Raw genomic sequence first — 57,671 nt, 5'->3', positions numbered from 1 at the left:
AAAGGAAGTAACGGATGATGATCCCGAAATGTCCAGGGCTCCAAATCTTCCCGAGGGCTGCACGGCGGTAACTGTAAGAAGCTTCTTATGAGTTTGATGATATTCAACCAACCCTTTTACATTAACATTCGCGACGCCATCACCGTAAGTCAGGAGGAAGGTGTCGTCATTAAGATATTGGCTGATCCTTTTAACTCTTCCCCCAGTCATAGTATCCTGGCCTGTATCAACAAGGGTCACTTTCCATGGCTCCGCCTGTGAATTATGGATTTCCATTTTGTTATCATCCATGTGGAAGGTCACGTCGGATTGATGGAGAAAGTAATTGGCAAAATATTCCTTCACCACGTATCCTTTGTACCCGAGGCATATTATAAATTCTGTAAAGCCATGGGAGGCGTAGATTTTCATGATATGCCATAGAATTGGCTTCCCACCAATTTCTACCATTGGTTTTGGTTTTGTGACCGTCTCTTCAGAGAGACGTGTTCCAAGACCACCTGCAAGCAAGACTACTTTCATCGATATAACTTTTCGTGTGATTTGCCTGGCAGAAGTCCTATGAAACAATTCTGCCTTATAATTTCTAAATGTTGCCGTAAAGCAATCTCTGATGGTACTTCTCCCTAAAAAATATAATGTACATTAATGTGAAGAAGCCGCCAGCTACACCGCAAATAAACCCAATCACAATACGTTTGGGACTACTTTTCGCTACGGGAACTTTGGCTGGTTCGAGTACCTTAAACACAGGTTTTTCTTCTTTTACTCTGATTCTTGCTTGCTCCAATCGAGAAATCAAATCAGAATATACGCCCTGAGCAACAGTAAAATCGGACTGCAGTCTCTGTTCTTCAATACGTGCCACATTCAGAAATGAATTCCTGTTCCTATCCCGGTAGCTTTGCAGAGCATACTCCGCTTTTTGTTGCCGGCTCTTGACTTCTGCTACCCGGTCCTCTAGAAATTGAACCTGTTCTTCTGTCTTCGAAGTCCGATATTCCTCGACATAGTTAACCAAATACTTCTTGCTTGCTTCTACCAGCATGGACGCTACTACTGGGTCCGCCATTTCGCAGCTTAATGTAATGATCCCATTTTTACTATCGATTGTAGTCTGAATCAAGGCACTGGCACTTCGAACAAGATTGAGTTCCTGGGAAGAAAGCATTAGGATGTCTTTCGGGCCTGCGCTTACCGGCTTCTTCGTCGGTTCATCACTACTGGAAAATGAGAATAGCTTGCTCAAAAAACTTGGCTTTCTTGATTTAGCAAAGTATTCTCTCAGCGTCTTATAGTTTGTGCCATTTTCATCCATGACAGGCTGAGTAAGCAGATGCTGCCCGAAAGGGGTACTGCTGAGAATGTTTGGATAAAGTTCGGGAACAAGCTTTTCGGCACCGTTTTTATCCATACTCATGGCCATGCTAAAAAATGAATTGCTCTTTCCCATATTATACTCCGGCAAAAGAATCGTCTGTGCCGTGAATTTTCTGGTCATGAGAAAACTGAAACATACCCCAAGAATGGCAAAGAAAATCGGGGCGAGAATCAACAATTTTAGATAATTCTTCAAGAAGAGTACCACGTCGGCCAGACTCACTTCCAAGGTCCGATTCTCTTGTATTTTTTGCTGTTCTAGCATCGTTCTAAAATATTCGGATTAGCGCTATTGCTAGCGTTGAAAACAGAGATATTAATGCAAATCTCTCTCCGCGGGTCATCGGTTCCTGAACGTTATTACGCTTAATCGGAATTGTGACCGTAGATCCCGGTTCAACTTTCGGGTAAGATTTGAAAAATAAAAATGTCTTGGTTCTGTGAGTTCTTCCGTTCGGATAAGAAACATATGCCCTTTTTTTCCATCCCTGATCCGTATAACCTCCTGCTTGTGAAATATATTCATTGTAACCGAAGGCAGGGTCGAAATTGACAACGGATGGATTATATACTCCACCTTGTATTCTCACGGTCTCTGATTTTTTGGGAATGACAAGTGTATCCCCATTGATCAGTAATAAATTTGATGGGAGTGAAGGCTTTTCTATAATTGCCTTGAGATCAATAGCAACCTGTTCGTAATCTCTATAGAACCGGGCTCCCGGTAGATATGCCTCGGGCTTAATTCCGCCTGCTTTCGCGAAAATATCGGAAATGCGTTCAAAGTTATTGATGATCGTATAATTACCCGGGTATAGTACTTCCCCAACGATGGTTACAATGCGCTGCGGTTCATATCTTGGAGATTTCCGGACAATCACTATATCCTGGGGCAACAATTTAAATTTCTGATCTTCCGGATTAAGCACCAGATTATCGGCAACATCCATTGTGAAAATCCGCACGTTCTGAGAAGCCGGAAGGCCGGTTGTATCGTTTTTTACACGACGTGAAACCTCGATTCTATATGGTATACCTCCTTCGGTGTAGCCGCCCGCCTGGAAAATCAAGTCGGCAATGGTTATATCTTTATAATAGAAGTAGTTACCTGGGTTGATAATGGAGCCGGAAATGGTAAGAAAGGTAAATTCCTTCAGATCGTCTAATGCCTTTATTGTAAGAATATCGCCGGCAAGAAGTGGTATATCCGCTATCTCCCCATTCACGAGCTTTCGGAGATCAAAAGCTATAATTCCGGTCTGTGTGTCACCACTGGAGCGTTCCAGCGTAGCTCTGTTTAAAAAGGCCCTCGGACTTAAACCTTGTGCCATTTGAATCAGCTTTAATACGGTGTTGCATCTTTCCTCGAGTGCATAATTACCCGGTACTGTCACTGCTCCCCTCACTTCAATTTGGTTGCTTACAACTTCGAGAATCCGTTTAACAGTGAAGATATCTCCGTTTCTAGGCACAAAAGAAGTAATCTGAGCAGAGTCCAGACTCCCTATTATGTAATTGGTACCCGTGTTACGCTGATATGTAAATGTCTTCGTGTAGGCTTCGGGAGTAAACCCTCCGGCATAGCGAATTAAATTTGTAATTGTCTCACCCTGAACAGCTTCAAAAATACCAGGTCTCTTTATTTCTCCGCTTAACTCAATATGGCTCTCGAACGGCCTGATCAAGATAATATCCTGATCCTGCATGGAGATGTTATCGCGAAGGTCGGCATCGACAAGGAACCGATAAAGGTCAATTTTCTTGATAATCTTGTTATTTCTTATAATCTCGATATTCCTGTACGATCCGTTTCTGCTGGGACCACCGGAAATTGACAAGACATTAAAGGCAGTTGCGAGCGATGAAACAGTATAGCTTCCGGGTTGCGCAGCTTCTCCTGTGACCATTACTCTGATACTGCGTACGTTACCAAGCGTAATGGAAGAATACGTACCGGAGCCAGGCCTGTTCAAGGAGGAATATGCCTGTCGCAACCTGTTGACAATGCGCTCATTAGCCTGCTCAATCGTTAATCCATTAACATATACCGGAGCAAGGTTCAGCATTTTCACCGTACCCTCCGGGCTGACTCTCATTCGGAAATTATCGACCGCATTTCCGTAAATGTCAACGATTATCTCATCCTCCGGACCTAAGATGTAATTTCTTGGTGTCGCAATGCGCAGGTTTGGTTCAAACGTATTTGATGAGCGTGCAAAGAATGCTGCCCCGAAAGTGTTGTTAAGATTGCGATTCCTGGATCGGCTTGCATTGGTAGAGTCCTTTTCATTGTTAGCCTCTTCGTCAAGCTCATCTTGGCTCCGGGTTTCATCCAACTTGTCCCTGTTCGGATCGTTAACCTTGTTTTCTGCGGGCTTTTGTTGTAGGCGTCTCCGCATAGCAGAAATTTGATCTAACGTATAGCCCCGTTGTAACGCAGCCCTCTCAATGTCAAGATCCGACATTCCCGACGATTTGGCCTGATTATAAAAATCCACAGCCTGCTGATTGGTAATCTGTGATGGATCTACAGATGGTTGAGTTAGCGGATTAGTCTGGGTAGGCGTTGTTTGAGGCGCAGTATTCTGTGCGGAAATTTCAAGGCTGACTATTATCAGAAATATTGGAAAAATACTTTTGATGCACCTTTTAAAGGAGAATGGATAATGCATGTAGTGTTTTAAATTACGGATAGCACCGATCACGTCAGTCAGTGTAATGTTAAACTAGAAATTTTTATCCTGGCAAAACTACGAAATCTTATTCTAACTAAATTCTATAAGGTCGTATGCTGTACCCGCTACTCAACCCTGATTGCCAATTCTTTAAGTTGAGCATCCGATATCACCGATGGTGAATCAATCATCACATCTCTTCCCGAGTTATTTTTTGGAAAAGCGATGAAATCGCGGATGGAATCGGCACCGCCAAAAATAGAGCAAAGCCTGTCAAAACCAAATGCAATGCCGGCATGGGGAGGTGCTCCGAATTCAAACGCATTCATCAGAAAACCAAATTGATCCTGTGCTTCCTCCGGCGAAAATCCAAGTATTCCAAACATCTTCTGTTGAAGTTCCCGCTCAAAAATCCTGACAGAACCTCCGCCAACTTCAACGCCATTTATCACCATATCGTATGCATTTGCACGAACAAGCCCTAAATCGCGGTCCAACAATCCAATGTCTTCTGGCTTCGGACTGGTGAAGGGATGGTGCATAGCGAACCAACGATTTTCAGATTCTCCAAATTCCAACAAAGGGAAATCAAGCACCCACAATGCTCTGTATTCGTCAGCATTTCGTAATCCCAATCTTGATCCCATTTCTAATCTAAGCTCATTCAATTGCTTGCGGGTTTTGTCTGCCTGCCCCGATAGGATAAATATCAGATCTCCCGGATTGGCATTGAATGCAACTACCCACTTTTTTAGGTCGTCTTCCGAATAGAATTTGTCAACGGAGGACTTGATTGAACCATCGGTATTATATCTCACATAAATCAAGCCTTTCGCGCCGATTTGTGGACGCTTCATCCAGTCTGTCAGTTCATCAACTTGTTTACGGGTGTAGGCTGCACAACCCGGAGCGCAGATGCCTGCAACGAGTCCGGCGTCATCAAAAACGCCAAACCCTTTACCCGAAGTCAAATCCTGATTTTCACCTTTGAGCTCGGTAAACTTCATCTCGAAACGGATGTCAGGCTTGTCAGAACCATATTGCCGCATTGCGTCAGCATAGGTCATTCGGGGAACTTCGGGAAGATCAAAACCTTTCACTTTGCTGAAAAGATGCCGGATCATTCCCTCGAAAGTATTCAGCACGTCTTCCTGCGTTACAAAAGACATCTCACAGTCAATCTGAGTAAACTCCGGCTGGCGATCGGCACGAAGGTCTTCATCCCTGAAACACTTCACGATCTGGTAGTAACGGTCAAAACCAGCGACCATCAACAATTGCTTGAAAGTTTGCGGTGACTGGGGAAGTGCATAAAATTCACCGGGATTCATGCGGCTGGGCACCACAAAATCGCGTGCGCCTTCCGGGGTGGATTTGATTAAAACGGGCGTTTCGACCTCAATAAAGTCAAGATCGTCAAGGTAAGCCCGGGTATATCTGGCAACCTGATGACGTAACTGGAGATTTTTACGGACTGTATTTCTTCTTAAATCGAGATAACGGTATTTCATCCGGATATCATCCCCGCCATCAGTCTCATCCTCGATAAGGAAAGGAGGGAGTTTCGCCGGATTAAGCACATTAAGCTCAGTTACGCGGATTTCAATTGCTCCGGTGGCAATTTTATCATTTTTTGAAAGCCTTTCGATTACCTGGCCTTTTGCAGAAATCACAAATTCCCTGCCCAGCGACCGGGCTGTTTCCAATACATCAGCTGGTGTTTTGCCTTCCTCAAAAAGGAGCTGTGTTAAGCCGTAACGATCCCGCAAATCCAGCCAGATCATACCACCTTTATCCCGAACGCGCTGAACCCAGCCGCATAACACAACATCCTGATTAACAAATTCTAAGCTTAACTCACCACAAGTATGGGTACGTAACATATAACTATTTTAATACTGATATAAAGAAAGTGCCTGATAATAAATGGCGCAAAAGTACGTATTTTTAGCAAATCTAACATGCAACGTTTTTTATGAATAAATACAAAGGATTGGGTAACCAGGGGTGGATCGTGATCTGTTCGCTTGTGTTGTGCATCACGTGTTCATGTGATCCCGATCCCAATCCGGGGCCAGGCAATGGGAATTCGGATCAGTTTGAATCTACACCTCAGAAATTTCCCATTACCCCGGGCACAATCGATGAAGCCTCGGGGTTAGCGCCCAGCCTTAATTTTCCGGGTTATCTCTGGACAAATCAGGATTCAGGCCAACCCAACTCGCTTTACCTGGTGAGTAAAGATGGAAAAACCATTAAAGAGTACGGAATTCCGGGGGCACAAAATAACGATTGGGAAGATGTAGCAATCGGGCCGGGACCTGAGAATGGAGTTAACTATCTGTATATCGCTGATACCGGTAACAACGGATCTTCTGCCTCAAAAGTAAATGTCATCTACCGCGTTCCCGAAATTTCAGATCCAAATGCGTCTTTTTCTCAGGATAGGGTTGAAAAAATCACTTATAAATATCCGGACGGTCCCAGGGATGCAGAATCGCTGCTCCTTGATCCTGTTACCAAAGACATTTTCATAGTTTCCAAAGAATCCTCTAATACGGGGATTTACCGGCTGGCATTCCCTCAATCAACGGGAGAAACGATTACCGCGGAGAAACTTGGTACAGTGCCATCGGTATCGACTGCGACGGGTGGGAGTATCTCAAAGGATGGAAATGAAATTGCGATCCGGACTTATCTTTCTGTCTACTACTGGAAGCGTAAAACCGGGGAAACTATCGGGCAGACTTTAACTCAGCCCGCTACCCGCCAGCTTCTCGTAGCGATTGAGCCTCAGGGAGAAAGCATATGCTTTGACTCGGAAGGGTCAGGTTTTTACACATTGAGTGAAAAATCGAATTCTACCGCCGTCACTTTGAATTTTTACAAAAGAAAATAACAAAGCAGAGTATGACGAGTGCTGCCAGTTTGTTGGAAGCTGATACCGTCAAATGATCTGTCATTCCTATTTTATGAAAATTAAACTTTCTGTAATGAGTGTTATCGCCGCGACCGTCATCTCTCCGGACGGTTTTTCCCAAGAGATTTCTTATCCCCAAACAAAGAAAATTGATCATGTAGATGAATACCACGGCGTCAAAGTCGCAGATCCTTACCGGTGGCTCGAAGATGACCGCTCGGAGGAAACGGCCGCATGGGTAAAAGCGGAAAACGAAGTGACTTTCAGCTACCTCAATAAAATCCCATTCAAGGAAAAGATTTTCAACGATCTTGAAAAAGCATATAATTACCCCAAATATTCGGCTCCGCAGAAAAAGGGTGAATACTTCTATTTTTATAAAAACGATGGTTTGCAAAACCAGGCGGTTTTGTACCGGCAGAAAGGGTTGAAGGGAAATCCCGAAGTCGTTCTTGATCCGAATAAGCTATCCGCGGATGGTACCACGCGACTTACTGTTTTCAATCTGTCCAAAGATGGCTCGCATGCTGTTCTCGGCTTTTCGCAAGGTGGCTCCGACTGGCAGGAGTACAATGTCATGGATATGAAAACGCTCAAAATGCTTTCTGATAAAGTGGAATGGGTGAAAGTATCGGGAGCATCGTGGCAGGGAAATGGGTTTTATTACAGTCGTTACCCACAACCGGAAGGAAGTGCATTAGCTGCAAAAAATGAAAACCATCAGGTGTTTTTTCATGAGATTGGAACCGAACAGAAAGACGATAAGCTCATATTTGAAGACCCGGCCAATCCGCAGCGTTTTCATACAGTAGGTACGACCGAAGATGAGCGATATGTAGTGCTGACTGTGAGCGACAGAGGTAAAGGAAAGGATGGAAACGGGCTTTGGGTCATGAAAAAAGGAGGAACGCGTTTCTCACCGATCAAGGAAGAAATTACTGATTTTAGCTTTGGGATTATTGATAATATCGGAGATGATTTTTTGATTGAAACCAATGAGAATGCACCAAACAGCAAAGTCTTGTTATATACATCAAAGTCGAAAAGCTGGAAAACAATCCTGGCCGAGAAATCCGAACCATTGCAGGGAGCCGGGACTGCGGGTGGTAAGTTGTTTGTCTCATACCTGAAAGACGTCACGACCCGGGTAAATGTGTTTGATCTGACCGGTAAGCTTGAAAATGAAGTAATATTGCCCGGTCTGGGCTCAGCCAGCGGTTTTGGAGGTGAGAAAGAGGATACTTTCGTTTTTTATACCTACACTTCATTCAATTACCCGCCGACCATTTTTCGGTATGATATTGCCTCGAAAAAGAGTGAGGTTTTCAGGGCGCCGGAAGTGTCTTTTAAGCCTGATGACTACGAAACCAAGCAGGTTTTTTACCCAAGTAAAGACGGTACCAAAATCCCTGCATTCATCACCTATAAAAAGGGAATAAAGCTGGATGGTTCAAATCCGACCATTTTATATGGCTATGGTGGCTTTAACATTAGTCTTCCGCCTGCATTCAGCTCAATAAGAGTTCCGTTTTTTGATCAGGGAGGGATTTATGTTCAGGCTAACTTAAGGGGTGGGAGTGAGTATGGCGAGAAATGGCATGAGCAAGGAATGAAATTGAAGAAACAGAATGTGTTCGATGACTTCATCGCAGCAGCTGAATATCTGATTAAAGAAAAATATACTGCCCCGGAAAAACTTGCAATTCAGGGAGGTTCGAATGGAGGATTGCTGGTAGGTGCGGTAATGAATCAGCGGCCTGAGCTTTTTAAAGTCGCATTTCCGGCAGTTGGAGTAATGGATATGCTCCGTTTTCACAAATTTACAATCGGCTGGAACTGGATCGCTGATTATGGCAGCAGCGACAATGCCGATGAATTCGCTGTTTTAAAAGGATATTCACCTTTACACAACATCAAAGAAGGCGGGAAATATCCTGCCACGATGATCACCACTGCCGACCACGACGACCGCGTCGTTCCAGCACATTCTTTCAAATATGCCGCTGAACTACAAGCTAAGGCAGGAGCATCGTCCACAAATCCATTGCTGATCCGCATTGATACCAACTCGGGTCACGGTGCCAGCAATACCAAAAAAGCGCTTGAAACGCAGTCAGATATTTATGCGTTTCTGTTTAAAAATATGGGACTGGTTTGGAAGTGATGATCAAGTGGACGCTCTTTAATGGAAAAGTCCGGTTTTTTGCAGATCGTCCATGACCATCTTCGTTCTCATGTCCACGCCTTTTTTCGTCAAATGGTAATTTGTGTTGAAAAACAGCGTATCAGCAAGTTTGTAGCGAACGGGGTCAGTGATGAAGGCTACCCCGTATGCATTCATTTCCTGTTCTATTGATTTGATCATAATTCGCTGATTATTGAACGATGTTGCGGCGTAAACCGGGGGAAGGACACATAAGCTCGCTCCTTTCGATTTTACGGACTGCGAGAATTCTCTTATGAATGCAATTGATTTGGGGTTAACAACCTCTTTTCCTGTACAGGGAATTGCGTGCTCTATTTTTGTGCGCTGGCGGGACCAGTGCAGATATGCATCGCCGAAAGTGTTAAACGATTTTCGTGAATAAACGTCGGTAGCGTTATTCTCATTCCGGGTTTGAAATTTCAGTTTGGATATCGCATATCGGGGCACCAGATCGATCAGATTATACCATTGCTCGAAACTAAGATGCTTTCGGCCATCTTGAAAAATATCGAAAAGAACGGAAACAAGCTCCATATCCCCGTAAAATAGATCAGTATAAAAGTGCTGGTATTCAGGACATAAAACTACGATATCGCCATCCTGAATGTAGGGCAATACATCTGTTGCAAAATACCTGAGACCGATTCCAGCGTGTAAGCCGGTATTGACCACCGGCCTCTTGAAACGCTCGTGAATTTTCTTGCTTTCCAGTCCGAAACTCAGATTTGAGCCTCCGACAAAGACAATCTTCGGTGAACCGGCTTCCATTAGCATTTTATGTTTGTCTGGAAGAGCGCCTAGCAGTGAATGCTGCGCAGCAATGTTCGGAATTCCAAAAAGTGAGGCAGTTAAAATGGCGGTAAGCAAACCCGATAAAAAAAGGACGTTAATGACGAAAGGTTTCATTGGCTAGAATTGAAAATAGATGAACTCCTGGTTATGTCTGAACTGCGCAATGCACACCATTACAAGCAATAGGTATAGTATCCATCGCACCGATTGAAGTTTTAGGCGGGTGATTTGAAGTCCGTGAATCTTATCTCGATGCAGCCATTCCACTACAATGCAAATGGAAATGTAAGCGAGTGGCATCTTCAGATGATCGAGTAATGGGATTGTGAAGAGCGATTGACTAATGATTCTTTTAATGTAAACAAATGAACCTGCGAGGTCTGAACTTCGGAAAAATATCCATCCTATTGTTACCAAAAAGAATGTTGAAATGATTTGCAGCCATTCTTTTAAATTAGGCAGGAACAAGCCCGTTGCGACGACATCTTTATGCTTGTGATTGATATTAAAGAGTAGTAAAGGCAGAAAAAGCAACGCATGATAAAGTCCCCACACTACAAACGTCCAATTTGCTCCATGCCAAAAACCGCTGATCAGGAAAATGATAACAGTGTTTCGAATGCTGGTGAGCAGCCCGAGCCTGCTTCCTCCCAATGGAAAGTATACATAATCTTTAAACCATGATGAAAGCGATATGTGCCATCTCCGCCAAAATTCAGCGATATCTCTCGAAAAATAAGGAAAGGTGAAATTGTTGAGAAGTTCGAAACCAAAAAGCCGCGCTGTTCCCAGGGCAATGTCGGAGTAACCGGAGAAATCGCCGTAAATCTGAAATGCAAACAGAATGGCCCCGAATAAAAGTGTACTGCCCGAATGATTCGTTGGATTGTCAAAGGTCATATTGACATATGTGGCACAACTATCGGCAACAACGATTTTCTTAAAAAATCCCCAAAGCATCTGGCGCATTCCGTCAACTGCTTTTTCATATCTGAAAATTCTGGGTTGCTCGATCTGGGGCAATAAATGCGTCGCCCGTTCAATCGGGCCGGCAACAAGCAATGGGAAGAAGCTGACAAAAAGCGAGTAGTTCACCAGGTTCTCTGACGGATCTATTCTCTTGTTATAGATGTCGATCACATATGAAAGGCCATGAAATGTGTAAAAGGAAATTCCGATGGGCAAAACGATATTGAGGACTTGTAGATGTGTTTCGATCCCAACGGACGCCATCAGTTTTATCAAAGACTCTGCGAAAAAATTATAGTATTTGAAGTATGCTAGAAGACCCACGTTAATTACGATGCTGATAATCAACCACATCCTTGACTGAGCGTTGGTTTTAGATGATTTTATTTTGAGTCCGGAATAGTAATCCAAAAGTGTCGAGAATATCAGGCATCCGAGGAATCGCCAATCCCAGCAACCATAAAAGAAATAGCTTGCAGATAACAGTAAGATGTTCTGCGCTCCGACGGATCGTTTTAGAAGCCAGTAGAGGGTAAATACTGCGGGTAAAAAAAGGACGTAAGAGACGGAATTGAAAAGCACCGGGGATCAGAGTACGAAAGGATAGATAAAATGGTTGGCGCATGTTGAAAAACAGGCAGACCGAACCTAACCGGGAGCAAGAATATGTTAATTTTCCGGTTACGAGCAAAGGAGCTATTCGTCGGTGAAATGGAGTGAGTGATCGGTAAATGGCAGCTTATTTCATGGCTATAAAAACTATCAAATCTCACATTAATTCTCAATTTATTTCTACATGCAGGATACAGCAGGACGGTGCGTATAGGTAAGTTTTCTAATCTTGTGACCTGTTTCAGAGTAGTATTTGTCCCGTCAAATCCTTTCTGGGAGAATGTCCGATACCCAAATTGATAAAAATTAAAAAAGAAAATATGAGCAGTTCTAAAGTAAGCCAGTATAGATATGTAAGTTATTTGTGGGATGACGAGAAAGCCGCTTCTCTGGGTGACGATCAGGTAGCACTTTTATTGTACCGTTCCAATCTGCTGGGCGCCGACCTTCGTTTGACCAATTATGCTGGTGGAAATACAAGTTGCAAAACCATTGAAAAAGATCCTTTGACAGGAAACCCGGTTGAGGTAATGTGGATTAAAGGTTCAGGAGGAGATATCGGGACCTTAACGAGAAGTGGTCTGGCGGGACTTTATGTCGACCGTCTGCACAGCCTCAAAAACATTTATCGCGGACTGGAATTTGAAGATGAAATGGTGGAGCTTTTCAACCACTGCATTTACGATCTGAAATCCAAAGCACCTTCCATTGATACGCCATTGCACGGCCTTTTGCCATTCAAACATATTGATCACCTGCATCCCGATGCATTGATCGCCATTGCCGCTTCCAAAGAAGGGGAGGCCATTACAAAAGAACTGTTTAACGGTGAAATTGCGTGGGTGCCCTGGCAGCGTCCGGGTTTCGACCTGGGTTTGCAGCTTGAACAATCACTGGCAGACAATCCGGGAATCCGGGGTATCGTACTTGGTGGACACGGTTTGTTTACCTGGGGAGATACAGCTTACGAATCTTACATCAATACATTAGATACCATCGAAAAAGCATCGGAGTATCTGAATGAAAATTACGGAAAAACGCGTCCGGTTTTCGGTGGCGTGAGGTTAACGAGCGAGTCGCCGGAACGCAGAACGGAAATTGCCGGTAAACTGGCACCTTATCTGCGTGGTCTGGCATCTGATAAGCAAGCGATGATCGGCCATTTTACCGATGACGAGCGTGTTTTGGAATTTATTGCCAGCAATGATCTGGATAAGTTGGCGCCATTGGGTACCAGCTGCCCGGACCACTTCCTGCGTACGAAAATCCGTCCGCTGGTACTGGATCTTCCATTTGAAAAACTGAATGCGACCGATCAGGAAATCCTGGATCAGATCCGTCCACAATTTGAAGCATACCGTGCCGACTACCAGGCTTACTACGATCGTTGTAAACATGATAACAGCCCGGCAGTTCGCGACCCGAACCCGGTAATTATCCTGTTGCCGGGAGTTGGGATGTTTTCATTTGCAAAAGACAAACAAACAGCCCGCGTTGCAGCTGAATTTTATACTAATGCGATCAACGTAATGAAAGGCGCCGAGGCGATTTCTTCATACGTGTCATTGCCTGAGCAGGAAGCATTTGACATTGAATATTGGCTTTTAGAAGAAGCTAAATTGCAAAGAATGCCGAAAGAAAAATCGGTTTCGCGCAAAGTAGCATTCGTGACTGGCGGCTCGGGTGGAATTGGAAAAGCCATCGCCCAGAAATTGTTGCAGGAAGGTGCATGCGTGGTTATTTCTGATATTGACGAAAAAGCATTAGCAGAAACCAAGTCGGAGTTTGATGCGAAGTTCGGCAAGGATTTTTCTTCGACAACGATTGCAAACGTTCTTGATCCTGAACAAATTAAAGCTGCATTGCACGCTACCAAACTTAAATATGGCGGCGTCGACATTATTGTAAACTGTGCAGGTTTGTCCATTTCAAAACCATTGGCTGAGACGACCATTAAGGATTGGGATATTTTACAGGATGTTTTGGTAAAAGGTCAGTTCCTTGTTTCTCAGGAATCGGTGGCGATTATGCGTCAGCAAGGTTTGGGCGGCGACATTATCAACATCGCCAGCAAAAACGGGATCGTTTCCGGGCCAAATAACGTAGCCTACGGAACAGCCAAAGCTGCGCAGCAACACATGACACGTCTGCTGGCTGCCGAACTTGGTCCGGACAGGATCCGAGTAAATGTGGTTAACCCCGATGCCGTAATCGCCGGAAGTAAGATCTGGGAAAGTGGCTGGGCGGCCGGACGTGCGAAAGCATATGGTATTTCAGTAGCAGAATTACCGGCATACTATGCAAAAAGAACCGTTTTGAATGCTGAAATTCATACTGAAGACATTGCAAATGGTGTCTATATCTTCGTGAGCGGGCTTTTAAGTAAAAGCACTGGGAATGTAATTAACGTAGATGGTGGTGTTCCTGCCGCGTTCCTCCGGTAGATAATTAGACCTGGCAGGTTTTCAAAATCTGCCAGGTCTTTTCCAAAAACCTATTCAAATGAAAATAGAACAATATCAGATTGATCAGCACAATGACTCTCTGTTTTCGAGACATAACAACCAGTTTATTTATACAAAAGAGCAACTGGGCGAGCAGGGGATCAATGCAAATGACATTGTCAAAGCACTTTCTGACTTTCAGGTTGCGATTCCGAGCTGGGCGTTAGGTACGGGCGGAACGCGTTTCGGCCGTTTTTCGGGTGGCGGAGAGCCTCGTTCACTGGAAGAAAAAGTGGAGGATGTTGGTCTGTTACATGCATTAAACCGTTCGAGCGGCTCTATTTCACTGCACATTCCCTGGGATATCCCTGAGCAGGCGCAATCCATTATCTCGTTAGCTTCTTCGTTGAACTTACAGTTCGATGCCGTTAACTCTAATACCTTTCAGGACCAAAAAAATCAGGAGCATTCTTACAAGTTCGGCTCACTTTCTCATGTCGATGCCAAAGTCAGGAAGCAGGCGGTCGACCATAATATTGAGGTAATTAAATACGGAAAGGATCTTGGGTCAAAAGCGTTATCGATCTGGTTGTCAGATGGTTCTTGCTTTCCCGGGCAATCCAATTTTGTGAAATCATTTCAATATACCCTGGAATCTCTGAAGGAAATTTATGCTGCGCTTCCGGACGATTGGAAAGTGTATGTCGAGTACAAAGCGTATGAGCCGAATTTCTATTCTACCGTAATCCAGGATTGGGGAAGCTCCTTATTGTTTTGTCAAAAATTAGGTCCGAAAGCAGATGTACTGGTTGATTTGGGCCACCATTTGCCAAATGCAAACATCGAGCAGATCGTCGCGACGTTGATGATGGAAGGTCGTTTGGCTGGTTTCCATTTCAATGATTCCAAGTACGGAGACGACGATTTGACGGTTGGCAGCATTCGTCCCTATATGCTTTTCTTGATTTTCGTGGAACTCGTTGAAGGCATGAAACGTGCAGGCAGAAATAGTGATACTTACGCCTGGATGATCGATGCAAGTCATAATGTAAAAGATCCGCTCGAAGATCTGCTGCAATCGGTAGAAGCCATTCTTTTATCTTATGCCCAGGCTCTGATTGTTGATCGTAAAAAACTGGAAACGGCACGTCAGCAAAATGACGTGGTACTGGCTCAGCAAATTCTTCAAAACGCATTCAGAACGGATGTTCGTCCATTGGTGCGCGAATCCATGCGACTTAGTGGAGGTGCATTAGACCCGGTTGGGTTGTTCAGAAATCTGAATGTCCGCTCCGAATTAATGAATGAAAGAGGGAAGGTGACGGTAGCGACCGGGCTTTAACTTGTTAATTTGTCCTGCTGAGCGCAGTCAACTGCGCTCAGCAGGACAATGCGTTACAACGACTTCCTCCGGATCAGCGTAAACGGATTTTTAACAATCGCCCGTTTATTTTCAGTGATCAGCTCTGCGGCGGTTCTTCCCATTTGCTCGTGATCGGTTGAAATGGTTGTGATGCCATCGAGCAGGATTTCTTTTAATGGCGTTTCATTGTAGGATATTATTCCAATGTCTTTGCCGATGGTCAGGTGCTGTTCCCTGCATTTTTTGATCAGATTCACCAGGTCGTTTTCCTCAATTACGACATAGGCGGTATCGCTTGCTGCCGTGCTGTTTTCATGAAAATCGTACATGATCTCGTGTTCGAATTCATGTTGAATGCAAAAGATCCGGAAGCCTTTGATGATCTCTTTCGGATAACGGATAATGGTCGGGAAAATGAGGATCAGCTTTTTGTACACTTTCAACAAATCAATCGCCTCGTTTAATGCAGAAACAATATCCTTTTCAAAATTCTGAAAAACGGATGAATGTTTTTTGCTACTCAGTTCCAGATCTTTATCTAGCAATATCAACTTTTCGGGCGGGATCATTTTCAATGTTTCAATCGCTTCTTCGGCCTTCTCGTAAAAATGGGGCATGATTACATAGTAGTCATATTCGCCCAAGCTGTTCTTTATAAGATTCTTGAAGATGTTGACATTGGAATGATGAATGTGCAGATCGACATTCACATTACGCCCGATATTTTCAACAAAAGCATTGTAAATCTGCTTTTTGTAATTACTTATCTTGTTGAAAACCAGCAATATGCGAAGTGATGTCTCAATGTCGACGCGGTTGATGAAATACCCTTTTCCACGCACTGAAATCAGTACTCCGTCTTTTATCAAATGCTTGTAAGCTTTTTCGACCGTATCCCGTGAAAGCAGATATTCTTCACTTAATTGATTAATGGATGGGATCTTGTCGCCTCGTTTCAGTTTTCCTTTGCTGATCGCCTGCAGAAGCGATTTGATGATCTGCATGTATTTCGGTGCACTCTCCTTGAACTCAATGTCAAACTGTATTTCCATTTAAATAGCAATGGGTTTAGAATAGGCTAAAATAATACATTTCTGCCGTATTCAGCTGGAAGAATTGGGATCTCTCAAAACAAAAACGACCCCGGAAGAACTGCTTCCCGGGGCCGTTTCGCATTAAACTAAAAACTATCTGGGTGACCGGCTGCTTCTCTCGGAAGTTCCTCTGCCCTGACTCGGTTGTGCCGATCTTTCACTCCTGTCATTTCCACGCGATTCACTGGCGCTTCTTTCAGGCCGGGCTGCACGTTGTGGCGCTTCGTAAGAACCGCGGCTAGGGCTTGGGTTCGACTCGTTTGAGCGTTGCGACCTTTCGCTTCCGTAGTTTGGAACACTTTGTTCACGGCTGCTGCGTTCAGGCTGGCGAGGTGCCTCGTACCGATCGTTGCCTCTTGTTGCAGGAGCCGGATCGATGCTTCTTTCGCGGCTGCTCCGTTCAGTTCTGCTCGGGGCGCTGTACTCATTGTTATCTCTGCCGCCACGGTCTGAGCCTGGATTAACAGTTGCACCTCGACGATCCGAACCTGCCTCATATGTTCTTCCACCCCGGTCTGGGCTTGCATCAACGGTTCTGCCACCCCGTTCCGGACTTGCGTCAATGGTTCTGCCGCTCCGGTTTGGACTTGCGTCAATGGTTCCTCCACGACGTTCCGGCTCATTTCTGCTGCTCCGTGAATTGTAACGATCATTACCCCGGCTATTTTCCGCCACGATCACCCGCCCACGTCCGCTCGGACTGGCATCGATGGTCCGCACTGGCACACTGCGCCGCGTTACCCGTTCGATTTCATCGCGTCTCGGTCCATACACATAAGTCCGGTTGTTGCTGCGGTAATAATTATTGATAATCACCGTCTGGTTGTACACATGCGAGAACCTTCTTGGAGGTGCGCAGTAATTACGCCAGCCGCGGTAGGTAATGTAACGTTGCGGAACAAAATTCCACCAGAATGACGGTGCATTAAACGAAACGTTAATGCTGATACCAGGCCCCAGCGGCGCCCAGCCGTAATATCCGCCACCCGAACGCCAGTTTACCCAAGCTGGTCCCCATTCATAATCAGGAACCCAGAACCAGCCATTATAGTCGTCATACGACCAGCGGCCGTAGTGAAAAGGAGCCCAGCCCCACTCATAGTCCGAAACCCAGGTATTACCATATTCGGTCACTTCCCAGTAACCGTCGGTGGAATACGGCTGAAAACCTCTCGGTACATCGGGGATCCACACGGAACCATATTGCGGATTGCGCTCCCACCTCCCGTAAGGTGAGAGTTCATTGTAAAAAGTTTGAAAAGAAACGCTGAACCCGGGTTGGGCTTTGGCTGTATCGGTAACCGCAACACCGCCAAGCAATAGTATAAACAAGCCGAGTATCCGAAATGTACGCATGGTGTTCATGGCCGTATGATTAAATTGTTTTCTGTTATTAAAAATCGTTTCTTGGACATCACTTTTTAGGATGGGTTTAATGCAGAAAAGGTTGTCTTAATGGAGTTAGCAATCTGTCTAAACCGGCATTCTTTTTACAAGATTTTTAAAACTCAGTGTTGCGAATTTTATTATCTTGAAAATCATTGAGTTAAGGTTATAATTATTATGGTGACTAGTAGAAATGAGTGATTAAAAGACATTTGAAATCCTGTAACCCCCTATTTTTGACAGAAAACATTAACAAGCGTTAACACTATTTCAAGATCAAATCATGATAAACCCTGAACTCCTGCATCCTGAACTGGTTTTTCAGACCGCCCGAAGTGGTGGGAGTGGAGGACAGAATGTGAACAAAGTCGAAACGAAAGTGGAGCTGCGGTTTGATATCCCAAACTCCAAGATTTTGAATGATGAACAAAAGCAAAACCTCATTATAAAACTGGCAACGCGCTTAACGAATGAAAAGGTTTTGATACTCTATCACCAAACGGAACGTTCGCAGCTGGCAAATAAAGATAAGGTTATTGAAAAGTTTAATGACCTTATTGTAAATGCTTTCGTAGTTCAAAAAAGGCGGAGAGCTACCCGGCCGACGTTAGCCTCAAAACAAGAACGACTTAAAACAAAACAGCGAAATGCGATCGTTAAATCTTTGAGAAAGAAAACCTTTGACGAATAATATTTGCCATAACCTCACTCCATGTACTCCACTACCTCTACTCAACCAAAAATCAGTGCAGTCCTCACACTCCCGGTTATTGTCGCATCGCTGGGCTATTTCGTTGACGTTTACGATCTGTTGTTATTCAATATCGTGCGCGTTCCGAGCCTGAAAGATCTCGGACTGTCGGAAGAAGAAATTTCAAGGATCGGGGCGGCGATCTATAACTGGCAACAAGCCGGGCTGCTGATCGGAGGATTTATGTGGGGTATTTTTGGGGACAAATTTGGAAGAAGATCCGTTTTATTTGGCTCTATTTTAACTTATTCACTAGCCAATATCGCGTGTGGATTTGCTAATAATGTGGAAATTTATTCATTACTGAGATTTATCGCCGGGCTAGGCCTGGCGGGCGAGCTGGGTGCCGGCATTACTTTGATCGCCGAGATCCTGCCGAAAGAATTAAGAGGTTATGGGGCTTCCGTTGTAGCCAGTGTGGGCCTTGCGGGAGCCATTGCCGCATTCTTTGCCGTAAAGCTAACTGATTGGCGGACTGCCTACTTTATTGGTGGCGGAATGGGGTTGGTTTTGCTTGTTATGCGTATCAATGTGCTTGAATCCATTCTTTTTAATATCAGCATCGAGAAGCGGGGAAAGAAGCCGGTACCCTGGTGGACGATCTTTACAAGTTGGTCACGGTTTGTGCGATACATCCGTTGCATGGGGATCGGGCTTCCAACGTATATGGTAATCGGGGTTTATTCCACTTTTGGAAATGAATTTGCCAAAGCGTTGGGCATTCAAGGAGATGTCCCGGCGGGCGATTGCGTGTTGTACACGTATATTGGAGTAGTTACCGGCGATTTTTTTAGTGGTATTTTAAGTCAATGGCTGCGATCACGAAAGCAGGCGATCCTGCTGATGATGGCTATGACATTCGCGGGAGTAGTGTGGCTGCTTTACGGAGGCATCGGCTCCACGACTACACTTTACATTTGCTACACCTGGCTGGGTTTCTCCATTGGTTACATAGCCATGTTTCTGACCACAACTGCCGAACAGTTCGGGACAAACTTGCGGGCAACCGTTACCACTTCCGTCGCGAATAATGTCCGCGCGACCGTTTTACTCACATTGCCATTATTTCAATTATTGAAACCTGAATGGGGCGTTTTACAATCCGGCGCGATCGTCGGGGCGATCTGTTTCTCGCTCGCATTGCTGTCGCTTTGGAAAATGGAGGAGACTTATGGGAAAGAACTCGATTACGAAGAAGTGTAGGGTTATGCCTGAGATTTCCCAAAAATGAGCTTGTCAGGAGTAGGGTAGACGAGTAATTTCGAAAAATCCGTCTTCCAGAAATCCAGGTCGAGTAGTTGGTTATTTGTGTCTTTGGTCAAAGTAATCACTACCGGAGTAGCATCGCTATCGATATATTCCACCTGTATCAGATCCCCGTCATAACCGGAAACATCACCTCCCAAACTGATACTTCCCATTTTCCCGCCCTCATATTCATCCACCATCTCACTAATCGGAAAGTTGGCCGGATCGAGATTTAATCTGGCTAATAAAAAATGAATCAGGTCAACTTCATTTTGGCGGATTGGTCTGATGTTGCTCATAATGGCGATTGTTCCGTTGCCGGCGATAAATGCTACCTTTTTTACCGGATAATATGCACAACTTTCATGCATATTATCCGGTATTTTGCATAAAATCTGTGCATTTTATCTGCTACTTAAAATTTAAACCACGTTACGCCCTCTCCATTGCTCTGCCTTCTTTCCCACAAACCAGAACGAAAGTGCCAATAACGCGAAGAAGATTCCTTTGTTGGTACGGTCCCAGAAATATTCGAAGTATCGGGTATAGATATTTAATAAAAAGAAAACCAGCGTAAGGTCCCGCAGCGTTTCCAGTTTATTTTGAAAAGCATAGTAAAGCAAACCGGCAAGCATAACCGTAAAACCGAGGGCCCAGTACCAGAAGTAGCTCTGTTTCAATGCCGTCCAGCCACTCAGGTCATCATAATTTCCAAACATCGATAAGGTCCAGGCGGCAACGAGGAAAAGAAATAAACCAATCGAATAGGTAACTTCATGAAGGAATTGTAATGCTTTTGTACGATTTACCACCCAGGATAATCCCCAGATTGCCAGCCCGAAAACGGTCATGCGCAACGGATAATTCATTCCCCAAAACCGGTAACTTCCATGAGACCAATAGTATGTCTGCGCGCCCCACCAGCCTGCGAATGAAAGGATTGCAACCGTCCAAAGTAGTGTTGAATGCAGCAAAACGGAGATTGCACCGTAAGCGAAGGTCGCGATCAGGAGTGGTATTGCATAATTGCTTTCCGGCGAGGCAAGACTCCTCGTCCAGTAGGTAATGGCGATGGCGACCGTAAGGATAATGGTGATGTTGTAGGCTTCATTACTGGCCCTGGCGTCGGGAAGTTTGACTTTGCGTCTTTTCGCAAGAAAGATGAAAACCGCCGCTATTAATGTAAATATAATGCCTACGATATTTTCAGAAAAGCCCCATTGTTTCCGAAGCAGCTCAATCCATTTTTCATCGATCACCAAGGCGCCAAATGCGAGTAAGCCACACGAAATGGCGGATATTAATGCATAAATGGCGATGGCATCTGCATTGGAATTTCTCAATTCATAGCTTCCGCGCAACTCATCAGCCAGCTCTTTCGAGATTTTGTTTTTGTCTTGCCAGAACTGAATGGCCTTTCCCACGACCTCAGCCTCTTTCTTGTCTAATTTCATTCAGATATAGTGTTGATGATGATCTTTAAATGCGAAAAGCCCGGATCGCTGTCCGGGCTTTTCGCATTTAATTTATTGTCTTTTTAATCCCGATAAAAACTCCACGACGTCGCGGATTTCTCGTTTCGTCATGATCGTTCCCATTGCCGGCATGCTGGACGGAACATTTTCCCGTTTTGAAATTCTGGAAACCGCTATTTTCAAAGGTTCTGCTTCGGAAGTTTTCAACACAAGCTCGTGATCATTTTCCGCTGAAAGAATCCCTGCCGCACTGGTACCGTCTTTCAAAGTCAGCATCACCATTCCAAATCCCGGCGATAATCTCGCACTTGGTTCTACCAATGCCTGCAAAATCTGCTCGCGTGAAAGTACATTGCCGATATTGGAAAGATTGGGTCCTACTTCGCCGCCTTGTCCGCCAATGGAATGGCACCGAACGCATTCCGCTGCTGAACTTGTCATAAAGTAGCGGCGGCCAAGCTGGGCATTTCCTCCGAAAAGCGCATCCTGGTAGTCCGCAGCAGTCATGCCTGTTGAGCGCATTGGTGCCATTTTCGCAATCAGCGTATTTGACTTTGTGGAATCGACGGCTTCTCCCAAATCAAGTGTAAGACTTTGCGGAAGCTTCTTGTCCGTCATTTTTTGAATCAGGTCCGTCAAAATGCCTTCTGTTTTTGCGACCGGTAAAGTACCCAGCACTTTCAGCATCTGTTGTTGTTCGCGCACACTTCCTTTCTCAAAAATCGCATTCGAAATGTCCGTTAACGCTTCTTTCGACATCGTTACATTTCCTACCATGCCCAATGCAGCGGTGCGGACATCGGCATCAGAATCCGTCATGCCTTTTTTCATAACCGTTTCCATGTCCGTGTATTTCAGATCGTTCAATGCAATAAGCATGGCGGCGCGTACTTTCGGATCTTTATGATCATTCAGGATTTTAGCGAGCGCGGCATTGTTGTCCGAAACGCCCAGATTGGTAAGCATTTGCGCGGCAGCAATCAAAATCGCAGGCTCATCGTCTTTTAACAGATCGGCAACGATAGGCTGGATTTTGGTCTTAACCGTCGCAGCATTACGTTCCAGCGGCCCACGATAACGTCCGTCCACACGGTCCATTACGGACGGACTTGCCCAGGTACCGAGCGTAGCCAATGCTTCGGCACGGATTTCCTTATCAATGTTTTTTCTTTTTGCAAAAGCAACCAGATCATTGAGTTGCGTTTCGCCACCTACCCGCAGCGCAGCATTGATCGACCTTCTCAATAAAGGTTCAGAAGTAAATCTCGGATCGTTTAATGTGGAAGCAAGTGCGGGTAATGCAGCCGCAATCGACAAATCATCGTTAATACCCCGAGCGGCTTCCGTCACAATGTATTCATCCTTATCACGTAAAAACAGGCTGATCTTTTCATTCTTCATTCTCCGCAAAACAAGAATGGCCGCAATGCGTAGGGATTTTTCAGGGCTATCTGCCAATGCAACAATGGGTTCTGCTTCACCAATGCGCGACAAAGCTAAAACTGCAGAGTGGCGCAAATAAACATCTTCATCATTATTAGTCTTGATCATCGCCAATAATGGAGCGATTGCATCTTTGTATTTGATTCTTCCGATCGCCTGCGCCGAGTAAAACCGGACGCGCGGGTTTTTGGAAGAAAGCATCGGTACCAGCATCGGGCCAGCTTCCGTGATACGCGCATCTCCAAGCATTTTCGCCGCCTGCACGGTGATTTCTTCGTCTTTATCCTTTAACAGGGTCATCAAAACGTTTGCATACGCTTTGTCCTGACGAGCAAGTTGACCTATTCCCCAAATTCCGTGAATGCGGCCGAATTGGTTAGCAGTTTGAGCAATGGCTTTATTTAAAACAGCTGCGCCTTTTGCACCCCGCGAAGCCAGTTCAAATTGTGACTTCTGACGAATACGCATGTCCTGGTTGGAAAGCAAAGACAACAGCATATCATCCGACTGCTTCGTATAGTCAAGCTGTATCAGCTTCTTGGTTTCCGCTCTTAACGCTTTAAGATCGTTTTTTTCTTCCGTCACATCCAACTTCCAAACACGTCCAGCATTCTTCGTATCCCAGCCATTGAGCCAGTCAGCAATGTACAATGCACCGTCCGGGCCGAAACGAATACCGGTCGGCAGGATTCCGTTCAGGATATTTTTTTCACCATCCAATACAAACGATGCTCCTTTTGGTTTTAATCCAAATGCCCAGATCGGCGAACGGGCAGGGTTACCCACGAATTCCACCAGGAAGAATTTGTTTTTCCATTCGGAACCCAATGCAGTTCCCGGATTGTACTGCATTCCGGTCGGTCCATTGTGAAAATTTTGAATTGGCGGAATGATATATGCCGCCTGTCCGGCCCAGCGAGGCTTGAAAAGCTGCTCGTCCATCCAGACTTTGTAACTATTGTTTTTAGGATCGGTGTATTTTCCATACTGCCAGTTGGAGCGCCAGCCAGCGTCAGAACCTTCTACTACGTGCACCAATCGCTCACTCTCGCCCGGATGGTCCCCATCGTTATCGGAGCTGATCAGGTTACCGTATTCATCAAAAACGAATTCGTGCGTATTCCGTAATCCGTGTGCAAAAACTTCAAAATCGCTGCCATCGGGATTCGAGCGGGCGATAATACCGGAATTCGGATGTTCGTGTTTTACGCCTTCCGCCGTGGTGATGTTTGCGCCGATATCCCCGATGTTCCAGTATATTTTTCCGTCCGGACCTTCAATGGGATTAGACATTCCGTGGCCGCTAAAACCAATATGGACGCCATAACCGTGGCTAATGGATGTTTTTTCATCCAAAACTCCGTCCCCATTGGTATCTCTCAATCTCCACAAATCCGGCGCGATGGCTACAAATGCATCTTTCGCGCGGATGAGCAGACCGCCGGCTACATCGGAAACTTCATCAAAAAAATCATTCAGAATTCTGGTTGAAATGTCGGCGATGCCATCTTGATCGGTATCTGTTATTTTCCAAACCTCATCTTTTTCAACTGCCAGATCTTTCCAGTCGTGAGAACCGTCTCCGTTGAGGTCTTTCAGGAAATTATTTTCTTTGCTTTTTGAGGGTGCGAAGGTGCTGCGAAGAAATGCACGACGGTCTTCAACGGTTTGTAAACCAATCGAGGCGGTCATCCAGTTGCGGTACCCGCGGATATCAAATTCTGAGTTTTTCTGGCGGTTTGTACGGTTCAGGTATACATTCCCCATATCATCCATCGCAATGGCGACCGGATCAGGGGCAAGTGAATCGGAAGCCCATAAATCCAGTTTCAATCCGTCTGCAAGTTTTACGACGGTTTTTTCACGGATTTCTTTGGCCCGCGTTTTCCCGGTTGCCGCATCTTCCTTAATGACAATGGCCGTACTATTTGTCTTCGAAGTTTTCCCCCATTTGTCGCCGGACGATGAAGGTGTATTGGGAGCCATTTTCATACATGAAACTACCACAACAGTGACGCAGGTCGCGAGGATCAGAGGTTTTTGTAAAAGTTTTTTAGAGATCATTGAGGCATTTTTAGTGTTACAGAATTTAGTTGATCTTAAAGGATCAATTGAAAGAATTAATGGTATGGGATTGATTATGAAAAGGGTTACATGAACGTTCTAACCAGGAACAAATCCTTAGTAGATATTTCAAAGTCGGGAAGCACGGGATATGCGGAACAAATGTCGTTATCCGTGCAGATTTTCACATCTTTTCGTGAAGTATAAATGTAGACGACCTCGTTTTCCGGATAGATGTGCCAAACCACTTTTACCCGGGCATTGAAGTACTCCACTAACTTTTCCTCTATTTTTTCCGCGTCATCATGTTGCGAGATAACTTCTATCACGAATTCCGGAATCGGCTCTTGATCCGATACGAGGGAAGAATCTATTTGCGACCCCGTAAAGTAGGCGAGATCCGGCCTGCGCATTTGTATTCCGCTGAGCATGACGTCTTGCTCCATGATTAACGCCGCTCCTTTTGAGAAAGAATGAGTTCGAAAAAACAATTGCTGAAGTGTTCTGATAATGAACAGGTGCTTTTTCTTCATTTTTTCGAATCTGATTATTTTTCCATCGTTCCATTCATATTTATATCCATCAACAGGCTCCCATTGAAGAAATTCTTCAAGAGTTCGTGGTAAAATGGATGATGAGGAACGCAGTATCATATTCGAATTGCTAACTATTCAGGTAAACTTACTCAAAATCTAAAAAACTTGATATCAATAGCGATGCAAATGAATTAATAAAAGAATCAAAACAACTCCAGCTGCCCGCTCGCCCCTCCCGGCTTTTTGGCTTTCCCCATTACCGTTCTTCCTTCATATTTCCACGAATTATCACGCTCCTGCTGGATGATGTCGTTGAATCGATTGTTAGGCTGAAAGTCTTTTTCGAGGTTTTGCGAGACTTTTGAAAGGTTTCTTAATGCATCTGACTTATCTTTTTCGCCCATCTTCGCTTTCTGAATAGCGCGGTCCAAAGTAAGAATGGATTCATCATATACCGTGATAGGAACGGGAAAGGGGTGACCGTCTTTGCCCCCATGAGCAAAGGAAAACCGGGCCGGGTCGGAGAATCGGGAAGGAGTGCCGTGGATAATTTCACTTACCAGCGTCAGTGACTGGATCGTTCTCGGACCTACACCTTCGAGTAGTAATAACGACTCCATGTCATTCACCGGACTGTCGTGCGCTAACGCCAGAACTGCGCCCAATCTTTTCAGGTTAACGTCCTCTGCTCGAACATCGTGATGATCCGGCATGACCAGTTTCGTAATCTCGCGCATGATCTGGCCGGGATTCTCTTTGGTAAGTTCGAGAATGCCGCTTCTCGTCGGTGCGGCAGCTTTGTCGGTCAGGTTGAGGATAGTACCCTGGTTTTTGCCGTAAATGGAGGTGTGAGGTTCTTCGATGAAGGATTTGATGCTCGGGGAATGCCAGTGATATCTGCGGGCAAGGCGCTCGTTGGTGTTCATTCCCTGCTGAATTACCGCCCATTCTCCTTCTTTGGAAAGAACAAATGAGTGGAGATAAAGCTGAAAACCATCCTGAATAGCCGTGTTATCAACTTTGGCGGATAACCGGCTGCTGTGAACCAGGCTATCTCCATCCAAGCCCGTTTTATTCGCAATCGCCATGAGTTCGGCAGGCGTTGCCCGGGAGTGTTTCCCGCGTCCGCCGCAAATGTAAATGCCGAGTTCCGAAGATCTTTGATTGACCGACTTTTTCAACGCGCCCATGACCGAAGTGGTAATGCCCGAAGAATGCCAGTCCATTCCGAGTACGCAGCCCAGTGATTGGAACCAGAATGGATCGCTCAATTTTTGGAGCAGCGCGTTGCGTCCGTACTCCATTACGATGGACTCTACAATCGCTCCTCCTAATGCGCTCATTCGCTGAGCCAGCCAAACCGGCACTTTCCCGTAATGCAGCGGCAAATCTGCGTGACCACTTTTCATATCTAATGTAAGTTACGAAAAATAGGAAAGTGCCGGAAGTAGAAATTATCGGCGTTTCTCAATGGTACAATTTTTTGTTAAAATGCAGCTTCAAGGCATTTAATTAACTCACTTTATTCAAACTGAATGGCTGTCCAGGTCTTAATCACACTAGTGCTCGTATTTCTTAATGGTTTTTTTGTGGCGGCTGAATTCGCGATCGTCAAGATCAGAGCTTCGCAATTAGAGCAAAAGGCGCAGGAGGGGAATAAGATGGCGATCTTATCAAAAAAAATCGTAGCGAACCTGGATGGTTATCTTGCTGCTACACAGTTTGGTATCACATTGGCAAGTCTGGGTTTGGGTTGGATCGGAGAGCCCGTGGTATCCAAAATCCTGATCGGCGGCATGGAGCTTGTCGGCATTTCGCTTGACCCTGAGCTGGCTCATCAGATTGCATTGCCCACTGCATTTGCAATTATTACCGTGCTACACATTGTGTTTGGAGAACTGGCGCCCAAGTCTATCGCCATCCAGCGCCCCGAGGCCACGACCTTATTTTTGTCTTATCCATTGCATGGGTTTTATATCGTTTTCCGTCCGATTGTCTGGATATTGAATGGTATCGCCAATTTTATTCTGAAAGGCGTCGGCATATCGCCTTCGCACGGTAGCGAGGTACATAGCAGCGACGAGCTTCGGTATCTGGTCCAGCAGCAAAAGGAGAGTGGGATGATCGAAGCGGCGGACTATGATCTGATTAAAAATGCATTCAATTTCTCGGAGCGTCTGGCACGCCAGATTATGATTCCGAGACCTCAGGTTGTTGGTATTGATGTAAATGATTTTAATGAGGCAACGCTCGAAAAAATCATCGAAGAAGGTTATTCACGGATTCCGGTTTATGAAGATACGCTTGACCAGATCGTTGGCGTTTTGCATTTAAAGGATCTGCTTCTAAAAATGCGGCAGGGCAAGGAAATCGTGTTACAGGAGCTGATCCGTCCGATTTCTTCGGTTCATGCATCCAAGCCGATCGGTGCATTACTTCGTGATTTTCAGATGAACCGTCAGCAAATGGCGGTAATTATCGATGAATATGGTGGAGTCGATGGCATTGTAACAATGGAAGACATTCTGGAAGAACTGGTAGGAGAGATTCAGGATGAATACGATAATGAGGTTCCGATCGTAAAAAATGAAAGTGATAATACCTATACCGCGCTGGGTGCGGCGTCTATCACGGATCTGAACGACAAACTTCCTCATGATATCGCGAAGGAAAGCGAGTACGAAACGCTCGCCGGGTACCTGATCTGGAAATTTGGCCGGATACCGTCTGTCGGAGAAAGGTTAAAGACCAAACATTACGAATTCACGATTTTGAAAAAACAAAGAGCAAGTATCTCCCAGGTTAAGATCACCATGCTGGATGCACAGAATGCATTTTAACCTACTTCAGGTGCATCTGAATCCAACTTGTTTCTGAAATGATCTCATTGAAATGCCGACTATGAAAATTTATCTGAAATCCGCATTCGCACTGGTTTCTGCTTTCATGCAGTTTAACGATGCTTTTTCTCAAAGGCAAAAGAAGGGAGATGCATTTCCAACATACGAGCAAATCAGAGGGGATAAGAAGGAAACGGTCGATTATGTTGCCCCCCGTAGCCAGGGATCTGTAGGCGTAATACCTAGATATACTGTCAGAGATCATCACCTTGGTGCTTTCACATATCAGGAAGACAGTGTGACTTATATTCTGAATGGAAGGAAAGTAAAAAGTAAGAAGAAGGCTGAATATGAAGTAAATAGAAAAGATGTCCGGATCGAACGGGTTTCTATCGGGGAAGTGGGGAAGGATGGAAAGAGGATAGTTGAAATCGATTATGAACCGTTCAAAGTAGAGTAATCAGGCATTATTATAAAGCTTGATGATCGTCTGACGCATTTTTTGGCCTGTTTCACTGAGTATGAATGCAATGCTTTCCGCCATATCGGAGCCCGGGATCCATTTGTTGAAGTCGGCATCCGGCATGGCAGTGCGGTTGTCCGGCGTGTCTATTATACTTGGAACTACAACCGATGCCGTGATATTTTTCGACTTGCCTTCTGCATTGATAATATCTGCCATTTGAAATAGCAAAGACTTTGAAAGTGTGTATGCAAAACTTCCCATTCCCTGCTCGGCGACCAATGCGGGGCGCGCACCGATAAAAATAAACTGCCCGCCTCCCTGCGTTTCGAAATGCTTTTGTAAAGGTTTTACAAGGTGAAATGCCGTTAAAAAATTCATCGTTATCATTTTCTCGATGTCGGCATCTTCGGTGTCGGTGAGCTTGCCCTGGGCAAAACCACCCGCCAGAAAAATGCCGGCATGAATAGAACCGGCATTTTCGATGGCTTTCTGAACGAAATTTTCTGACTGACCTTGATCTGACAGATCTGCCGGATAACTAATTACATTAGAAAACCCTGCGTATTTTGAAGTCTTGCCCTCGCGAACATTGAGGTGGATCGTATAGTGTAAAGCGGTGAGCTTCGCCACTACATCTTTCCCCAGGTTACCCGTAGCTCCACTTATAATGACGTGATTTCCCATATGGCCTGTTGAATGTGTCAGGTATTATTCTTTGTTGAGCAGATCAATTAAAAACTTGCGGAATGGCTCGGCAAATTCTTTTCTTTTAAGTGCGAATTCCACGGTCGTTTTCAGATAATCCAGCTTGTCGCCGATATCATGACGTTTGCCTTCAATATGGTGCGCATAAATGTTTTCACGCTTCAAAAGCAATAACAATGAATCTGTTAGTTGAATTTCGTTATTTTTTCCTTTTGGCGTCTGTTCGATCGTGCTGAATATTTCGGGAGTTAAAATGTAACGTCCCGCGATTGCCAGGTTAGAAGGTGCGAGATCGATAGCGGGTTTCTCAATCAATGTACTAAGCTCCATAATGGTATCACTTAACGTCTTACCGCCCACAATTCCATAACGGTTTACTTTATTCGCCGGAACTTCCTCCACCGCGATCACCGATCCGCCATATTGCTCATAGGTGTCCATCAGCTGTTGTGTAACCGGGATCACCGAATCCATAATCGTATCTCCAAGAAGTACTGCAAATGGCTCATTACCAACATGGTGGCGGGCATAGTAAATCGCATCCCCGAGTCCATTCGCTTCTTTTTGACGGACGAAATGCACGTTCGCCATATCTGCTAAACGGCGCATTTCATTGAACCATAGTAAATCCTCTTTTTCCTCTAGGCGGGTTTCCAGCTCTACATTGCGGTCAAAATGATCTTCAATGGCCCGTTTTCCTTTTCCGGAAATGATCAAAATGTCTTCTATCCCAGAGTCAACTGCTTCTTGAACAACATATTGAATAGTTGGAATATCAATAATAGGAAGCATTTCCTTGGGCATTGATTTGGTTGCAGGCAAAAACCGGGTTCCAAGTCCGGCAGCAGGAATTACAGCTTTACGAATCATATTTTTTAGCTTTTAGCCAGGAGCTTTTAGCGGTTAGCTATTAGCTGTTAGCTTATGGTTTTGTTAAATGACAAAATAGGTTGGCAATAAAGCTAATGGCTAACAGCTACTAGCTAATAACAGCTCTTAAACCACAAACGGCCTAATTACCCTTGCATTATGCTTTTTTAGTTCTACGAACAGCTGGTTGAGCATGTCATCGTCGCGGTAGATGCCGATGATTGTGCCTCCTGAGCCGGCGAATTTGGCGGAGGCCCCGCAAGCTCTGGCTGCATTGATCAGTCTTTTGTTCGACTCCGGCACATTATAGATCTTGCAGCGCAGGTCAAAATTCTCATTCATTAACTGATGCAAATCGTCCGGGCGACCTTCCAGCAAGGCTTTTTTACCATCCTCGGCTTTCTGTGCAATTTGTCCCAAAACGTCGATCACATGTGCTTCACCCCGGTCAAACCGAGTTCTCACGTCGCTGTGAACTTTGCCCGATACTTTACTCAGATTGGTATTATAGGCGACATACAATTTCGGCAGGAGCTCAGGATTAACACGTTCGTATTTTCCATGACCTTTTTCTTCGATCATTGTTTTATCAAAATCCATGTAAACACAACCTTCATAACATTGGATCACGCGGTCCTGCAAACCAGCCGTAATGCCAAGTTCCTCGGTCTCGGTCACCATTACAAGTTGAGGAAGTATCTCGATCGGGATTTCAACTTTATAAAACTGCATGAGCGCACGGAACAGTGCTACCACAATGGCACTGGACCCCGACATTCCTACCTGACGAGGAATAGAAGACCGGTAACGCACGGTGAAATTTTTGTTTGGCAGTTTAATATCCTGCTCCTCACAATAGTCCCCGAATTTTTTGATCCCGGCTTTGATCAGGGGAATCCCTCCGTTGTAACCAAGCATACTGACGGTATCGCGCAGGTGAAAGATGCTTCGAAATGTGCTCAGATCCTGAGGCTCAGCTTCGATATGAAGTTGCGGGGATTCGTAAAGTGAAATGGAAGCACCGAAGTTCCGGACGGAAATAGATATCGTTTTTCCAAAAAAACCGTCAGACGGATTGCCCAGTAAGCCTGCGCGGGCATAAGCGCGTGTTTCAATTATCAAGGTAAAGGTCTTTTTTGTCCAAAAGTAATAACATAAAGACGATAGAGAGTCATTTTGCCCCTATCGCCCTGAAATATTTGAGAAACAAAAAAAGCGGGATACCGGGTATCCTTGCTCTTCACTGATAAATGGTTTACTAAAATCTTATTGTTTCACCACCTGAACGTTTGCAATCAGTTTCACTTCGTCGCCAACTACTACGCCGCCAGCTTCTGTCACTGCACTCCATTCAAGGCCGAATTCTTTGCGGTTTAGTTTTCCCGAAATCTCAAAACCTGACTTATTATTTCCGTAAAAGTCGGTCATGTTACCACCGTATTCCACTGCGAACTCAAATGGTTTGGTTGTATTTTTTACAGTCAGGTCGCCTGTCAGAGTATAAGAATCGTCACTCTTTTTGGATAGCTTACCTGCGTATGAAAGTTTAGGATATTTTTCTGCATCGAAGAAATCAGCCGATTTCAAGTGTCCGTCGCGTTGTTCCTGATTGGTATCGATACTATTCACGTCCGCTGAAAACGCAACTGTGGCTCCGTCAAAATCTTCTGTTTCGGTTTCTATCGATCCCTCAAATGATTTGAAAGCACCTGTAACGGTAGAGATAACAAGGTGTTTTACTTTAAACTGAATTTCTGAATGTGTTGGGTCAATTACCCATTTACTAATTGCCATATCTTTTAATGTTTTATATGTATTGACATTTAATGTATATACATGTATTTATTGAAAATAGTTTCACGGACATGAAAAAATCTTGTCGGGCGGACAAGATTTTTTCAACTTTTGAATATTTACACAATCAGTGGGTTGGCATTGTAAAAATCGCTGGGTCGATTTTGGGGTTTACTTCCAGGCTCTGGATCTTCAAAGCCATCGTAGCGCCAGGCATCGCCGATGTTGTTACTTCTGATGTGAAAGGGTAGGTGATTCCATCCACTTGTCTGAAATCGGATTGCGTATTTTCTGACTTAACATCTTGTCCGTTTATGGTAGTCTGAACCACAATTTTCAATATGTAGAACGTGTCTTTTGATAGGTAGTTGATCCTCCTGATTCCATTCTTTAAAGTCATTGATACTTTGTAGACTTTGGCACCGGCAAGATCTTCTTCACCATCGAGCGTCAACGTGTAGCCTTTTTCCTTATAGTTATACAAACCGGTCAGATCGGTTTCGGCTGACATCGACTTTACTGCTTCTTCGGGTAGCACCGTTGCTTTCGGCTCGCCCGCCATCGGATTTATCGACCAGCCTGTATTACCATTTATGACCTGCACCACTTTCATGCCCTGAACGGTCGTTTCGCTACGAAAACCTTTATTTTGAATAATTGTCGTATTAATGGGGACTTTCATATTCATCACATCCATTTCAGCTGTGATTTTGAGGCTCTGTAATTTCGAGAGTTTGTCTCCACCTCCCATTGCTTTTACGTGTTTCGAAATAATTTCATCCAGGTTCTGACCGTAAACAGTTCCGGTTAATGCCGTGATAAATAGGAAAATGAATGTCTTAAAGACCGTTGAGTTACGCATAACGATTTGGTTGTTTAGTTTTTGAACTGCATTTACACCCCAATATTGCATTTGGGACAAACTTATAAAACAAAAAAAGAGCGGGTTGTCGAACCCGCTCGTTTCAATATATTGATTTTTGAAAGCCCTAGTTTTTCAAAGCTTCCGCACCGCCTACGATTTCGAGGATTTCCTTTGTGATAGCAGCCTGACGTGTCCGGTTGTAAATCAATCGGAGTTCCTTCAAAAGCTCCTGCGCATTTTCAGTCGCTTTTTCCATCGCCGTCATACGGGCACCTTGTTCAGACGCGTTGGATTCGAGCACTGCGCGATACAACTGGATTTTTAGCGATTTTGGAATCAGCTCAGCAAGAATTTCTTCTTCCGTCGGTTCAAAAATGTAGTTTACTTCCGTTTTTTTCTTTCTGGAAGATTTGTTCTCAGTCGGAATTGGCAGATACTGATCTGCGTGAATAATCTGGGTAGCAACGTTTTTAAATTCATTGTAAACCAGATCAACGGCGTCGTAACGGCCATCAGAAAATTCCCTCATGATTTCCTCCGCTGCCTGCTTCACGGCAACGAAGCTCAATCTTGTGAAAATGTCTGTGTAGCCAAGGTTAACAACAAATCCGCGACGCACAAATGCTTCTGCACCTTTCTTTCCAATCGCAAAAATCTCAACATTCCCTTTTCGGGCCTGAACTGCATATTTTTGCTCGATCAGCGCAAGGGTAGCTTTTATGATGTTTGTATTAAATGCGCCACACAATCCACGGTCCGAAGTAACGACTACGATCAACACTTTTTCGATCGCGCGAACTGTTTTTAAAGGACTGTCAACGGATGTTTCTGCCCCGGAAGATACAGTGGAAAGCATATCTCCCAATTTTTGAGCATAGGGGCGCATCTGCAGGATACCATCCTGTGCTCTACGCAACTTCGCAGCAGCAACCATTTTCATGGCTTTTGTGATCTGCTGGGTACTGTTAACCGAAACAATCCGGCTACGTACTTCTTTTAAGCTTGCCATTAGTTGGAAGTTTAAAATATTCGGTGTTTCGCTGACCGGAAACTCCGAAGGTTAATGTTATGATAGAAAAGGCCCAGGTAAGTAACTACCTGAGCCTTATATTTTTATTGGTATTTAACAGCGATTTCTCTCGCGACTTTTTCAATCACGTCTGTTACGCTATTATCGAGCTTACCTGCACGAAGACCTGCCAACGTCTCTTTGTATTGGCCGCTCAAAACAGTCAGGAAGTCTTTTTCAAATTCTCTTACGCGGTTTACATCTACTTTATCAAGCAGCCCTTTTGTAGAAGCATAAACCGTTGCAACTTGCTGTTCGACAGGAACGGGAGCATATTGAGGTTGTTTCAAAACTTCCTGGTTACGACGTCCGCGGTCGATTGCAAGTTTAGTAGCCGCATCAAGATCCGAACCGAATTTTGCAAATGCTTCCAGTTCGCGGAATTGGGCCTGGTCAAGTTTTAATGTACCAGAAACCTTCTTCATCGACTTGATCTGTGCATTACCACCCACACGAGATACCGAAATACCTACGTTGATTGCAGGGCGGATACCCGAGTTGAACAGGTTGGATTCGAGGAAGATCTGACCGTCCGTAATCGAAATTACGTTCGTAGGAATATAGGCCGAAACGTCACCTGCCTGGGTTTCGATAATTGGTAATGCAGTTAGTGAACCACCCCCTTTTACGATTCCCTGCAAGGAAGGAGGAAGGTCGTTCATCCCTTTCGCGATTGTATCATCCGAGATGATTTTGGCAGCACGCTCCAAAAGACGGCTGTGGAGATAGAAAACGTCTCCTGGATATGCTTCACGTCCCGGAGGGCGACGAAGTAGCAGGGAAACTTCACGGTAAGCTACCGCTTGTTTCGAAAGGTCATCATAAATAACCAAAGCAGGACGACCTGTATCACGGAAAAATTCACCGATCGCAGCACCCGTAAATGGCGCGTAGAACTGCATTGGAGAAGGATCCGAAGCTCCTGCTGCAACGATTACGGTGTAATCCATTGCTCCGTATCTGCGAAGTGTTGCCTCGATCCCTTTGATGGTTGACGCTTTTTGTCCGCAGGCTACGTAAATACAGTAAACCGGTTCGCCTTTGTCGAAATATTCTTTCTGGTTGATAATGGTATCAATCGCAACCGCAGTTTTACCTGTCTGGCGGTCACCAATAATCAACTCACGCTGGCCGCGACCGATGGGGATCATCGCGTCGATTGCTTTAATACCTGTTTGAAGAGGTTCTGTTACCGGCTGGCGATAGATAACACCGGGAGCTTTACGCTCGATCGGCATTTCATAAAGCTCACCAGTAAGTGGACCGTTTCCGTCGATCGGCTCAGCCAGGGTGTTTACTACACGGCCAATGATGCCGTCACCCACTTTCACAGAAGCAATTTCTTTGGTACGTTTTACAGTCGCACCTTCTTTAATGTCACTAAAATCTCCAAGCAAAACGGCTCCGACGTTGTCTTCCTCGAGGTTAAGTGCGAGGGCTTTAAGGCCTGTTTCGAATACAAGCAGCTCACCTGCCTGTACTTGTGAGAGGCCATAAATGCGGGCAACACCATCACCAATCTGGAGAACTGTGCCTACTTCTTCGAGCTCTGCTTCTGATCTGGCGCCTGCAAGTTGTTCACGCAGGATAGCCGAAACTTCATCCGGTCTAACAGATACCATAGTATATTTAACTTATTTAAAGTATAGTAGTAAGTTTTTGAAAACTGCCGCAAAGGTAGATTTTTATTTTTGTAAAATCAGTATTATTCTGATTAAAACCTGTTCGATAAATTAGATTTTTCCAAGGTTTTCAATGATACCCTGGAGGTATTGAATAAATAACCGTTTATCCATTTATAACAACATTTCTAAAACTTTTTTAGGTACTATTTGTGTTTTTGTTGTAATTGAATTCGTTAATACGACTTTACGTAATTAAATTCCATCTTACCTACCATTCGTCAGTTCAATGTACAAATTAGAAAAAACCGTTTTAGCAGCCTTAATAGTAGGAGTTCTAGTTATTTCAGAAGGGACAGCACAGACTATCAAAAAAGCAGTTAAACCAGCCAACACAGCTAAACCGGCAGCCGCCAAAAAAGCACCGGCTTCAACAGTAAAAGCAACTTTCTCGCCGGCCGTACTTAAAAATCAAATGGATTCTTTATCGGCAGCGATCGGCGTAAGTTTTTCTTACTCACTATCTTCTCAGGGAATTACTAATGTAAACACGGATGTTCTTAATAAAACGATCAATGCAACCTTGAAGGGAGACAAGACGACATTTACTCCTGAGGAGGCCAATGCATTTATCGGTACTTATTTTCAAAAAATTATGGAAGAAAAAGGTGCGGTTGTGAAGGTGGAAGGTGAGAAATTTTTAGAAGAGAATAAGAAAAGACCTGGCGTAACCACTACCGCCAGTGGTCTGCAATATGAAGTTATTAAGACGGGCGATGGACCTAAACCGGTTGCCACTGATAAAGTGAAAACACATTATCATGGTACGCTCATCAATGGAACAGTTTTTGACAGTTCGGTTGATCGCGGAGAACCGATCGAATTTGCATGTAATGGCGTAATTAAAGGATGGACAGAAGCTCTTCAGTTGATGCCGGTTGGTTCAAAATGGAAATTATTCATTCCATATGACCTGGCTTACGGAGAGCGTGCAGCAGGCCCTCAAATCCCGGCTTATTCAGCTCTGGTATTTGAGGTTGAATTATTAGAAATTGTTAAATAGCAAACGTTCAACAATGAAAAAGTACCTAATCACTCTTATACCGGTTGTGTTGCTAGGTTGGCAGCGGGGCCCAGATCAGCAAAAAGTGGCTGTAATGCCTGCTGTTGAGACTTCCATGGAGGAAGATATTAAGCCAATTCCTGCGCAATACAAGGCAGAGGAGCTGACTACGCGTATTTTATCAAGCTATCATTATAGAAAAACAAAACTGAACGACTCACTTTCTGAGGCGATCTTTGACAAATACATCGACGCCATCGACCATGGGAAGCTGTATTATCTGGCATCTGACCTCGCTGAATTTGATAAGTATAAACACTCTTTTGATGACTACCTTCAGAAAAGAGAATTAGATGTTCCATTCGACATTTATAATGTTTTCAGAAAACGATATAAAGAAAGAAGCGACTACATTCAGGCTTTGCTGAAGGAGCCTAAACCATTTGACTTTACAGCAGATGAGTCGATGGATACCGACCGCGAAAAGGCTACTTGGGCGAAAAGCACAGATGAGTTGAATGACACCTGGCGCAAATACCTTAAAAGCGAAGCGCTGGATATGAAACTTTCGGGAAAAGCGGATACCGCTGTAATCTCTACCTTACGCGACCGGTACAAGAACCGTGACCGCGCATTAGGCCGTATCAGAACTGAGCAGGTTTTTCAAATGTACATGAATGCCTATGCCGAGTCGATGGACCCGCATACCAGCTACATGGCGCCTACCTCTGCGGATCGTTTTAAACAGGAAATGAGCCAGTCGCTGGAAGGTATCGGAGCATTGCTGGGCGAGGAGGATAATTACATTAAGATTAAGGATGTAATTCCGGGTGGTCCTGCATTTAAGGGGAAACAGCTTAAAAAAGAAGATAAGATTATTGCTGTTGCCCAGGGTGATGAAGGTAAGATGGTGGATATCATCGGATGGTTTGTAGATGATGCTGTGAAGTTGATCAAAGGCCCAAAATCCACTGTGGTGAGATTGCAGGTGATCTCGGCAGATGCATTACCCGGCACGCCTCCGAAAGAATATCGTCTGGTTCGTGAGAAGATAAAATTGGAAGAGCAACGTGCAAAAAGTGAGATCGTGTCCATTAACTCGGGAAACAAGGATTTCAAAATTGGCGTAATCGATATCCCTCTCTTTTACCGCGATTTTGAGGGTGCGCAACACAAAGAGAAAGAATTTTCCAGTACTACCCGTGATGTTCAAAAGTTGATCACCGAACTGCAGGCTACGAATGTAGATGGTATCGTAATTGACTTGCGTAACAATGGAGGTGGTTCCCTTACTGAAGCAGTTTCGTTAACCGGATTATTCATTAACAGAGGTCCGGTGGTTCAGGTGAAAGAAGGTCAGGGTGAAATTGAAGTACAATCTGACAATGATCCTAGTATTGCTTACGATGGACCGATGGCGGTGATGGTGAACCGGTTTAGTGCCTCGGCATCCGAGATTTTTGCTGCCGCGATCCAGGACTACAAACGTGGAATTATCGTAGGTGAACAAACTTATGGTAAAGGTACCGTTCAGACGCTGATCGATTTGAATCAATGGGTCCCGAAAGAAACTGACCAATTGGGACAAGTTAAGTTGACAGTTGCGAAGTTCTATCGCATTAATGGCAGCAGTACTCAGCTGAAAGGCGTAATGCCGGATCTGGAACTTCCTACTGCATTTAAGGAAAATGAATATGGCGAAGGTTCACAGCCAAGTGCGCTTCCCTGGGATCAGATTGCTTCTTCAAAATATGACCTGGCAAATAACATCAATCCTAAAATCGTAGGTCAGCTTAAAGACAAGTATAACGCGCGTCTTAAGTCCGATCAGGAATTGAAGACTTTGGTGAAAACGCTTGACGAATTCAAGAAAGCCCGTGAGAACAAAGTTGTTTCACTGCAGGAATCAAAACGAAAAGTGGAACGCGAGGAGGCTGAGAAGAAAAGGGCGGCAATGAAGCAACTGGGTGAAGACAATACCGATGGTGACGACGAAGATGAAGTTGATTCCAAAGTTGCCGAAGCTCCGAAAGATGTGAAAAAGAAAAAAGATATTTACCTGACGGAAACCGGCCGGATGCTGGCAGATCTGATTGTAATATCCAAAGAGCCAAGTCTCGCTGGGGCGAAGAAAAAATAAGGGTTTAAAAATTGAAAGCATTAAAAAAGCACGGGTTTCAGATCCGTGCTTTTTTAATGCTTTCAGCATCCATTTACTCCCAGCCACCTCCAAGTGACCGGTAAAGTTCAACCAATGCGATGAACTGATCTTTTTTAATGTTGGTCAGATTCAGTTCAGCTTCCAATACTCCCCGCTGCGCCGAAATCACTTCAAGATAAGAAGCATAACCCGTCATAAAAAGGTCGTTTGATGTGGTTACTGCTCCCTGTAGTACCTCTACCTCCTGTTGCTTCAAACCGCTGATTTTTCGACTATTTTCCAGCTTTTTCAGGCTCGTGCTCACTTCCTGAAATCCGGTCAGAACTGTTTTGTTGTACGCATACAATGCCTCCAAACTTGCTGCTTCTGCGCTTTTTTGATTTGCTTTTAAAAATTTTCGATTTACCAAGGGAGCAGTTAATCCTCCCAATGCATGATAGGCGATAGAGCCGGGTGAAAAGAGTAAATTGCTTTTAAATGCATTTAAACCAATAAATGCGGTAATGTTGAGCGCAGGCAAAAACGCAAGCTGTGCAGCCTGCTGATCTGAATAGAATGCTAAAAGCGATAGCTGTGCTTCCTGGATATCAGGACGTCTTTTCAGCATACTGGCCGGAATACCAGTGCTCACCGAGTCGGGAAGTGTCTGATCAAGGGCCAGGCCACGGGTGATTTTTTGAGGAAATCGTCCGAGGAGCACATTAATGTTATTCTCATATTCTACAATGCTTTGCTGAATTTCCACTTCAAGGCTCTGGGTATTTAGCATCTGCGCAGTAAGTTGTCTCACTCCAAGTTCGTTAGCGCGCCCAGCTTCTTTTTGGATCTTAACCGTTTCGACCGCAGATTGTTGCAATGCGATATTTTTTCGGATGATATCCAGCTCGGAGTCTAGCGCCATGAGCTCGTAATAGCCTTTTGCAACTTCCGCGATCAGACTTGTAACAATAGCCTGCCGTGCTTTTTCCGAAGCCAGGTATCGGGTGTAAGCTGCTTTTTTTTGTGTTTTTAATTTACCCCAAATATCCACTTCCCACGAACTTCGTAACCCCAGAAAGTAATCAGGCAGGAATGGAGCAGGAAGCCTGCGGTCGTTGTCGATATTGTCTGAGAAATTGGTGTCGTAGTTACCCACGCCGTCCATCGTGTAATCTCCAAATTTTCTCCCGCCGCCGGACACTTCACCGGAAACGGATGGAAGTAATGCACCTTGTCTAACCAGAATATTCGTGCGCATCATCTCAATGCGTTGAACAGCCATTTTCAGATCCAGGTTGTTTTGTATTGCCGTGTCGATTAATGCAATAAGATACTCGTCTCTAAAGAAAGTTTTCCATTGCGTGGCGCCGATACCCGATGAATCGGTCTGATCCTGAAACGTTTTCGGAACTGCGATCCGGGTTGCCTGCTCCACTGGCTTCGTGAGTTTACAGCCTGATACGATTAATACAATTCCAATAAATAGGAGCTTGTTAAGCTTTTTATGTGTTTTCATCAATAAGAACTTTATGAAATAGCGGCCGGATAGAATCTCCGGCCGCAAGACGATTAGTCAAGAACTACCACTTCTCTTTCGGGAACCACCGTTTTCGATGTTTTCTTTCCAGCCATACTTGCAAAGAGCACGTACAATCCCGGGATGATGATGATACCAAAAAGTGTCCCGATGAGCATGCCGCCCGCAGCCGCAGTACCAATGGACCGGTTTCCGATTGCCCCGGCACCCGAAGCCATTACAAGTGGAATTAGCCCGGCCACAAATGCAAAGGAAGTCATGAGGATAGGGCGTAACCTTTCGGTAGCACCTTCCAGTACTGCATCGATCACCGAACGTCCCTCTTTTTGCCGGATAATGGCATACTCCACGATCAGGATCGCGTTTTTACCTAAAAGTCCAATGAGCATCACGAGCGAAACCTGGGCGTAAATGTTGTTTTCGAGCCCCATTAATTTCAATGCAAGAAATGCTCCGAAAATCCCGGTCGGGAGTGAGAGAATAACGGGTAGAGGCAGCAAGAAACTTTCGTATTGAGCCGCCAGCAGCAGGTAAACGAAAATAAGGCAGATCCCGAAAATGTAAATCGCCTGATCACCCGACAGAATTTCCTCGCGCGTCATACCCGACCATTCATAGGTAAAACCTCTCGGCAAACTGGTCGCCGCGACACGTTCGACGGCTTTAATCGCATCGCCGGAACTGAATCCCGGTGCAGCGTCGCCATTGATCATCGCCGAGGTGAACATGTTGTAACGCGTCAGAAGTTCAGGTCCGTAAACCCGCTCCAGCCGGATAAAAGTTGAGAACGGCACCATTTCGCCCCGACTGTTTTTGACATACAATTTCAGGATATCCTCCGGGCTTCGCCGGAAGCTGGGATCCGCCTGCACCATTACCTTGTACATTTGTCCAAAACGGATGAAATTGGATGCATATAAGCTTCCTATCAAGGTTTGGAGCGTATTCATCGCTACATCCACGGAGACGCCTTTTTTAGAGGCAATATCCGCATCCACATGGATCATATACTGTGGAAAACTGGCGTCGAAGCTGCTGAATGCATTCGAAATTTCCGGAGCAGCCGTCAGATCCTTTACGAATTTGTTGGTAATGTCAGCGGTTTTCTGAAGATCGTCACTTCCGGTCCGATCCTGTACTCTGAGCTCAAATCCACTAGAGTTACCAAATCCAGGTACAGTGGGCGGCGGGAAAAACTGAATGTCCGCGTCGGTAATGTGCTTGGTTTTCTTCTCCATTTCGGCGATAATCTCCTGAACAGACGATTTTCGCTGATCCCAGGGCTTCAAATTGATCATCGCCATTCCGTACGACGATCCGGCCGATTCGGTAATCAAACTATATCCCGATAAGCTGGAAACGGATTCCACGGGTTCGAGCGATTCCGCTACTTTCTGGATTTCGTCCAGAACAGCCTCAGTCCGCTCAACGGTAGCGGCAACTGGCGTGGTTACATTGACGTTGATGACGCCCTGATCTTCTGTGGGAATAAATCCGGTCGGTAAGATTGTATTCAGCCCGTATGTTCCAACGCAAAAGGCAATTAGCAAGCCGACTGTCACGACTCTTCTGTTCACAATAAGCGAAAGCAGCTTTCTGTATTTGTTTGAAATACCATCATACCCATTGTTGAAACCTTTGAAAAACCGGTCGAGCCAGGTGTTTTTAGAGGGTTGGCCGTGCGTGTTTTTCAGCATTAATGCACAAAGTGCGGGGGTTAAGGTTAATGCATTGATACCGGAAATCACAATGGAAATGGCCAGCGTAATGGAAAACTGCCTGTAAAATATCCCAACCGGACCTGACATAAATGCAACCGGAACGAACACCGCCGACATCACCAGCGTGATCGCAATAATAGCCCCGCTCATTTCCTTCATTGATTCCATCGTCGCCTCGCGTGCATTCAAATGCTTTTCGGCCATTTTCGCATGCACAGCCTCGACGACGACAATCGCATTATCGACGACAATCCCAATCGCGAGTACCAATGCAAAGAGCGTGAGCAGGTTAATAGAAAACCCGAATAGTTGCATAAATGCAAAAGTCCCGATCAATGCGACAGGCACCGCCAGTGCGGGAATGAGCGTCGATCTGAAATCCTGAAGAAATAGGTAGACGATGATAATTACCAAAATAAATGCTTCGATCAGCGTCCGCACTACCTCATCAATGGATGCGTCGAGAAATCGCGAAACGTCATAGGAAACAAAGTAATCCATACCGGGCGGAAAAGTGGTTGTCTTCAATTCCGCCACCTTTGCTTTGATGTTTTTAATGACTTCCTGCGCATTGGAACCCGGGCGCTGTTTGATCATTATGGACGCCGACGGTTTTCCATTCGATTTAGAAGCCATATCGTACTCGAGTGTACCAAACTCCACATCCGCGACATCCTTCAATTTCAGCATGGAGCCGTCCGGATTGGAGCGGAGAACGATGTTTTCATATTGAGCCGGTTCAAATAATTTGCCGGTGTATTTCAAAACATATTGCAAAGCCTGGACTTCCCGACCAGAGCTGACACCGGTTTTTCCCGGGGCTGCCACCACATTCTGGTCGCGAATCGCTTTCACCACTTCTTCCGACGATACATTATAGCTCATCATACGGTCGGGTTTAAGCCATACCCGCATCGAATAATCCTTACTTCCCATGATCTGGGCGCGACCGACACCGTCGATCCTTTTCAGCTCTTTCAGGATGTTGATATCTGCAAAATTGTAAACAAAATCTTCGGCGACGGACGAATCCGAGCTCATAATATCGAGATACATGAGCATACTGTTCACCTCTTTTTCAGTGGTAACCCCGGCCTTGATTACTTCTTCCGGAAGCTCATCGATTACGGTCTGAACACGGTTTTGGACGTTAACAGCGGCAAGGTCCGGGTCTACGCCCACATTGAATGAGATGGTAATGGTAGTCACGCCGTCGTTTCCGGAGACGCTGGTCATGTAGGTCATGCCAGGTACACCGTTGATCGCCTTTTCAAGTGGTACAGCAACTGCATCCACACAAACCTCGGAGTTTGCCCCGGTATAGGTTGCGGTCACAACAACCGATGGCGGCACAATGTCGGGAAACTGGGAAACGGGCAGTTCTTTGAATGCCAGAAGTCCCAGCAGGGTAATAAAAACGGAGATAACCAGCGATAAAACCGGTCGCTCTATGAATTTTTGAAACATGATTTGAAATTCAGGTGAGACGAATGGATCCTATCGCGCGGTAAGCTCGATCTTGTTAGTTTGTGTATTCAGACTGTCCATCGACACGTTTTTCGGATTAATGGTAGCACCGTCTTTCAATCCCTGAAGTCCTTCATATACAATCGTTTCTCCTGATTCCAATCCTGACTTTACCACATAATAAGAGGCGAACCGCGATCTTGGAACGAAGCTTCTGGTTTTGATCTGGTTGTTTTTATCCACCACATAAACAAAACTCTTGTCCTGAATCTCAAAAGCCGCTTTTTGCGGGACCAAAATGGCATTTTCCACGGTGTTTGTCAGTCGGATCGTTCCGGTTGAGCCGTGTTTCAGGAGTTTTTCGGGATTTGAAAAACGGGCGCGGAATGCAATGGAGCCGGTACCTTCGTCAAATGCGCCTTCCATGGTTTCTATTGTTCCTTTGTGTTTGAAAAAAGAACCATCCGCCAATTCCAGTTCAACCACGGCTTCCCGGTTATCGGCTTTACCTCTGGCTTTTACATATTCCAGGTACTCATTTTCTGAGACGTTGAAATACGCAAAAATTGCTTTGGTATCCGATAATGTCGTTAGCAGCGTTCCGTCGTCGATGAGGCTGCCCATTCTTTGAGGGATCCGGTCGATCACGCCGTCGAATGGGGCCCTGATTTCCGTTCTTGAAAGGTGGATGGCAGCATTGGACTTATCAGACCGCGATTCTTCGATTTTCGCATTCGCTGCCGCAAGTTTTGCTTCTGCAACCTCCACTTCTGTTTTCGTGATCACGTTCTTTTCAACCAGGAGTTTCACGCGTTTCAGTTCGAGCTCAGCGCCTTTTGCCTCGGCAATGGCGCTTTGCAGATTGGCCTTTGCTTTGGCAAGCTGCGCCTCATATTCTTCACTGTTAATGCGGAAAAGAATTTGACCTTTTTTGACTTCTTTGCCTTCGTCTACGTACACTTGTTCGAGATAACCTTTTACACGGGCATAGATTTCAACATTTCTAACAGCTTGTATATTACCGACATACTCGCGGTGAAGATCGGTTTTTTGTGGCTTTAATTCAGTGACGGGTATAGTGAGAATGCTGTCCCTGAGGTTTGATGCAGTTTCGCTTTTTGACGCGCAACCATAGGTAATCACGCTCAGCGCCAGCAGGAGCTGTAATTGTAAATTTTTCATAATGAGTAATTGAATGGATGACAATACGAGTTGTGTCAGATCAGCGTGCTAAATGCAGCATGCCGATCCATCCGTGGTGTTTTACGGTACTTGAAAGAACGCTTGCGGCGGGAACTTAGAAGGGGCAGAGGCGGTGAAGGAAACCGTAGTAACCGGGTAATTCAATATCACCCTTTGGCAATGCAGGTAATGAAACAGACTCCCGGATATTTTTCGGGATTTGTGCTATGTAGTATTCAGAACCGATCTCTGAAATGAGCGTCAGAAACCGGTAGGTCGAATGGCGATGCCGAAGAAGATCGGACAGGTTTTCTTTCCATTCAAAATCATCCGCACGTACGATCGTTTCCTCTTTGCAGATACTGTCGTCAATCAGGGCGAACTGACCCGGATCTTCGGACGATTCAACAGTATAGGGTGAGAAGCTGTCGGTTCCAATATCCAGCTTGCACGCAAACGCCGGCTGTTGCGAAAACAGCGTCGAGGCCAGCATTTGTGCGAGGCAGAAAAACAATACAAAAGTTCTTTTTGTCATGATTCTGATTGAGATCAGTTCATTAAAAAATTTATACTTTTATAATGAAATAAAGATTAATTGGAACAATAATAACGGAATGTTACTACACATCGGTAGATGTCCAAATGTAATAATTCAGATCTAGAATCCAAATTTAAATAGTTGTTAATGCATGTTAATGCCTTCTTTAGCCAAAGAAATTACGGTTTTAAACACAAAAAATAATAACTTATCGTGGATTAAAGCCATGTAACCAGCAGGTATGTTCCATGGATATTGAGCCAATAAAAACAACCCGGTTTGTACTAACAAAAATGACCTCAGCCGACGGGGACAAGTATTTCAGGCTGAGTAATAATGAGAATGTGATGAAGTATGTCACGGGTTATTCGCTTACCAGGGAAGAGTCCGACGCCATGTTGGAAAGTTTCCTGAGCGAGTACGGCCGGAACACATATCTGGGACGTTACCTGATCGAGGACCGTTTGAATGGAGAGCTGGTTGGGGCTGCGAAGCTGGACCGCGTTGGATCAGACATGGAGATTGGTTACCGTATTATGGAAGAGCAATGGGGGAAAGGAATAGCCACCGAAATTGCCTCGGCGCTGATCAAATTCGGGAGGGAAGTGTTGAAATACCGAAATGTGATTGCTTATGTAAATGTCAATAATGCGGCTTCGGTGCGCGTACTCGAAAAAGCGGGGATGACAAATGTGCAGACCATTGAAGATATTGATGAAGTCAAGTACAAATTCATTTATTCACCTCAAAAAAATCCCACGATGAAAAAAGTGCTCTACGTAATCGCCGGACTGATTGCATTGGTCCTGATCGCCGCTCTTATTATGCCGAAAGACTATGCTGTGGAAAAGGAAATAGTAATTAGTCGACCCAATGCCGAGGTTTTTGCATATCTCAAACCATTAAAAAACCAGGATAACTGGAGTGTCTGGTATAGCCGTGATCCGCATATAAAGAAGAATTTTACCGGGACCGACGGGACTGTCGGGTTTGTTTCGATGTGGGAAGGAAATAAGGATGTGGGAAAAGGTGAGCAGGAAATTACGAAAATTGAGGATGGAAAACGGATCGATACCGAACTTCGTTTTCTGGAACCTTTTGAAAGCAGCAACGACGCCTACATGATCACCGAGCCGGTCGATTCCAGCTCTACGCGGGTGAAATGGGGTTTTACGGGGGCAATGCCTATACCCATGAACGTTATGCTCCCGTTTATGGGAATGGAAGAGTCTGTTGGCAAAGATTTTCAGGACGGTTTAAATAATCTCAAAGAAATTTTAGAGAAATAATGCAGCATACAGATCCGCGCGTTGACACGTACATTTTAAAATCGGCAGATTTTGCAATCCCCATTCTCGAGTACCTGAGGGCGGTCATTCACAACGCTTGCCCGGAAGTAAAGGAAACGATGAAATGGAGTTTCCCTAATTTCGACTATCATGGCAGCATTATGTGTAATATGGCGTCATTTAAAGGACATTGTTCGTTTGGATTTTGGCTCGCTTCCCAGCTTACTGACCCGCATAATGTGCTGACTACCGGCGACGAAAAAAATGCGATGGGCCAGTTGGGGAAAATCAAAAGTCTGGACGATCTCCCATCTGAGGAGTATTTAACTGGCCTTGTTAAAGAAGCCATGCATCTGATCGACTCCGGCGTAAAGCAAAAAAGATCGGAAAAGTCCGCCGAACCGAAAGAGCTGGCCATTCCCGATTATGTTCCGGAGGCTCTCTCAAAAAGTCCGAAAGCGCAGGAAACCTTTGCTAAATTCAGTTATTCAAATAAAAAGGATTATATCGAATGGTTTGAAGAGGCGAAGACTGAGGCCACCCGTAATAAACGTGTTGCAACCGCGATTGAATGGATGGAAGAAGGAAAATCGCGGAATTGGAAGTATGAACGGAAATGAAAACAGACCTTACCAGCTTCAATGCCGGTAAGGTCTGTTTCTCTTAAAATTGCCCGTTGGCGTCGGCCAGGGAGTACCTGAAAGTGTAGTAGCTTGCTTCTTCTGTGGGCACATCCTCGGGCGCGCCTTTGTAATAACTGATGATTTCCAGCTTGGCGAATTTGCCTTCCGAAGTTTTTACCAAAATTGTTCTGCCGATGATCGGGAGAATGGCGTGAACGCCCATATCGTACTTATACCACGAATTCCCGCTTCCACCCGGAATGGCAAATCCGGCGTCCCCGTCCGACTTATAACCTTCTTTCGGGGCTTCGGTGATGGTATCGAAAGGTTTTTCCAAAACAATTGCACCTCCCTGACCTGGTCCGCTGGTGCCGCCATTTACCGCGATCGTCGTTTTGCTGAATGCAATATCCCAGCTTTTGCTTTTCGCCTCTGCGGCAGGAACGTCTTTTCTGGTAGCCAGACTAAAATAAATGTATGGCTTCGTGTTCGCATCAAGGTCTTTGATCACCACAATCTCCGACTTAACCGGTTTTTCCAAGGTAATATCTGTTTTCAACGCTACGGTCGTCGTTTCGTTGCCCGCTAAAAATACGGATGAAACGGATAGGAGCAAGGTTTTTAATAGCATGATTTCTTTATTAAAAATCAGAGAGACAATTCCGGGAACTGGCTCTCTGATCAGATGATTTACATTAAGCCCCTTTTTTAACCAGCTTGTATTCGAGCTTTGGTTTGCCGCGCTCGCCGCCATCTTCGGGATGGAAGCTCACAAATCGCAGTTTATAAATGTTCCCGGCAGCATCTTTGATCAGGTAAAAACGGTCTGTTTTAACACCTATGGTTCCACCGGAAGTCACCCGCCATTTCGATCCGATGACGTCCGCATCGGTGGAGAATGTAATGCCGGTTAGATTTGCTTCTGCAAACGCATCGTAAGTTGCTGTGGTCGTAAGTACTTCTGCGGCGCCTACCTTCGCTTGTGCGTTTGTGAAAACAAGATCCGAGAAGCCGTAAGGAATCAGGCCGGCACCAAAATTGGTAAAGTACATATTATAGCCCCATTGAAGGTCCCAGCGATCTTTGGCAGGTTCCACATCAACCGTCGCACCTTTATCTAATGAGACAAACTCAAAATTGTAAGCGGCATCTTTGGTAATATCGAGCGTTTTAAAAGTGGTATCATTCACTTTTGCATATTGAAGCGTATAACCCGTTCCTTTACGCAAAATCCGGATTTTATACAGATCGGCAACTTTCGGTATAGCAGCAGCGCCGCCAGCGCGGTTCAGAATGTACACTTTATTGTCAGCATCTGTCGCTGAAACTTCTTTGATCACTGTTTTAGTAAGATCTCCTTTCGCATCATCAATGAGCGACAGCTTACCCAATCCTTGTCCGATTGCCAGTGAATCCGCCACAAAATCCTTATCCGTTACAGTCGCGAGATCCGTTTTATTGATCATCAATGCCGATGCCCCGGTGGTACCATTAATGATCACCCGGAAATCAGCAGCACCATAGAATCCAAGATCCCAGCTGTTGCGCAAAACAGGCGTTTGTGTATTGCTGCTCAGGTCCAGAAAAACGGAATTAGCGGCGCTGCTTCCCAGTTCCGAACCTGCGATCCCATTCAATTGAATGCTGGTACCTTCCGAAATGATCGCTTTAAAGCTGAGTTTAAGATCGGTATTTGGGCCAATCAATGCAGGTGTGCCTACCGAGGTGATTTTGAATGCGATGCTTTCGTCACCATCAAGGAAAACGCCAGCCTTTTTAGTCACTTTAAATGAGGCCGAAGACTGGCCAGCAGGTACCGATAATGCGATCACATTGTTGGTAGCCACAGGGGTCGTGGTGAATTCGGTATTATAAATAAGCTGCGTTGGAGTTAGCGAAACCGAAATGGGAGTAGCCGCATCCACAGCTCGCGACAACACGATTTTGACCTCCGTTTCTTCGCCTTCGAAGCCTTTTGCAGTGCTTTCAAAACCAGCTACATTGTCCGGAAGCGGCGGCTCATCATCTTTACAGGCATTGAAACCTATCAGGAAAGTAATCACTAATAGTGACGTAACGATCTTATTCATAATTGTTTGTATATGTTTAAAAGGGTATTGATTAATTTTTTGACCATTGAAAATTCAATCCGAGAAAATAAGACCGGCCGTAGGAAAGTGGCACGGAGCCTCCGGAACTGTGCGCGCCGCCTGTGTCTGTGGAGGAATTTGTGAGTGTCGTTACCCCGAGCAGGTTCTTTACTCCACCCAATAAATTGATGTATGTTCCGATTTTCTTATTTATCGTCACATCGGCCATATGAAAGCCTTCCGTTTCCGCAAGTTTTATATTGACCTGATCAGTACTTTCATAGATCGGACGTTTGCCCGAATATTTGTAAAAGACATTAATCCCCGTGCCGATTTTCTTAAATGTGTAAAGGAAGTTTGTGTTCACTTCGGTCGACCACACGAACTCCGGCAACGAGCCAAACTCTCCAGGACTTTCAGAGAACCGGTTATACCGACCTATATAGGAGCCCCCTAAATTGATCTGCAGGTTTTTTATAAAAATTTTATTATCAAGTGTAAACCCTGTGGTTTTGAATGAATCGACATTCAGATAAGTCGTTTCACTTGGATTGCCCGGATCGATCCCTGTTTCGATCAGATTGTGGAAGATGTTGTAAAAGCCGCCTAATGTGGTTGTTACGCGGACATCAGGCTTGGTAACCCACTGCCAGACCAAAAACGAATTGAAACTGTTGGAGTACTCCGCTTTCAGATTGACATTTCCGCGGATGGAGTGCGAGGCGTCATGGAAATCGAAATACAACTCTCTTAATGCGGGAGAACGAAATCCTCTGGCGTAGCCAAATCGCAGGTCAAGGGTTTTGGTCAAAGCCAGTTTTCCATTGAGCGACGGGATAACCGGTGGAGCGTCGTATACCGAGTTTTTTAGGAACCTTACCCCGGGACTGAGTTTTAGAATTTGTCCAATTTTCACTTCCGGTGCGAGGAACAATGCATATTCGGTAATGCTCGAAGAACCCAATATCCGCGCGCCGGAGCTGTTGTTATCGGTAAGTTCGAGGCCGCCGAGAATTGAAATGTGATCGGTAACCTTGTAAAATGCAGTTCCGCGAAAGAAAGTAGTGGTAAAAACAGACTTGTCCTGCGATCCCGGATCCAGGGAAAGCGTCCGGCGATTATTTGCATCTACATTGGTACTGAGTGTGTTCCGCGAATAATCCGTGTAAGAAACAACTCCATTCAGATGGAGCTTTTCATTTACTTTAAATTCGGACTGGACCTGATGGAACCACCGATTGGTTATGTAATCCTTATCCGCGGCGATGCCCGAAATCGGATTGCGATTTCCGAATGATTGGATCGTCTCATCTGTCCCGCTGAACCGGTACCACACATTCCATTTGTGACCCTGAAACCTTGCCCCGGCCGTGTAAAGCATCTGGTCTTTCGGCATCCAGGCTTTGGCCCGACCGGTGGAGGAACCCTGCCAGCCACCGAAATTATTCCGGGTGACATTGCCTGAAAACTGCAATTTTTGGTTTTGCCACGTTACTCCTACACTCTGGTTGTGCGTACCCTCGTTTGTAAACGCATGGTATTCATCACCCGAAGTTTCTTCCTGTAACCTGGCGGTCACGGTCAGATTGGAGCCATCCTGTCCTTTTTTTGTGATGATATTAATGACTCCGGCCAGCGCATCGGTACCGTAAATCACAGACATCGGGCCTTCGACTATCTCTATACGTTCGATCATGTTGACGTCAATCTGGCCCAGACTCTCACGCGTGCTTCCCCGGTCCACCATCGGAATTCCATCGAGCAGGATCTTGACATTTTGTCCCGACATACCCATTAACTGGATATCGGTCGTCCCGAGAGTCAAATCATTTGAAAAGCGTATGCCGAGCTCGGTAATAAGAATAGTTTGAAGATTGGTCGCGCCGCGAAGCCGTATTTTCTCGCTGTCGATGGTACGAACCTGGTAAACAGAATTTTTAAGTGATTGTGGCTCAGACTGTCCCGTTACAATCATTTCCGATAACGAGAGTGGAGAGTCGGCAAGTGTAATGTCCGGAACGACGGTTGTTTCGCCGGGTTTTACTTCCAGTGAAGTATAGTTATCATCACTTCCGAGCGTTTTAGCGACCAGCGTGTAGCTTCCAGCCGGAGCTTTTAATGCGAATTTTCCGCCGCCGTTTGTTTGCGTACCGTAAGATGTCCCTTTTAGAAAAACACTTACTCCGGAAAGCGGCTCTCCTGCTTTTGATATGAACCTTCCCTCGATCTGCGCATCCCGGGTTTGCCCGAAAACAAGTGCTGCATGCAATAGCAAGACCAGAATGGCGGAGAAATGTTTCATCGAAAGGTTATTTAGACTAATTACATTCACAAAGGAAATGTATTATTTAGACTAATTACAATCAAACGAATAAAAATTTTTAACTCAGCATTTTATATGATAGCACAAAGCGTAAACAATTCCGGATGCGGTGCAATTTATTTGATGACAGCCTTTACGGTGACAGTCACGATATCTTTCAGTTTCCAGTCTTTATCCCCGATTTTGTAATCAAGCCGGTTTACATCAAATGTGCTGGATAATGCATAGGTACCATCCCCATTTTTTTTAGCCTCAAATGGCAAAGTAACCGTTTTGCTCACATCCCGGATGGTCAGTGTGCCGGTGGCTTGCAGCTTGCCATCTTTTTTGTCGACTTTGGTAGATTTGAAATGGATATCGGGATACTTTTCGACGTAAAAGTACTTGTCACTTTTCAAATCCTTGTCCCGGGAGTTGTTGTTTGTCTTGAAACTCGATGCCGCAATTTTTATGTCAAAAGATGCATTTCCTACATTTTTTTCATCAAAAACAGCTGTACCTCGCGGCGCGTCAAACGAACCTTTGCAGGTACCCATGATAAACTTGACACTGAAATCCGCTGATCCTGAAACGACTTTTGAAGTCTGGGCGGACAGCGCGAGACTTATGCACAATAGGAAAACTGTCAGAAATGGTTTTAAAACTGGCTTCATTATCTTTTTATTAAAACGGAAATCGGCTACTTCTCCTCCAAAACAGAATCACCCTCAGAAAAATCCCCCGAAGTCCATTTCCATTTTTCATGTAAACGAACCTTCCCATTTGGCATGATCTCGGCGGTAGATTTACAGATCCCTGTCATGATTTCACCTTTTTGATTAATCTGATGGTATCGCATATCGAGATTGCTATCTGAATCCACCACGGCGATAAGATGCCCGTACAGGATCGTATCGCCATGATAAGTAGAAGTAACGATGTTACCCGATTGATGATAAAGAAACTCCATTCCCGATTCCACTTCACCGTTTTCCGAATTAGAAACAGCAACAAAAACCTTATTGTTATAATTGATCATCATCGTTTTAAAGTACAGAAGTAATCCACCAGACATTTCCGCACGGATCGGCCACACCGCAGCTCCTGCCGTAGTCCTGGTCTGCCGGCTCCATAATGCTGGTTGCACCTTCACTTAATGCTTTTTGATAGGTATCGTCCGCATTTTCCACATATACGAACATATTTGCCGGATGTGCAGGCCATTCGGGGCGGCTGTCGCAGAACATGATCGTGCTCCCGCTAATTTTTACCTCGGAATGCTTGATCTTATCCGGCATATCTTCCTGGTAATGCGTCGATGTAATCTCGCCATCAAAGACTTTTGTGGTGAAATCTTTGAACCGGGCGGCGCCGTCCAGCATTAAATACGGCATGACAGATTGATGTCCATTCGGGATTTTAACAGTGCTCATCTTTTTTGTGTTTTAAGTTTAAGCAAATGTATTCGTGTGATTTAGGTCAAAATTGGAAAAATGCGACATTATGCATCGCGGTACCCGGTACCTTCCGCCCGGCCCGAAAAATAGACTTTCGGATGTTCGCCGGAGAATGTTTTAAACTCATGAATAAAATGGGATTGATCGTAATAACCGCAATCATATGCGATGTCGGTCAGTGAGCGATCCGGATCGCCGTAAGCATCCATGGCCGCATGAAACCGGATGATCCGGGTGAAAAGTTTGGGACTAAAACCTGAAAAAGCTTTGAACTTGCGCTCAAACTGTCGTGTGGAAAGAAAACTTTGCGCGGCAAGCTCCGGGACATTCGCAATCCCATTTCCTTTAATTATCTGACTGATTACTGAAAAAACAGCCGGTTCCCGCGTTGGCTGGCTGCTCAGGCGTTTTTCTAAAAAAGCATTCAAAATAGAAACCCTGACGAGATTATCCGGGGCCAGCATCATTTCATTTTCCAGTTTATCCCCGTCTTTTCCAAGAAAAGTGATCAGGTCCGGCATTTCATTGATGACCTCGGTTGATGGGATACCAAAAAGTACCGGAATGGCAAATGGGTACAGATATACGCCAAAGATCCCAAAATCCTGATTGATACTGAATCGTCTGAAGTGGTCTGTCGGTCCGTGAACCCCGGAGGTAAACGATAATTCCGTGGAACCAGCCGGTTTAAATTCTTCAAACCTTCCTTTATAATGAAAGATCAGCTCCGCGCAGCCGTCTGCCATGGTGCGGTGTACATACGGATTTTCGACCGATACCTGGTGTTCCAGGGCCCAGTAGTACCTGACGAAACCCGCTAATGCGGGTGGTGGCGCGAAAGTGAGATATTTCATTGTGGGTACTGGTTATTATATCCTACTTAACCTATATATAATAAAGAATACTTATCATTATATTTTTTTAAATTTACATTTTTGCAATCTCTTTAATACATTTGACAAGGCATTCGATTACCTTTTTACTCTGTTTCTGATTATGAAATTAGTGCCCATAGAAAAGCGTAGCGGTCTTACCCGTGAAGAATTTATAGAAAATTATCTAAAACCAAGTAAACCTGTCGTTTTTACTGACCTGGCGAAAGATTGGCCTGCGGTCGAAAAATGGACGTTTGAATGGCTTAGGGAAAATCATGGCAATCTGGATGTGCCATTGGTGGATAATCATCTTCACGACGCTGACAAGTATTTCCAGATTGCGAAGACGATGAAGTTCGGAGAGTATCTTTCGCTCATTCAAAAGGGCCCGACTGACTTGCGGATCTTTCTTTTCGATATTTTCAAAAAAATACCCGAGCTCGCGAACGACATCCGTTTCCCGACGATCATGGATGGCTTTTTGAAATCATATAAGTTTGTTTTCTTCGGTGGCCAGGGATCCATTACGAGCCTGCATTATGACATGGATTGCTCCAACGTTTTCCTGACCCAGTTCCAGACACGTAAACAGATAATCCTGTTTTCACCCGAGGAAAGTAGCCGTCTCTATCATCACCCGTTTACGGTAATGAGTAAAGTGGACCCCATCAACCCGGATTACGAACGCTTCCCGGCGTTGAAAGGAGCGGTAGGCCACGAAACGACATTACTACATGGTGAAACGATCTTTATACCTTCGTTGTGGTGGCATTACATCCGTTACGTCGATGGTGGTTTTAGTCTTGCATTGCGTGCCAACAACTCCATTTTTACTGCCGTACGCGGTGGAATGAACCTGGTGCGTCACACGTTTGTGGATAAAAGCATGACCAAGCTGCTCGGTATCGGTTGGCAGCATTGGAAAGAAAAAAAGGCCGCTGAAAACGCAGAAACGGTTTTAAGAAGACAAGCATAAAATAGTTTAACCAACGGCATTAACGCATTTTAAAGAACTAATCTATCTTTAAAATGCGTTAATTATTTTAGGGCAACCCCGTTTCGGTAACTCCATTATGTAACTCCGTTACGGCAAGCCTTGGGCCTTATACTTTGTCATGGACTTCGAACTCACTTCCATTTATTCACCTACGGGCGATCAGCCCGAAGCAATTGAACAACTTATTCAGGGAATTGAAGCCGGTGAACCCGCCCAAACCTTGCTTGGAGTAACCGGTTCGGGAAAGACTTTTACAGTCGCCAACGTGGTTGCGCAGGTCAAAAAACCAACACTGGTTCTCAGTCATAACAAAACATTGGCTGCCCAGTTATACGGTGAATTCAAACAGTTTTTCCCTAATAATGCGGTTGAGTATTTCATTAGCTACTACGACTACTACCAGCCGGAAGCCTTCATTTCCAGCACCAATACATACATAGAAAAAGACCTGGCGATCAATCAGGAGATCGAAAAGCTGCGGTTGCATACTGTGTCGTCATTAATGAGCGGCAGGCGGGATGTGATCGTGGTGGCATCGGTATCCTGCATTTACGGTGCGGGAAACCCAAATGAGTACAAAAAAAGCATTGTCAGCGCGAGGGTAGGTGACATTGTGAGCCGAAATCAGTTCCTGTTCCGACTGGTGGAAATTCTTTACAGCCGCACGGAAGTTGAATTCAATCGCGGGACATTCCGGGTCAAAGGCGATACTGTCGATGTATTTCCGGGTTATGCTGATTTCGCATATCGTTTTATTTTTTTCGGGGACGAAATAGAAGAAATCCAGCGCATTGAACCTGAAACGGGTAAAAAGATTTCTTCGGAACGTGCAATTGCTGTTTTTCCTGCCAATCTTTTCGTGACAGGCCGGGATGTGCTCATGCAATCCATCAAAGAAATCCAGGACGACCTGGCTATGCAGATCAAGTTTTTTACAAGTGAAGGCAGATTGGCGGAAGCCGAGCGTGTCAAAGAACGTACCGAATTTGATATGGAAATGATGCGCGAACTGGGATATTGCTCGGGCATTGAAAATTACTCCCGCTACTTTGACAGGCGACTTACCGGGCAGCGGCCTTTCTGTCTTTTAGACTATTTTCCAAGTGACTTTTTAATGGTGGTCGACGAGAGTCACGTGACCATGCCGCAGATCCGCGCCATGTGGGGCGGTGACCGTTCCAGAAAGGAACAGCTGGTTGAGTACGGATTTCGTCTTCCTTCCGCCATGGATAATCGTCCGCTTACTTTTCAGGAATTTGAAGATATGACGCCGCAAACGATTTTCGTGAGTGCAACCCCGGCTGACTATGAATTGCGCAAATCCGAGGGGGTAGTTGTGGAACAAATCATCCGCCCCACGGGTCTTCTGGATCCGGAAATCGAGGTCAGGCCAAGTTTGAACCAGATTGATGATCTTTTGGAGGAAATTACAAAACGGATCAAAATGGGCGATCGGGTGCTCATTACCACGCTAACCAAACGGATGGCCGAGGAATTAAGTAAATATCTGGATCGTGTCGGTATCAAATGCCGGTACATTCACTCAGAAGTCAAAACACTTGATCGTGTGGAAATTTTGCGTGAATTGCGACTTGGGGTTTTCGATGTACTGGTAGGAGTGAATTTGCTTCGTGAAGGGTTGGATTTGCCAGAGGTTTCACTCGTAGCCATTATGGACGCGGATAAAGAAGGGTTTTTGAGAGACACACGCTCGATGATCCAAACCATCGGTCGCGCGGCGCGTAACGATCGCGGAAAAGTAATTATGTATGCCGATGTGATGACAGGTTCGATGCAACTCGCAATCGACGAAACGAACCGCCGTCGGGCCTTGCAGATTGAATACAATATCGAACATGGCATTGTCCCAAAAACGATCCTGAAATCCAGGGAAGCAATAATGGAGCAGACTTCCGTGGCCGATTCGAAAGTCCGGAAAGTGTACGTAGAGCCGAGCGAAGTCCGCATTGCCGCCGATCCGGTTGTTCAGTATATGGGTAAAAACGACTTGACCAAGCTCATCGCAGAAACACAGCGAAAAATGGAAGCCGCCGCCCGCGATCTCGACTTTCTGGAAGCTGCAAGGCTGCGTGATGAATTGCTGCAGTTGAAGGAAAAGGTGAAGGAGACGGTTTGATTTGTTCTGAAAATAAATCCTATCTTTAAACCAGGTTTAATATACATGCTATGATAAGAACAATGTTAGTGCCTAATGACCGTGATGTCTTGATTCATCTTCCAAAGTCTTTTGTTGGGAAAAAAGTTGAGGTAATCGTGCATACCGTAAATGAGCCGGCCGCAGCCCCACAGTCGTCCGACGTAAGTCTTACCCACTTCGCTAGCCAGCAAGTATTGTCAACGGATTGGTCTACCCCGGAAGAAGACAAAGCGTGGGAAAATTTATAAAAGGCGAGATTGTAGTAATACCTTTCCCATTTTCAGATTTGTCAGGTTCAAAAAAGCGACCCGCACTCGTATTGGCCGATCTGGACGGAGATGATATATTGCTGTGCCAAATTACCTCTCAAAATGGTCGTGACAGGCATGCAATCTCACTTTGCTCCAAAGATTTTGCAACCGGCTCACTTCCCGTTGATAGCTTTATCAGGCCGGCGAGAATCTTTACTGCTCATAAAGGGATTATTGTTCGGAAAGCGGGAGTTGTTAATGGTGGCATAATGGTCAGTGTAACTCAAAAGATTTTTGACATTCTCAAATAGAGTTTTCCAATTCCTTTTCCATCAATTCAAGCACCTCAACCCAGCTGTTCACTCTTTTGTGCCTTGTCACATTCACATTAT

At 45.0% G+C, this 57,671-nt stretch carries 48 protein-coding genes (2 of these 48 only partly in view); 16 read left to right on the top strand and 32 right to left on the bottom strand.

Annotation, left to right across the window (positions count from 1 at the left end; translation table 11 throughout):
- The 4 genes from rfbF to aspS all read right to left on the bottom strand — a co-directional run.
- On the bottom strand, nucleotides 1-522 hold the 5' portion of the coding sequence (gene rfbF / locus LZG72_RS17685; protein ID WP_233875505.1) for a glucose-1-phosphate cytidylyltransferase. The gene continues 249 nt to the left of window position 1, outside the view; 522 of the gene's 771 nt are visible here — the first part of the coding sequence; it begins with the start codon at nucleotides 520-522; its stop codon lies off the left edge, out of view.
- A gap of 64 nt (nucleotides 523-586) precedes the next feature.
- Nucleotides 587-1,645, bottom strand: a complete 1,059-nt coding sequence (locus LZG72_RS17680; RefSeq protein WP_233875502.1) for a Wzz/FepE/Etk N-terminal domain-containing protein — start codon at nucleotides 1,643-1,645, stop codon at nucleotides 587-589.
- A gap of 4 nt (nucleotides 1,646-1,649) precedes the next feature.
- Nucleotides 1,650-3,779 (bottom strand): SLBB domain-containing protein, encoded by a 2,130-nt coding sequence (locus tag LZG72_RS17675; RefSeq protein ID WP_233875500.1) that lies wholly within the window; start codon nucleotides 3,777-3,779, stop codon nucleotides 1,650-1,652.
- A 401-nt stretch (nucleotides 3,780-4,180) separates the two neighbouring features.
- The gene (gene aspS / locus LZG72_RS17670; RefSeq protein ID WP_233875499.1) at nucleotides 4,181-5,938 is read right to left on the bottom strand and encodes an aspartate--tRNA ligase; all 1,758 of its coding nucleotides are present in this window, start codon (nucleotides 5,936-5,938) and stop codon (nucleotides 4,181-4,183) included.
- Between the two features lie 92 nt (nucleotides 5,939-6,030).
- On the opposite strand from aspS, the gene LZG72_RS17665 reads away from it, so the two are divergent.
- Nucleotides 6,031-6,954: a PE-PGRS family protein gene (locus LZG72_RS17665; protein ID WP_233875497.1), complete on the top strand. Its 924-nt coding sequence runs from the start codon at nucleotides 6,031-6,033 to the stop codon at nucleotides 6,952-6,954.
- 94 nt (nucleotides 6,955-7,048) lie between these two features.
- The gene (locus LZG72_RS17660) at nucleotides 7,049-9,139 is read left to right on the top strand and encodes a prolyl oligopeptidase family protein (protein WP_233875495.1); all 2,091 of its coding nucleotides are present in this window, start codon (nucleotides 7,049-7,051) and stop codon (nucleotides 9,137-9,139) included.
- A gap of 18 nt (nucleotides 9,140-9,157) precedes the next feature.
- On the opposite strand, the gene LZG72_RS17655 is transcribed toward LZG72_RS17660, so the two are convergent.
- Both LZG72_RS17655 and LZG72_RS17650 read right to left on the bottom strand, forming a co-directional pair.
- A complete protein-coding gene (locus tag LZG72_RS17655) occupies nucleotides 9,158-10,087 on the bottom strand; it encodes a hypothetical protein (RefSeq protein ID WP_233875493.1) in 930 nt (309 codons plus the stop codon).
- A 3-nt stretch (nucleotides 10,088-10,090) separates the two neighbouring features.
- Complete coding sequence (locus tag LZG72_RS17650; RefSeq protein WP_233875491.1) at nucleotides 10,091-11,524, bottom strand: MBOAT family O-acyltransferase; 1,434 nt, start codon at nucleotides 11,522-11,524, stop codon at nucleotides 10,091-10,093.
- Between the two features lie 350 nt (nucleotides 11,525-11,874).
- On the opposite strand from LZG72_RS17650, the gene LZG72_RS17645 reads away from it, so the two are divergent.
- Both LZG72_RS17645 and LZG72_RS17640 read left to right on the top strand, forming a co-directional pair.
- A complete protein-coding gene (locus LZG72_RS17645) occupies nucleotides 11,875-13,998 on the top strand; it encodes a bifunctional aldolase/short-chain dehydrogenase (protein ID WP_233875488.1) in 2,124 nt (707 codons plus the stop codon).
- Nucleotides 13,999-14,056: 58 nt separating this feature from the next.
- Nucleotides 14,057-15,340, top strand: coding sequence for a TIM barrel protein (locus LZG72_RS17640; RefSeq protein WP_233875486.1), 1,284 nt, complete (start codon nucleotides 14,057-14,059; stop codon nucleotides 15,338-15,340).
- Nucleotides 15,341-15,393: 53 nt separating this feature from the next.
- On the opposite strand, the gene LZG72_RS17635 is transcribed toward LZG72_RS17640, so the two are convergent.
- Nucleotides 15,394-16,413, bottom strand: coding sequence for a GntR family transcriptional regulator (locus LZG72_RS17635; protein WP_233875484.1), 1,020 nt, complete (start codon nucleotides 16,411-16,413; stop codon nucleotides 15,394-15,396).
- Between the two features lie 135 nt (nucleotides 16,414-16,548).
- Entirely contained in the window at nucleotides 16,549-17,820 is a 1,272-nt protein-coding gene (locus tag LZG72_RS17630; RefSeq protein WP_233875482.1) for a DUF6600 domain-containing protein, read from the bottom strand.
- A 304-nt stretch (nucleotides 17,821-18,124) separates the two neighbouring features.
- Between LZG72_RS17630 and arfB the strand changes: the two genes are divergently transcribed.
- A complete protein-coding gene (gene arfB, locus LZG72_RS17625; protein ID WP_233875480.1) occupies nucleotides 18,125-18,532 on the top strand; it encodes an alternative ribosome rescue aminoacyl-tRNA hydrolase ArfB in 408 nt (135 codons plus the stop codon).
- Between the two features lie 21 nt (nucleotides 18,533-18,553).
- Nucleotides 18,554-19,795: an MFS transporter gene (locus LZG72_RS17620; protein WP_233875478.1), complete on the top strand. Its 1,242-nt coding sequence runs from the start codon at nucleotides 18,554-18,556 to the stop codon at nucleotides 19,793-19,795.
- A 2-nt stretch (nucleotides 19,796-19,797) separates the two neighbouring features.
- Here the strand turns inward: LZG72_RS17620 and LZG72_RS17615 are convergent, their stop codons facing one another.
- The 5 genes from LZG72_RS17615 to LZG72_RS17595 all read right to left on the bottom strand — a co-directional run bounded on the left by LZG72_RS17615 (nucleotide 19,798) and on the right by LZG72_RS17595 (nucleotide 26,767).
- Nucleotides 19,798-20,211: a DUF6984 family protein gene (locus tag LZG72_RS17615; protein WP_233875476.1), complete on the bottom strand. Its 414-nt coding sequence runs from the start codon at nucleotides 20,209-20,211 to the stop codon at nucleotides 19,798-19,800.
- A 51-nt stretch (nucleotides 20,212-20,262) separates the two neighbouring features.
- Complete coding sequence (locus tag LZG72_RS17610) at nucleotides 20,263-21,294, bottom strand: hypothetical protein (RefSeq protein WP_233875474.1); 1,032 nt, start codon at nucleotides 21,292-21,294, stop codon at nucleotides 20,263-20,265.
- 72 nt (nucleotides 21,295-21,366) lie between these two features.
- Nucleotides 21,367-24,822, bottom strand: coding sequence for a HEAT repeat domain-containing protein (locus LZG72_RS17605; RefSeq protein WP_233875472.1), 3,456 nt, complete (start codon nucleotides 24,820-24,822; stop codon nucleotides 21,367-21,369).
- 86 nt (nucleotides 24,823-24,908) lie between these two features.
- A complete protein-coding gene (locus LZG72_RS17600) occupies nucleotides 24,909-25,475 on the bottom strand; it encodes a Uma2 family endonuclease (protein ID WP_233875470.1) in 567 nt (188 codons plus the stop codon).
- A gap of 86 nt (nucleotides 25,476-25,561) precedes the next feature.
- The gene (locus tag LZG72_RS17595; protein ID WP_233875468.1) at nucleotides 25,562-26,767 is read right to left on the bottom strand and encodes a DUF763 domain-containing protein; all 1,206 of its coding nucleotides are present in this window, start codon (nucleotides 26,765-26,767) and stop codon (nucleotides 25,562-25,564) included.
- Between the two features lie 126 nt (nucleotides 26,768-26,893).
- Here LZG72_RS17595 and LZG72_RS17590 point away from each other — a divergent pair, with 126 nt between their 5' ends.
- Complete coding sequence (locus LZG72_RS17590) at nucleotides 26,894-28,198, top strand: hemolysin family protein (RefSeq protein WP_233875467.1); 1,305 nt, start codon at nucleotides 26,894-26,896, stop codon at nucleotides 28,196-28,198.
- 61 nt (nucleotides 28,199-28,259) lie between these two features.
- Entirely contained in the window at nucleotides 28,260-28,658 is a 399-nt protein-coding gene (locus tag LZG72_RS17585) for a hypothetical protein (RefSeq protein WP_233875465.1), read from the top strand.
- On the opposite strand, the gene LZG72_RS17580 is transcribed toward LZG72_RS17585, so the two are convergent.
- The 7 genes from LZG72_RS17580 to atpA form a co-directional block, all read right to left on the bottom strand.
- Nucleotides 28,659-29,348 (bottom strand): SDR family NAD(P)-dependent oxidoreductase, encoded by a 690-nt coding sequence (locus LZG72_RS17580; protein WP_233875464.1) that lies wholly within the window; start codon nucleotides 29,346-29,348, stop codon nucleotides 28,659-28,661.
- 24 nt (nucleotides 29,349-29,372) lie between these two features.
- Complete coding sequence (gene galU, locus LZG72_RS17575) at nucleotides 29,373-30,239, bottom strand: UTP--glucose-1-phosphate uridylyltransferase GalU (RefSeq protein ID WP_233875461.1); 867 nt, start codon at nucleotides 30,237-30,239, stop codon at nucleotides 29,373-29,375.
- Between the two features lie 126 nt (nucleotides 30,240-30,365).
- The gene (locus LZG72_RS17570; protein WP_233875459.1) at nucleotides 30,366-31,361 is read right to left on the bottom strand and encodes a mevalonate kinase; all 996 of its coding nucleotides are present in this window, start codon (nucleotides 31,359-31,361) and stop codon (nucleotides 30,366-30,368) included.
- Nucleotides 31,362-31,505: 144 nt separating this feature from the next.
- Nucleotides 31,506-32,033 carry a YceI family protein gene (locus LZG72_RS17565; protein ID WP_233875457.1) on the bottom strand — a complete coding sequence of 176 codons (528 nt, stop codon included), beginning with the start codon at nucleotides 32,031-32,033 and terminating at the stop codon, nucleotides 31,506-31,508.
- Nucleotides 32,034-32,160: 127 nt separating this feature from the next.
- Nucleotides 32,161-32,895, bottom strand: coding sequence for an outer membrane lipoprotein-sorting protein (locus LZG72_RS17560; RefSeq protein ID WP_233875455.1), 735 nt, complete (start codon nucleotides 32,893-32,895; stop codon nucleotides 32,161-32,163).
- A 127-nt stretch (nucleotides 32,896-33,022) separates the two neighbouring features.
- Nucleotides 33,023-33,907: an ATP synthase F1 subunit gamma gene (gene atpG / locus LZG72_RS17555; protein WP_233875453.1), complete on the bottom strand. Its 885-nt coding sequence runs from the start codon at nucleotides 33,905-33,907 to the stop codon at nucleotides 33,023-33,025.
- Nucleotides 33,908-34,011: 104 nt separating this feature from the next.
- Nucleotides 34,012-35,589 carry a F0F1 ATP synthase subunit alpha gene (gene atpA / locus LZG72_RS17550; RefSeq protein ID WP_233875451.1) on the bottom strand — a complete coding sequence of 526 codons (1,578 nt, stop codon included), beginning with the start codon at nucleotides 35,587-35,589 and terminating at the stop codon, nucleotides 34,012-34,014.
- A 289-nt stretch (nucleotides 35,590-35,878) separates the two neighbouring features.
- On the opposite strand from atpA, the gene LZG72_RS17545 reads away from it, so the two are divergent.
- Together LZG72_RS17545 and LZG72_RS17540 are read left to right on the top strand one after the other, a co-directional pair.
- Nucleotides 35,879-36,652 (top strand): FKBP-type peptidyl-prolyl cis-trans isomerase, encoded by a 774-nt coding sequence (locus LZG72_RS17545; protein WP_233875449.1) that lies wholly within the window; start codon nucleotides 35,879-35,881, stop codon nucleotides 36,650-36,652.
- 13 nt (nucleotides 36,653-36,665) lie between these two features.
- Nucleotides 36,666-38,792: a carboxy terminal-processing peptidase gene (locus LZG72_RS17540; RefSeq protein ID WP_233875447.1), complete on the top strand. Its 2,127-nt coding sequence runs from the start codon at nucleotides 36,666-36,668 to the stop codon at nucleotides 38,790-38,792.
- 73 nt (nucleotides 38,793-38,865) lie between these two features.
- Here LZG72_RS17540 and LZG72_RS17535 read toward each other — a convergent pair whose 3' ends face one another.
- The 4 genes from LZG72_RS17535 to LZG72_RS17520 form a co-directional block, all read right to left on the bottom strand.
- Nucleotides 38,866-40,308, bottom strand: a complete 1,443-nt coding sequence (locus tag LZG72_RS17535) for an efflux transporter outer membrane subunit (RefSeq protein ID WP_233875445.1) — start codon at nucleotides 40,306-40,308, stop codon at nucleotides 38,866-38,868.
- A 53-nt stretch (nucleotides 40,309-40,361) separates the two neighbouring features.
- Nucleotides 40,362-43,517, bottom strand: a complete 3,156-nt coding sequence (locus LZG72_RS17530) for an efflux RND transporter permease subunit (protein WP_233875443.1) — start codon at nucleotides 43,515-43,517, stop codon at nucleotides 40,362-40,364.
- Between the two features lie 30 nt (nucleotides 43,518-43,547).
- Nucleotides 43,548-44,699: an efflux RND transporter periplasmic adaptor subunit gene (locus tag LZG72_RS17525; protein ID WP_233875441.1), complete on the bottom strand. Its 1,152-nt coding sequence runs from the start codon at nucleotides 44,697-44,699 to the stop codon at nucleotides 43,548-43,550.
- A gap of 115 nt (nucleotides 44,700-44,814) precedes the next feature.
- On the bottom strand, nucleotides 44,815-45,234 hold the full coding sequence (locus tag LZG72_RS17520; protein ID WP_233875439.1) for a hypothetical protein: 420 nt from the start codon (nucleotides 45,232-45,234) through the stop codon (nucleotides 44,815-44,817).
- 251 nt (nucleotides 45,235-45,485) lie between these two features.
- Between LZG72_RS17520 and LZG72_RS17515 the strand changes: the two genes are divergently transcribed.
- Both LZG72_RS17515 and LZG72_RS17510 read left to right on the top strand, forming a co-directional pair.
- Complete coding sequence (locus tag LZG72_RS17515) at nucleotides 45,486-46,526, top strand: GNAT family N-acetyltransferase (RefSeq protein WP_255701051.1); 1,041 nt, start codon at nucleotides 45,486-45,488, stop codon at nucleotides 46,524-46,526.
- Nucleotides 46,526-47,146 (top strand): YdeI family protein, encoded by a 621-nt coding sequence (locus LZG72_RS17510; protein ID WP_233875435.1) that lies wholly within the window; start codon nucleotides 46,526-46,528, stop codon nucleotides 47,144-47,146. The genes LZG72_RS17515 and LZG72_RS17510 overlap by 1 nt, the downstream gene beginning before the upstream one ends.
- 43 nt (nucleotides 47,147-47,189) lie before the next feature.
- Here LZG72_RS17510 and LZG72_RS17505 read toward each other — a convergent pair whose 3' ends face one another.
- From LZG72_RS17505 to LZG72_RS17475, 7 genes are all read right to left on the bottom strand, one after another.
- A complete protein-coding gene (locus LZG72_RS17505) occupies nucleotides 47,190-47,780 on the bottom strand; it encodes an HmuY family protein (protein ID WP_233875433.1) in 591 nt (196 codons plus the stop codon).
- A 64-nt stretch (nucleotides 47,781-47,844) separates the two neighbouring features.
- Complete coding sequence (locus LZG72_RS17500; RefSeq protein WP_233875430.1) at nucleotides 47,845-49,239, bottom strand: HmuY family protein; 1,395 nt, start codon at nucleotides 49,237-49,239, stop codon at nucleotides 47,845-47,847.
- 31 nt (nucleotides 49,240-49,270) lie between these two features.
- Nucleotides 49,271-51,541: a TonB-dependent receptor gene (locus LZG72_RS17495; protein WP_233875428.1), complete on the bottom strand. Its 2,271-nt coding sequence runs from the start codon at nucleotides 51,539-51,541 to the stop codon at nucleotides 49,271-49,273.
- Between the two features lie 137 nt (nucleotides 51,542-51,678).
- A complete protein-coding gene (locus LZG72_RS17490; RefSeq protein ID WP_233875426.1) occupies nucleotides 51,679-52,215 on the bottom strand; it encodes a YceI family protein in 537 nt (178 codons plus the stop codon).
- A gap of 26 nt (nucleotides 52,216-52,241) precedes the next feature.
- Entirely contained in the window at nucleotides 52,242-52,583 is a 342-nt protein-coding gene (locus tag LZG72_RS17485; RefSeq protein ID WP_409017715.1) for a n-acetylglutamate synthase, read from the bottom strand.
- 4 nt (nucleotides 52,584-52,587) lie between these two features.
- Nucleotides 52,588-52,974 carry a glyoxalase/bleomycin resistance/extradiol dioxygenase family protein gene (locus tag LZG72_RS17480; RefSeq protein ID WP_233875424.1) on the bottom strand — a complete coding sequence of 129 codons (387 nt, stop codon included), beginning with the start codon at nucleotides 52,972-52,974 and terminating at the stop codon, nucleotides 52,588-52,590.
- 68 nt (nucleotides 52,975-53,042) lie between these two features.
- The gene (locus LZG72_RS17475) at nucleotides 53,043-53,852 is read right to left on the bottom strand and encodes a helix-turn-helix domain-containing protein (RefSeq protein ID WP_233875422.1); all 810 of its coding nucleotides are present in this window, start codon (nucleotides 53,850-53,852) and stop codon (nucleotides 53,043-53,045) included.
- Between the two features lie 142 nt (nucleotides 53,853-53,994).
- Between LZG72_RS17475 and LZG72_RS17470 the strand changes: the two genes are divergently transcribed.
- From LZG72_RS17470 to LZG72_RS17455, 4 genes are all read left to right on the top strand, one after another.
- The gene (locus LZG72_RS17470; RefSeq protein WP_233875420.1) at nucleotides 53,995-54,849 is read left to right on the top strand and encodes a cupin-like domain-containing protein; all 855 of its coding nucleotides are present in this window, start codon (nucleotides 53,995-53,997) and stop codon (nucleotides 54,847-54,849) included.
- A 139-nt stretch (nucleotides 54,850-54,988) separates the two neighbouring features.
- Nucleotides 54,989-57,007: an excinuclease ABC subunit UvrB gene (gene uvrB / locus LZG72_RS17465; protein ID WP_233875418.1), complete on the top strand. Its 2,019-nt coding sequence runs from the start codon at nucleotides 54,989-54,991 to the stop codon at nucleotides 57,005-57,007.
- A 50-nt stretch (nucleotides 57,008-57,057) separates the two neighbouring features.
- Nucleotides 57,058-57,276 carry a hypothetical protein gene (locus LZG72_RS17460; protein ID WP_233875415.1) on the top strand — a complete coding sequence of 73 codons (219 nt, stop codon included), beginning with the start codon at nucleotides 57,058-57,060 and terminating at the stop codon, nucleotides 57,274-57,276.
- A complete protein-coding gene (locus tag LZG72_RS17455; RefSeq protein WP_233875413.1) occupies nucleotides 57,261-57,590 on the top strand; it encodes a type II toxin-antitoxin system PemK/MazF family toxin in 330 nt (109 codons plus the stop codon). Before LZG72_RS17460 ends, LZG72_RS17455 begins: the two co-directional genes overlap by 16 nt.
- Here LZG72_RS17455 and LZG72_RS17450 read toward each other — a convergent pair.
- On the bottom strand, nucleotides 57,583-57,671 hold the 3' end of the coding sequence (locus LZG72_RS17450; RefSeq protein ID WP_233875410.1) for a 5' nucleotidase, NT5C type. The gene runs 457 nt beyond the window's last position; only the last 89 of its 546 coding nucleotides appear in the window; its start codon lies off the right edge, out of view; it ends in the stop codon at nucleotides 57,583-57,585. The two genes, LZG72_RS17455 and LZG72_RS17450, sit on opposite strands and share 8 nt — an antisense overlap.

Origin of the sequence: Dyadobacter sp. CY323, from assembly GCF_021390245.1 — a bacterium.
In the GTDB taxonomy this organism is placed as follows: Bacteria; Bacteroidota; Bacteroidia; order Cytophagales; family Spirosomataceae; genus Dyadobacter.
This window is presented reverse-complemented; position numbering and strand designations above follow the sequence as displayed.

Coding starts and splice junctions, on each gene's coding strand:
- LZG72_RS17630 (WP_233875482.1), bottom strand. CDS start 17,820: ATGAACACCATGCGTACATTTCGGATACTCGGCTTGTTTATACTATTG.
- LZG72_RS17560 (WP_233875455.1), bottom strand. CDS start 32,895: ATGCGTAACTCAACGGTCTTTAAGACATTCATTTTCCTATTTATCACG.
- LZG72_RS17600 (WP_233875470.1), bottom strand. CDS start 25,475: ATGATACTGCGTTCCTCATCATCCATTTTACCACGAACTCTTGAAGAA.
- LZG72_RS17640 (WP_233875486.1), top strand. CDS start 14,057: ATGAAAATAGAACAATATCAGATTGATCAGCACAATGACTCTCTGTTT.
- LZG72_RS17675 (WP_233875500.1), bottom strand. CDS start 3,779: ATGCGGAGACGCCTACAACAAAAGCCCGCAGAAAACAAGGTTAACGAT.
- LZG72_RS17485 (WP_409017715.1), bottom strand. CDS start 52,583: ATGATGATCAATTATAACAATAAGGTTTTTGTTGCTGTTTCTAATTCG.
- LZG72_RS17635 (WP_233875484.1), bottom strand. CDS start 16,413: ATGGAAATACAGTTTGACATTGAGTTCAAGGAGAGTGCACCGAAATAC.
- LZG72_RS17580 (WP_233875464.1), bottom strand. CDS start 29,348: ATGGGAAATCACGTCATTATAAGTGGAGCTACGGGTAACCTGGGGAAA.
- LZG72_RS17605 (WP_233875472.1), bottom strand. CDS start 24,822: ATGATCTCTAAAAAACTTTTACAAAAACCTCTGATCCTCGCGACCTGC.
- LZG72_RS17565 (WP_233875457.1), bottom strand. CDS start 32,033: ATGGCAATTAGTAAATGGGTAATTGACCCAACACATTCAGAAATTCAG.
- LZG72_RS17510 (WP_233875435.1), top strand. CDS start 46,526: ATGCAGCATACAGATCCGCGCGTTGACACGTACATTTTAAAATCGGCA.
- LZG72_RS17655 (WP_233875493.1), bottom strand. CDS start 10,087: ATGAAACCTTTCGTCATTAACGTCCTTTTTTTATCGGGTTTGCTTACC.
- LZG72_RS17520 (WP_233875439.1), bottom strand. CDS start 45,234: ATGACAAAAAGAACTTTTGTATTGTTTTTCTGCCTCGCACAAATGCTG.
- LZG72_RS17665 (WP_233875497.1), top strand. CDS start 6,031: ATGAATAAATACAAAGGATTGGGTAACCAGGGGTGGATCGTGATCTGT.
- LZG72_RS17615 (WP_233875476.1), bottom strand. CDS start 20,211: ATGCATGAAAGTTGTGCATATTATCCGGTAAAAAAGGTAGCATTTATC.
- LZG72_RS17535 (WP_233875445.1), bottom strand. CDS start 40,308: ATGAAAACACATAAAAAGCTTAACAAGCTCCTATTTATTGGAATTGTA.
- LZG72_RS17590 (WP_233875467.1), top strand. CDS start 26,894: ATGGCTGTCCAGGTCTTAATCACACTAGTGCTCGTATTTCTTAATGGT.
- LZG72_RS17500 (WP_233875430.1), bottom strand. CDS start 49,239: ATGAATAAGATCGTTACGTCACTATTAGTGATTACTTTCCTGATAGGT.
- arfB (WP_233875480.1), top strand. CDS start 18,125: ATGATAAACCCTGAACTCCTGCATCCTGAACTGGTTTTTCAGACCGCC.
- atpG (WP_233875453.1), bottom strand. CDS start 33,907: ATGGCAAGCTTAAAAGAAGTACGTAGCCGGATTGTTTCGGTTAACAGT.
- aspS (WP_233875499.1), bottom strand. CDS start 5,938: ATGTTACGTACCCATACTTGTGGTGAGTTAAGCTTAGAATTTGTTAAT.
- LZG72_RS17480 (WP_233875424.1), bottom strand. CDS start 52,974: ATGAGCACTGTTAAAATCCCGAATGGACATCAATCTGTCATGCCGTAT.
- LZG72_RS17470 (WP_233875420.1), top strand. CDS start 53,995: ATGAAATTAGTGCCCATAGAAAAGCGTAGCGGTCTTACCCGTGAAGAA.
- LZG72_RS17585 (WP_233875465.1), top strand. CDS start 28,260: ATGAAAATTTATCTGAAATCCGCATTCGCACTGGTTTCTGCTTTCATG.
- galU (WP_233875461.1), bottom strand. CDS start 30,239: ATGATTCGTAAAGCTGTAATTCCTGCTGCCGGACTTGGAACCCGGTTT.
- LZG72_RS17475 (WP_233875422.1), bottom strand. CDS start 53,852: ATGAAATATCTCACTTTCGCGCCACCACCCGCATTAGCGGGTTTCGTC.
- LZG72_RS17595 (WP_233875468.1), bottom strand. CDS start 26,767: ATGAAAAGTGGTCACGCAGATTTGCCGCTGCATTACGGGAAAGTGCCG.
- LZG72_RS17460 (WP_233875415.1), top strand. CDS start 57,058: ATGATAAGAACAATGTTAGTGCCTAATGACCGTGATGTCTTGATTCAT.
- uvrB (WP_233875418.1), top strand. CDS start 54,989: ATGGACTTCGAACTCACTTCCATTTATTCACCTACGGGCGATCAGCCC.
- LZG72_RS17660 (WP_233875495.1), top strand. CDS start 7,049: ATGAGTGTTATCGCCGCGACCGTCATCTCTCCGGACGGTTTTTCCCAA.
- LZG72_RS17540 (WP_233875447.1), top strand. CDS start 36,666: ATGAAAAAGTACCTAATCACTCTTATACCGGTTGTGTTGCTAGGTTGG.
- atpA (WP_233875451.1), bottom strand. CDS start 35,589: ATGGTATCTGTTAGACCGGATGAAGTTTCGGCTATCCTGCGTGAACAA.
- LZG72_RS17620 (WP_233875478.1), top strand. CDS start 18,554: ATGTACTCCACTACCTCTACTCAACCAAAAATCAGTGCAGTCCTCACA.
- LZG72_RS17490 (WP_233875426.1), bottom strand. CDS start 52,215: ATGAAGCCAGTTTTAAAACCATTTCTGACAGTTTTCCTATTGTGCATA.
- LZG72_RS17515 (WP_255701051.1), top strand. CDS start 45,486: ATGGATATTGAGCCAATAAAAACAACCCGGTTTGTACTAACAAAAATG.
- LZG72_RS17645 (WP_233875488.1), top strand. CDS start 11,875: ATGAGCAGTTCTAAAGTAAGCCAGTATAGATATGTAAGTTATTTGTGG.
- LZG72_RS17680 (WP_233875502.1), bottom strand. CDS start 1,645: ATGCTAGAACAGCAAAAAATACAAGAGAATCGGACCTTGGAAGTGAGT.
- LZG72_RS17545 (WP_233875449.1), top strand. CDS start 35,879: ATGTACAAATTAGAAAAAACCGTTTTAGCAGCCTTAATAGTAGGAGTT.
- LZG72_RS17495 (WP_233875428.1), bottom strand. CDS start 51,541: ATGAAACATTTCTCCGCCATTCTGGTCTTGCTATTGCATGCAGCACTT.
- LZG72_RS17505 (WP_233875433.1), bottom strand. CDS start 47,780: ATGCTATTAAAAACCTTGCTCCTATCCGTTTCATCCGTATTTTTAGCG.
- LZG72_RS17530 (WP_233875443.1), bottom strand. CDS start 43,517: ATGTTTCAAAAATTCATAGAGCGACCGGTTTTATCGCTGGTTATCTCC.
- LZG72_RS17525 (WP_233875441.1), bottom strand. CDS start 44,699: ATGAAAAATTTACAATTACAGCTCCTGCTGGCGCTGAGCGTGATTACC.
- LZG72_RS17610 (WP_233875474.1), bottom strand. CDS start 21,294: ATGAAATTAGACAAGAAAGAGGCTGAGGTCGTGGGAAAGGCCATTCAG.